Origin of the sequence: Solirubrobacter phytolaccae, from assembly GCF_027587195.1 — a bacterium.
Lineage (GTDB): Bacteria > Actinomycetota > Thermoleophilia > Solirubrobacterales > Solirubrobacteraceae > Solirubrobacter > Solirubrobacter phytolaccae.
This window is the reverse complement of sequence record NZ_JAPDDP010000014.1, coordinates 1-57671: the sequence shown is the minus strand read 5'-3', so window position 1 is coordinate 57671 and position 57671 is coordinate 1. Positions and strand designations below refer to the sequence as shown.

Sequence of the window (57671 nt, the reverse complement as noted above, 5' to 3'; positions counted from 1 at the left end):
CAGCGTGGCGCTGGTGACCGGGGCGGTCGCGTCGCCGGTCGGGGTGCCGACCGTGAACGACAGCGTCTTCGGCGCCTCCTCGTTGCCGGCGGCATCCTTGGAGCGGTACTCGATGACGTACGTGCCGGTCGCGCTGAACGCCGGCTTGCTCGCCGCGCTGTACACCTGCCACTCCGCCGGCGCCGCGAGCCGCGCGGCGGCCGCGCCGGCGAACGCGCCGCCGTTGTTGACGCGGTACTCGGTGAGCGCCACGCCCGACGTCGCGTCCGCGGCGTCCAGCGTCAGCGTGACCGGGCCGGGGTGCGGACCGGCGCCCGACGGGTTCGTCGTCGCGGTCGTGGCCGGCGCGGTGGCGTCGAGCTTGACCGTGACCGCCTTCGCCGTCTCGGCGTTGCCGGCCTTGTCGACCGAGCGGTACTCGACGACGTGCGTGCCGTCCTGCGTCAGGTTGATCGGCGCCGTGTAGGTCGCGAACGCGCCCGCGCCGACCCGGTACTCGGTCTTGTCGACGCCCGAGACGCACTCGCCGTCGTCGGCGGCGCTCACGGAGACGTCGACCGGGGTGCGGTGCCAGCCCGCGGCGCCGTCGGCTGCGGAGACCGTGTGGGTGCTCACCGGCGCCGACTGGTCCGTCGGCACGTCCGGGGTCAAGCGCACGTAGTCGAAGCTCGCCGAGCTCGACCCGTTGCCACCGTAGAGCGAGAGGTAACGCGGACCGGCGCTCGTCGGCAGCAGCGTGTCGAGGTTGGCGTTGACGCCCATCTCGACCCAGCTCGCGCCACCGCCCCCGCCGTCGGGGTCGGTCAGCGAGTACGCGCCGCGGACGACGCTGCCCTGACGCGTGATGCGCATCCACCACGTCGGCAGGTTGCCCGTGCCGAGGCCCTGGCGGGCGCCGAGCACGCGCGTCCCGGCCGACTCGGTGGTGATCTCGAAGTACGTGCCCACCGTGCCGGTCGGGTTGCCGTCGGCGTTGCGCGTATGCGCGACCTTGATCCAGTTGTCGTTGGTCTGGAAGATCTTCAGGCCGACCTGGGCGTACGTGCTGCCCTGGCCGCCGTTGTCGCCGCCCAGCCCGGGCGCCGTGATCTTGGTGACGACCTCGAAGTCGCCGTCGGGCAGCGGCTGGCCGAGGATCGCGGACGGGCCGGTACGCGTGAGGTCCAGCGAGTAGGCGCCGAGCGGCAGCACGAGGCTCCCGCCGCTCACGCTCGGGGCACGCGTGCCCGTGGGCGTCGTCGGGTGGCGATAGCTCCAGCGCGTCGTGTCCAACGTGCCGGCGAACTCGTCCGAGCGCGCGGGCAGGCAGCTCGCGCCGGCCACGACGGTGAACGTCGACTGCTGGACCTCGGACGTGTTGCCGGCCTGGTCGGTCGCGCGGAAGCGGACCGTGAACGTGCCGCGCTGGGTGAACGCGACCGGGTCGGTGTAGCGCGTCCACTCCGTCCCGTCGAGCGAGTACTCCACGCGCGAGACGCCGGAGCTGTCGGTCGCGGCGAGCGCGAGCGTCGCGCGCCCGAGGTACGCGCCGCTCGGGTTCTGCGCGCCCGTCACCGCGGGCGTGACCACCGGCGCGGTGGTGTCCACCTGATCGCCGATGAAGTCGATCCGCATCAGCCGGCCCGGCGCGCTGGCCGGGAGCTGCGCGCGGCAGCAGTCGTGATCCCACGTGGCCACGTAGAGCGAGCCGTCGGGCCCGAACTTGACCGGGATCGGGTACGAGTGGCTGGGCCCGCCGAACTGGGTCGAGCCGAACAGGCCGTTCACGCGCAGCAGGCTCGAGCCGTCGTCCTTCACGCGCGCCTCGCGCCACCAGTTCTGCGCGCGGTCGAGGATGAACCAGGCGCCGTCGTAGTACGCGGGCCACTTCGTGTCCGACGGGTTCGCCGCGTCGAACTTGTAGATCGGGCCCGTGATCGACTCCTGCGGGCTCGAGCGGGTCGGGATCGCGAACCGCGCCGGGTGGTCGCCCGTGCGCTTGTGCCAGACGTCCGCGCCGACGGCCGGGCCGGGGAGGTCGGTCAACCCGCTGTTGTTCGGCGAGTCGTTCGGGACGGTCGCGCCGGCGCAGTCGTAGCGCGCGCCGGACGGGCCGCTCGGGAACGTGTAGCGGAAGTAGGAGTTCGCCGCGGAGTTGTCACCCGCGCACAGCGGCCAGCCGTAGAAGCCCGGCTTGGTGACGCGGTTCCACTCGATGATGCCGGCGGGGCCGCGCGTCGTCGAGTTGGTCGCCGCGTCCGGACCGTAGTCGCCGACGACGACCGTGCCCGGATGCGCCGGGTCGGCCTGCACGGTGAACGGGTTGCGGAAGCCCATCGCGTAGATCTCGGGCTTCGTCTTCGCGGTGCCGACCGGGAACATGTTGCCGGCCGGGATGTCGTAGCCGCCCTCGGGCTTCGGGCGGATGCGCAGGACCTTGCCGCGCAGGTCGTTCGTGTTCGCCGACGTGTTGCGCGCGTCGTAGCGCTCGGGGTAGCGCTGGTCCATCGGCGCGTAGCCGTTGCCGCCCTGGCCGAACGGATCGGCGTCGTCGCCGGTGCCGATGTAGAGGTTGCCCTGCGAGTCGAAGCTCAGCGTGCCGCCGCCGACGTGCGTGCCGTAGGTGTTCTGCCCGGCGACGCCGTCGCGGTTGTCGTTGCCGACCTTGACCTTCGGCACGCGCAGGATCTCCACCTCGGACCCGGTCACGACCGCCGTGCCGGCGGCGTTCAGCGTGAAGCGGCTGATCAGGTTGTGGCCGACCACGAGGCAGCTGTTGCAGCCCGGGTCGATGCGCGGCGAGTAGTAGATGTACAGCTGCCGGTTGGTGGCGAAGTTCGGGTCCAGCGCCATGCCGAGCACGCCGTCGTTGGAGGACTCGTGGTCGGCGCGCGTCTGCAGCGTGAGCAGCGTGCTCGTCGCCTTCGTCTCCGGGTTGTACAGGCGCAGCCGGCCCTCGGAGTTCAGCGCCTGGTTGCCGATCTCGGTCCAGTAGATCTTGCCGTCGCGCGCGATGTCCATGCCGATCGCGCCGCGCAGGTCGTCCGCGAGGACGGTGCGCGAGAAGTTCGTCCACACCGTGGCGCCGCAGTCGGAGTCCTTGCCCGCCGTGCCCGCGACGTAGCGCACGCCGCCGACCAGGTGCTTGATCAGGTTGTTGTCGCCACCGTTCTCGAGGTAGGCGGCGGAGAAGTGCCCGAGGCTCGAGCTCCAGATGCGCGCGCCCTCGTAGATCCGGCACCAGGCGATCGGGTGGTCGGCGCCCATCCGGGTCACGCCGCTGCCGACGGTGTAGCTCTCCTCGTCGAGCGTCATCAGCACGTGGTGCGTGCCGCGCACGTTGGAGGAGAACGTGTAGTGCTCGTCGCCGAAGCGGTAGCTGTCGGGGAGGTCCTTCGTCGACGGGTGATGGCGGTCGGAGACCTCGACCGTCGCGAGGTTGTTGGCGTCGGTGGCGGAGTGGCCCGGCATCAGCGCACCGATCGCGCTGTCGCCCGGGCCGTCCCACCACGGCCACGTCACCGCGCCGGCGCCCATCGTGACCGAGGCGTGCATCGCCGCGATGCCGCCGCCGGCGCGCGCGAACGCCTCGATCGCGGTCTGCTCGGCGGTGTTGAACAGCTGCGGGCTGGTCGTGTCGCCGCGGTTCAGCGAAGACGCCTGCCAGAAGAAGATCGCGTCGTACTGGGCGAGGTTCGCGCCGGTGAAGATCGCGGGGTTGCCGACCGTCGTGTTCCGGCAGCCTGGAATCGTGCCCGTGCCGGTGCCGTGCCCGTTGCACGTCCGGTAGTCACTGGCGATGCCGGCGGCCTGCAGCTTGGCCTGGATCAGCTCCACCACCGCGGGCTGGATCGCCTCACTCGTCCCCGCGTGCCGGTAGCCCGTCGTCCCCGAGTAGATGAGGACCTTCGCCGACTCTGTTTGCGCCGACGCGGCGGCCGGGGCCAACGCCCCGAGCAGCACCAACGCGACAGCCAGACCAACCCACTTCCGTGCCATCCCTCTCCCCTTGTTGATGCCGGCAATCGAACGCGGCAGCCGACTTCGTCGGCGCCAAGCGCGATTGCTTGGTCTCTCTCCAACACGCGAAGGCGGCCGCCCTGACCAGGGGCGGCCGCCTTTCCCTGCCTGTGCCTATCGGCGCGTGAGCGTGACGCTCCGCGTCGAGCTCTTCGCGGACTCACCCTGAGCCTTGAGGCTCACCGCGAGCGTGACCTTCACGGACCCCTTGGCCTTCGCGAGGGCCTTCTTGACGGTCTTGCTGACCTTGAACTTCACCGTCTTGCTGCCGGCGCTCGTGAACTTCACGGACGCGGTGGCGAGCGTGGTCGACTTCAGGCCGAGGGCCTTGGCGACCTTGCTCGAGACGACGAGCTTGGCGGAGCCGGTCATGGCCTCCGTAGCGGTGACCTTGACCGACAGGCCGCTCTTGGCGAATCCGGCGACCGAGGTCTTGACCGGCTCGCTGACGCCGAACCACGGCGCCTGAGTCGGGGCCGCGTCCGGGCCCTTCGGCGCCGGGGCGGGACCGCCCTGGACCGAGGAGACCGTGATCTGGACCGACTTGGTGGTCTTGCCGCCGCGCGCGTCGGTGACCGTCAGCGTCGCGGTGTGCACGCCCGGAAGCGTGTAGGTGTGCAGCGGGTTCTGCTCGGCCGAGAAAGAGCCGTCGCCGAACGCCCAGACGTAGAGCAGGTTGCGCCTGTCGCCGTCCGGGTCGTCGGGGTTGGCCGAGAACTGGACCGGCAGCGGCGCCGAGCCCTGGGTCGGGTCCGCGGCGATGGTCACCGTCGGCAGCACGTTGGCCGCCGGCGACACCGTCACCGTCTCCGTGCGCGTCGCCGTGCCGCCCTTGCCGTCGGACGCGGTCACCTTCACGTTGTACGTGCCGGCGGTCGTCCAGGTGTGCGTCACGTCGGCGCCCGTGGCGCTCGTCTGATCGTCGAAGTCCCACGTGAACGTGAGCTTGTCGTTCTCGGGATCGTGCGCCTGCACCGTGAGCTGCAGCTGCATCGGGTTCCCGTGCGGGCTGAGCTTGCCGATGCCGTCGATCACCGGAGCGGCGTTGCCCGGGGTGTCCGTGACGGTGATGACCACCGTCTTGGACGCGGTCGCGCCGCTGCCGTCGCTCACCGTCACCTTGGCGGTGTAGGTGCCCTTCGCCACGTACGTGTGCGTCGGGTTCTGCTCGAACGAGCCCATCGAGCCGTCGCCGAAGTCCCACGCGTAGAGGAGGTCTTCCTCCTCACCGTCGGGGTCGTTGCCGGTGGCGGTGAACTTGACGCTCAGCGCCGCCGCGCCGCCCGTGACGTTGGACCCGAGCTCGACGGTCGGGGGCTGCACGCCCGGCGCCGTCACGGTGACCGTGACCTCCTTGGAGGTCGAGTCGCCCTCGTCGTCCGTGGCCGTGACCTTCGCCGTGTACGTGCCCGGCTTGGTGTAGGTCCGCGTCGCGGCGCGCCCGATGACGCTGCCGTCCACGAACTCCCACTTGTAGCTCAGCGTGCCACCGTCGGGGTCATAGCCCGAAGCGGTGAAGCGGGTGAGCAGCGGAGCCTGGCCGCTGGCCGGATCGGCGAACGCCTCGATGATCGGGAAGCCCGGATCGGGGATGTCGATGCCGAACGCGACCGACTTGGTGGCCTCCACGTTGCCGGCCTTGTCGGTCGAGCGGAACTCGACCGTGTGCTGGCCCTCGGCCTCGACGGTGACCTCGGACGCGAACGGGTTGGCCCCGGCCGTGTTCGTGGCCTTGACCCAGTCACCCTGGGTCGCGCCGGTCTTCACGCGGTACTCGGTGAAGTCGACCTTCGACGGCGCCTCGCCGGACGGCGCGGCCGTGACGGTGGCCGTGCCGACCATGCCTTCCCACTTGTCCGTGGCGGCCGTGTAGAAGGAGTGGATCTTGCAGATGAAGGTCCACGTGCCGTTCTGATCGAACGTCTTCGACACCGACGCGCCGCCCGGGGAGACCGGGAACTGCGTGACCTGCGTCGGGCTGGCCTGGGTCGCGGCGTTGGGGGCGTTGACCCACACGTCGTGCGGGAACACGGCGTTCTCAGCGGAGAAGTTCCACTGGATCTTGTCGTTGGTGTTCAGCGCCACGGCCGCGGGCGTCCAGCGGTCGCCGCTGGCCTCGACCTCGACGGTCTTGGCCGCCGGGCCGCCCGGAGTGGGATCGTTGGCCGAGAACTTGACCTTGACGGGGCCGGAGTAGGTCTTGCCGGCACCCGGCGCGGCCGGGTCGAGCGTCTCCGTGGTGATCGGAGCGGTCTTGTCGTTGTTCGGCGCGGTGATCGTGAAGGTCACCGCCTTGGCGGCCTCCACGTTGCCGGCCGCGTCCGTCGCGCGGTAGTCGACGGAGTACACGCCCGGAGCCGTGAACTTCGGCTTGTTCGCCGGGTCGTAGGTCTCCCAGGCGAGCGCCGCGTTCGCGACCTTCGCCGCGCCCAGGGCGCCGAACGGGCTGGCCGTGTTGACCTGGAACTCGAGCTTGGACACGCCCGAGCCCGCGGCCTGGTCGGTCGCGGCGAGCGTCAGCGTGACGGTGCCCGTGTACGGGCCGGTGGCCGGCTCGAGGGTCGCCGTCGACGTCGGGGCCGCCTTGTCGACCTTGACGGTCGTCGTCTTGGTGGCCTCGACGTTGTTGTTCTTGTCGATCGAGCGGTACTCGATCGTGTGCGTGCCGGTCGTCGTCAGCGCGATCGGCGCGGTGTAGGTGGCGAACGCGCCGCCGTTGACCTTGTACTCGATGCGGTCCACGCCGGAGCCGTTGGCGCCGTCGTTGCCCGCGAGGGTCACGTTGACGTCCGACGTGTACCAGCCGGCCGTGCCGTTCGGCGCCGTCGGGGCCGCCGTGGCGGTCGTCGTCGGGGCCGTGGTGTCCGCGCCCACCGGGCAGTTGTCCGGGGTGACGCGGAAGTAGTCGACGTGCGCGATCGCCGGGTTGCCGTTCGACGGGAACGTACCGCCGGCGGGCCAGTTGTCCTGCGCGATCAGGCCGATGCGGGAGCCGGCCGCGTCACGGCGGGCACCGCTGGACGGGTTCAGGTCCCAGAAGGTCGCCGCACCCGGGAACGCGACCCAGTCGGCGTTGGCCGCCGCGGCGGGCGCGATGACCTGGTAGTGCGCCTGCAGGGTGTTGGCGCCGTCCACGCGCCGGTACCGCATCTTGATCGTCACCGGGCCGGTGTTCGTGGCCAGGATGTTGCGGTTGCTGCCGGCCGTGGCCCGCGAGCCCTCGGTCGTCGTCGGGTTGTCCTTGGAGCTCTCGACGTAGATGGCGCTGGAGCTGAGGCTGTGCGACAGCGTGGAGCGGATGAAGTTGTTGTCCCCGTTCCACACCACCAGGCCGATGTTCTGCCAGCCGCCGCGGTACTGAGCGGTGAACTGCGTCTCCACCGTCCAGTTGTTGCCGAGCGACGCCAGGTCCTGACCCAGGAAGTTGATCGGGCCGACCGACGTGTTCACGTCGGCGGCGTCGATCTCGAGGTCGTTCGTCGGCAGGTGGAGCTGGCCGCCGGAGACCGTCGGCGCGAGCGGGCCCGTGGTGGGCGTGCCGCCGTTGCGCGTGTGACGGAGCCAGCGCGGCAGGATCTCCGTGCCGTCGAACTCATCCGAGCGGTCGCAGACCGGCAGGTTGAGCTTGAAGGTGACCGACTTGGTCTCCTCCGTGTTGGCGGCCTTGTCCGTCGAGCGGAACTCGACGAGGTTCGTGCCGTTGCTCGAGACCGTGATCTGGTTCACGAACGGGCTCTCGTTGGCCGAGTTGCTCTTCGTGGTCCACTCACCGGCGACGCCGTTGGTGGTGATCCGGTACTCGGTCTTCTCGACGCCGGCGGCGTTCGTGCCGGTGTCGGTGGCGGAGAAGTTGACCTTCACCGCGCGGTCGTACGTGTCGCCCGTGGTCGGGGCCGCGGGGTCCAGCGTCGCCGTCGTGGCCGGCGCGACCGTCTCGCAGGACATCGGGTCCGGGGTGACCCGGAAGTAGTTCACGTCGACCGTGCCCGGGGTGCCCGTGTAGGGGTTGTTGCCCGTGGTGCCCGGGAAGTTGGACTGCGTGATGATGCCGATCCGGGACCCGGCGGCGTCACGGCGAGCGCCGGACGACGGGTTCAGGTCCAGGAAGCCGGAGACGTTGCCGAAGTTGACCCAGTTGGCGGAGGCGATCGCCGCCGGGGCCATGACGCGGTACTGCGCGTTGACGGTGTTCGCGCCGTTGACGCGCTCCATCCGCATGCGGATGGTGATCGCGTCGTTCTTGTTGGGCGCGATTGTGACGTTGCCACCGGCCTGCGAGCGAGCGCCCTCGGTGGTCGACGGGTTGTCCTTGGACAGCTCGGTGTAGATCTCGCCACCCGAGAGGCTGTGCGTGATCGAGGCGCGGAAGAAGTTGTTGTCTCCGTTCCACACGATCAGGCCCGTGTTCTGCCAGCCGCCCGTGTACTTGACCGTGAACTCGGTCTCGACGTTCCAGGCGGTGCCCAGCGAGTTCAGGTCCTGGCCGATGAAGTTCACCGGGCCGACGGACGTGGCCGCCGCGGCGGCGTCGAGCTCGAAGTCGGCCGTCGGCATGTGCAGCTGGCCGTTCGAGAACGTGAAGGCGCTCGCCGGCGAGCCGCCGTTGCGCGTGTGGCGCTGCCACTGCGAGCCGAGGGCGGTGCCGTCGAACTCGTCGGACTTGGCCTGCGTGCAGCCCGCGCCCGCGAGGATCCGGAACGTGGCCGACTTGACCGCGGACGTGTTGTTGACCTTGTCCGTGGCGCGGTAGTCGACCGTGTAGTTGCCGGCCGTGTTGAACGCGACGGGGTTCAGGTACGGGGTCCAGGCGCCGCCGTTGACGCGGTACTCGACGGTCTGCACGCCGGAGCCGCCGACCTCGCTGTCGGTCGCCGTCACGGTGAACGTGGCGGAACCGACGAAGTAGTCGCGCTGGTCCTTGTTGCCGGTCGTCGCGGCCGAGGTGGCCGGCGCCGTCGTGTCGTTGATCTTGAGGATCGTGAACGTGCTGGTCTTGACCGCGGACACGTTGTCCTTGCGGTCGGTCGCGCGGTACTCGAGGTTGTAGGTCTTGCCCTCTTCGAAGGTGAGCTCAGCCGAGTAGGGCAACCACTCCGTGGACCCTTGCTGGCGGTACTCGATGCCCTTGACCCCGGCGCAGCCCGAGTCGGTGGCGGCGAGCTTGACCTTGGCCGTGTTGACGTAGGTGTTGGGCGTGTCCGGGTAGGCCTGGCCGGTCACGTCGGCCGACGTGTTCGGCGCGTTGGTGTCCGTGATGCACTCGTCCTGGACGTTGAACGAGATCTTCACGATCTGGTTCTGCTGGCTCGCGTTGGTCTGCGCACGGCAGCAGCCGACGGAGTAGCGGGCCATGTACAGGTTGCCGTCGTCACCGAACTGCGTGCCGATCACGAGGCTGGAGTTCGCGCCCGACGGGTTGACGCCGCCGTTGTACGGGAGCCAGTCGCTGACGCGCAGCATCTGGTTGTTGTCCTTGCGGAGCTTGACTTCCTTCCAGAAGCCGTTGTCGGCGCCGCGGTTGTTGATCAGCCAGGAGCCGTCGTAGTAGCGCGGGAACGCGCCCTGGCCGGCCGTGCCCTCGGGGTAGCGGTAGATCGGGCCGGTGATCGGCTGCATGCCGCCGGCGTCGAGGTTGCCGAAGTCGGCGGCGCTCTGGCCGTCCGCGGCGCCCGAGTACTTCTTCCAGATCGTGGCCTTCTCGACCGGGCCGGGCAGCGTGTCGAGGCCGTCGAAGGTCGGCTCGACCGCGGTCTGGCCCGCCGGCGCGTAGCGGATGTCGGACGGCAGGCTCGTGGCGTTGCAGTCGTACTGCTGGCCCGTCGTCGCGTTGGTGGCGTAGTTCCACTTGAACATGGTGTTCGCGGTGGAGTTGTTGCCGACGCAGAACGGCCAGCCGTGGTTGCCGGCCTTGCTCACGAGGTTCCACTCGCAGGTGCCGGCCGGGGAGCGGTTGGCGCCGTTGGCGGAGTTGTCGTGGCAGTACTCGCCCATGCCCACGGTGCCCGGGTTCGCCGGGTCGGTGTGCACGGTGAACGGCTGGCGGAAGCCCATCGCGTAGATCTCGGGACGGGTCTTCGCGGTGCCGACCGGGAAGAGGTTGCCGGTGGGGATCGCGTACGTCGAGTCGACGACAGGCTCCGCGTCGGCGGGGATGTCACCCAGCTTCGGGGTGATGCGCAGGATCTTGCCGCGGAGGTCCGCCGAGTTCTGGGAGGTCTTGCGCGCGTCCCAGCGCTCCTTGGCGCGGAAGTCCATCGGCGCGTAGTTGTTGTGGCCGCCGCCGCCCGGCGCGACGTCGTCACCGACGCCGAGGTACAGGTTGCCGGCGGAGTCGAAGTCGAGGCCGGCGCCGCCCACGTGGCCGGGGCCGTCGGTGCTCGGGCAGCCGGCGCAACCGGCGGGCGAGCCGGAGATCTTGGCCTTGGGGACGCGCAGGATCACGCGCTCGGAGCCCGGGACGGCAGCGGTGCCGTCGGCGGTCAGCGTGAAGCGGCTGATCTGGTTGTACCCGACGACCTGCTGGCTGCCGGACATCGGCCACGCGGCGTTGCGCGGCGAGTAGTAGACGAAGAGGTTGCGCTTGGTCGGGTCGGTCAGGTCGAAGCCCGGCTGCAGGCTCATGCCGAGGACGCCGTCCTCCGAGTTGCCGTGGTCGGCGCGGGTCAGGATCGAGGCGACCGTGGTCTTGTTGCCGGCCGGCTTCGTCGGGTCGTACATCTTGATGTAGCCCGTGGACTCGAGCGAGATCGGGTTGCCGATCTCCGACCAGTAGATCTTGCCGTCCTTCGCGACGTCGATGCCGATCGGGTTGTTGGCGTCGGCGACGACGACCTCACGCGTGTAGGAGGACCACACGGTGCCCGAGCAGTCGGACTTGCGGCCTTCACCGGCGGCCCAGCGGACGCCGCCGACGATCGTCTTGATCAGGTTGTTGTTGCCGCCGTTCTCGGTGTACTGCGACCCGAAGTGGCCCATCGACGTGACCCACGTGCGGCCGTCCGTGTAGGACTTCGGCGTGCCCGTGTTGTCGTTGATGTTGTCGCCGTCGTAGAGCTTGCACCACGTGATCGGGTGGTCCTGGCCCATGGCGTTGCCGCCCGGCGTGTAGGTGCGCTCGTCGATCGTCGCGAGCACGTGGTGCGTGCCGCGGACGTTGCGGCGGAAGTTGTAGTGCTCGTCGCCGAACCCGTACTGGTCCGGGAGGTCCTTGGAGGAGAGGTGGTTGTGGTCGGCAACCTGGATCTGGCCGATGTTCGTGGTGCTGGTGGCAGCGTGGCCGGCCATCGTGGCGCCGATGACGGAGTTACCGTTGTTGCCGTCCCACCAGTTCCACGTCTCGGCGGTGGTGCCCATGTCCGAGGCGTTGTGGACGGCCGCGATGCCGCCGCCGTTCTGGACGTACTTGATGATCGACGCCTTCTGGGCGTCGCTCCACAACGGGCCGGGAGGCCCGGCCGAGGAGTTCAATAGAACGACCGCGTCGTAGCGCGCGAGGTTCGCGTCGGTGAAGATGCGCGGGTTCTTGTCAGCGTTGTCGCAGTTCGTCGCGCCGCCGCCGTTGTTGGTGCAGTCCTCCCAGTCGACGGTGTAGCCGGCCGCCTGGATGGCGGAGACGACCACGGGACGACCGTTGTTGATCGCGTCCGTATGACGGAAGCCGGTGGTGCCGGTGTAGACCAGCACGCGCTTGGTGTCCTGCGCACTGGCGAGTGCCGGGACGAGCATCGCGAACACAGTCGCGAGTGCCGCGCACAGCAATGCGACACGCCGTACGGGCATGCCGAAGGGACCACGATTGACCATCCCTGAAACTCCTCCTCGCCCGGGGCCCAGATTCCCTCTCTCCCCCGGACATATCGCTGGCTATATGGACGCCTGTGTGCCGGTCTCTCACGGAGTTCGGCACATACCTGGCGGCGAAGCTACTCCACTTCAATCTTCGGTGTCAAGACCTTTTGCTCCACTTGATACCTAAGTGCCGGCGGTCCTGGGCCACCAATTGCGCTCGCCCAACAGAACGGCGACGGAGGGCACGAGCAGGGCCCGCACCAGGAACGTGTCGACGAGCAGGCCCAGGGCGACCACGAACCCGACCTGGAACAGCGACTCGAGCGGGAGGGCCATCAGCACGCTGAAGGTCGCGGCCAGCACCAGGCCGGCGCTCGTGATCACGCCGCCCGTGCGCTCGAGGGCGGTGACCACGGCCGCGCGCGTGGAGTCCGCGCCGGCGCGCTCCTCGCGGATGCGGGCGAGCAGGAAGACGTTGTAGTCGACCCCGAGGGCGACCAGGAAGATGAACGCGAACTGCTCGAGCGTCTGGTCGCTCGCGGGTTGGTCCATCACGTGCGCGAACAGCAGCGAGCTGACGCCGAGCGCGAAGCCGAAGGACAGGATCACGGTCGCCATCACGTACAGCGGCATGACCACGGCGCGCAGCAGCACGGCCAGGATGACCAGGATCAGCAGCAGCCCGAGCGGCACGATGATCCGGTTGTCGCGCTTGAGCGCCTCGCGCGTGTCGTAGGCCTCGGGCACCTCGCCGCCCAGCAGCACGCGCCGACCGCCCGCCGCCTCGCGGGCGGCCTTGCGCAGGCCGGGCACCGAGTCCGTGGCCGCGTCCGAGAACGGGTCCATCTTCAGGTACGCCTGCGCCAGCGCGAGCTCGGACTCCTGGCCCTCCCGCGGCGGGATCGAGCCGGCGAACAGGTACATCTCCTGGACCGGCGTCGTCAGCCCGGTGGTCAGGCGCGAGATCACGGCCTCGCCGTCGGCGTAGTCCATGACGACCTCGACGGGCGCGGCGCGGCCGGGGATGAACCGCTCGCTGATGATCTGCTCGCCGCCGACGGACTGGGGCGGGGTGCGGAACGCCTCCGAGAAGTCGAGCGGCTCGCGGCCGCCGAGGTTCCCGAGCGCCCCGGCGACGAGCACGAGCGTGACCGCGACGGCGGTGGCCGCGGGGTGGCGCTCGACCAGCTGTCCGACGCGCCGCCAGAGCGGGGCGACCGGGTGCGGATCGGCCTCGACGTGGGGCACGGCGGGCCAGAAGGCGCGCCGGCCGAGCACGCCGAGCAGGGCGGGCAACAACGTCAGCCCGGCCACCACCATGACCGCGATCCCGAGCGCGAGGATCGGGCCCATCTCGCGCGTGGCGTTGAAGTCGGCGACGGCGAGCACCAGCATCGCGGCGATCACGATCGCGCCCGCCGACAGGATCGCGGGGGTTGTGCGGCGGCTCGCGTTCGTGATCGCGGCGTCGACGTCGGCGGTGCGCCGGAGCTCGTCGCGGAAGCGCGCGACGAGCAGCAGGCAGTAGTCCGTGCCCGCGCCGAACATCAGCACGATCAGGATCGCCGTCGACTGGCCGCTCACGGTGGTCACGCCCGCCCGGACGAGCAGGTAGGTCAGCCCGCCCGCGACCACGTACGCGATCCCGACGACGAAGATCGGCACGAGCGCCATCAGCGGGGAGCGGTAGATCGCCAACAGCAGCAGGACGAGCACCGTGCAGGTCACCAGCAGCAGCGTCTCGTCGATCGTCTTGACCGCCTCGCTGCGGTCGGCCTCGAAGCCGACCTCGCCCGTCACCCACGCCTTCAGCCCGGTCTCGTCGCCCTCCGGGGGCGGGACGATCGCGCGGATCGTGCTGACCGCGGCCTCCGCGACCGGCGTGCTGTCGTCGGTCATCAGCGCGGACGCCAGCGCGACGCTGCCGTCCGGCGAGGTCAGCAGGCCCGGGCCGCCCGGGCTCAGGTCCAGCGGGTCCTGGTCACCGCACGCCAGCCCGTACGGCGAGCCGACCAGCTTGAGCGTCGGGATCGTCGCCGCGGCGCAGATCCGCGTCATGTCGTCGGTGATCCGCAGGCGGTCGTCGGAGGTGATCCCACCGTCGCGGAAGTACGCGATCACTGCCGCGCTCTCGTTGCCCGCGCGGAACCGCTCCTCGATCACCCGCTTGGCCTCGGCGGACTCCGAACCGCGGGCCAGGAACGTGTCGCTCTCGTCGGCCGCCCGGGTCTGGAGCGGCCCCTGGAGCGGCGCCATCGCAGCGGCGAACAGCAGCCAGAGGCCGATTACGGCCCAACGCGGCATCCCTTAGATGCCGCCGCCGACGCCTTCGATCCGGGTGATGCGGCCCTTCTCCGTGTAGACGTAGATCAACTTCGGGTTGATGTCGATCGGGACGGGCTGCCCGGCGCCGTCCTGCACGGACACGACGATGTCGCAGCCGCCCTGGCCGGCCTTCTCGCGGGCTTCCGCGAGCCGCATGCCGATCAGCACGGACGTGTCGAACGCGCCCTTGGCGGGCCTGAGCTCGGGCTGTCCACCCGCGCCGGTCTTGCCGGTCGGCTCGAGCGGGCACCTGAGCGCGCTCAGGTTGGTGCCCTTGGTCGTCTTCTCCTCCTCGCCGCCTCGGGCCGCGATGGCGATGCCGGCGACAGCCAGCACGATCACGACCACGAGGGCAAGCAACCACCTCGTCCTCACGGGGAGCGAAGCTAGCAAGCAGCGAACGCAATGACAACGACTTCTGAACAATGCCCCTCCCACTTTTGTCCAAGGCAAGACTGTTTCCTCGCTTGCGCGCCAGAACCGTGGTAGCTTCCGCCGCGTGTCGGCCTAAGCCTGGTTAGGCGACGCCGCCGGGTTTGAGGAGAACAGGGATGAGGACCGAAAACAGCCGGTTGCGCCGGTCAGGAGTGCTTGCGGCCACGGCCGCGCTGGCCGCTGTCGGCATCGCGGCCGGCGTCGGCGTCGCGGGGGCTCGCGAGAGCGTGACGATCTACTCGGTGGAGAACGGGGCGACCCCGTGCTTCTCGCTGCAGACCACGGGCCCGTGCCCGGAGTCGCCGACCGTGACGATCCAGACGGGTGAGAAGGTCACCTGGAACTTCGCCGCCGCGAACGGCAGCTACCACAACGCGGAGGGCAAGACGGCGACGCCCGCCAACGACGCGTGGACCAAGCACAAGCCGACCCTCCAGGTGGGCGGCGTGCAGGAGTTCACGTTCGGCGTCGCGGGTGAGTACACGTTCGTCTGCGGCGCGCACCCGTCCATGACCGGCAAGGTCATCGTCGAGGGCAAGCAGGTGGAGACGCCGACGTCCACGCCCAGCGCGACGCCGACCGAGACCGCCACGGCCACGCCGACGTTCGCGGCCACGATCCCCCCGGGCGCCACGCCCACGCCGGACGATCACCTGACGACGCCCGCCCCGGGCAAAGGCGCGCCGAAGGACAGCGAGGCGCCGCGCCTGCAGAGCGTGAGCGCCAAGCGCGTCACGGCCGGGCTGCAGCTGCGGTTCTGGCTCTCCGAGCAGTCCACGCTCTCCGCGGTCGTCACCCGCAAGGGCGCGGCGCAGCCCGTGACGGCGGCCACCCTCCAGGTGCCGACCGGCACGCGCGCGCTCGTCCTGCGCACCAACGCGCTGCGGAAGAAGGGCACCTACACGGTCACCCTGCGGCCCGTCGACGCGATGGGCAACAAGGGCCTGGCGACCATCAAGACCTTGAAGGTGCGCTAGATGAGCGTCCGCCCGCCCGCCGACGCAGGGTCTTCGCGTCGGGACTTCATGCGCAACGGCTTCGGCTCGATCGCGCTGCTGTGCACGGTCGCCGCGCCGGACGCGCTCCGCCCGCGCAAGGCGACGGTGACGTCCGCGGCGATCCGCTCGCAGGCCAAGTCGCCGTTCGCGCCCTTCCAGCGCGACCTGCCGCGCATCCCCGAGCTGGTGCCGGTCAGCTCCACGCGCACGCGCGACACGTACGCGCTGACCGTGCGCGAAGGGCTCGCCGAGGTCCTGCCCGGGTTCCAGACCCCGATCTACGGCTACGACGGCGTCTACCCGGGGCCGATCATCCGCGCGCGCAAGGGTCGCGAGGTCGTGGTCCGCCAGACGAACGCGCTGCCGTTCGAGACCAACGTGCATCTGCACGGCGGCTACGTGCCGGCCGAGCACGACGGGCACCCGATGGACATCATCCCGGCGGGCGGCTCCTTCGACTACCACTACCCCAACGATCAGGACGCGGCGACGCTCTGGTACCACGACCACGCGCACGGCCGCACGTCGAAGACGCTCTACTACGGGCTCGTCTCGATGTACCTGCTCGAGGATGAGCTGGAGGCCGAGCTCGGGCTGCCGCAGGGCGAGTTCGACGTGCCGATCGTGATCGCCGATCACGCCTTCAACAAGGACGGCTCGTTCCGCTACGCCGAGAACGTCGACATCGGCTTCCGCGGCGACACGATCCTGGTCAACGGCGCGGTCTCCCCGCGCATGGCGGTGCAGCGCCGGCGCTACCGGCTGCGCTTCCTGAACGCCTCCAACGCGCGCTCCTACGCGCTGCGGCTGGGCAAGGGCCGTCCGCTGCTGCAGATCGCCGGCGACGGCGGGCTCCTGACGCGCCCGGTCCCTCGCGCGCGGGTGCCGCTGCACCCGGCGGAGCGCACCGACTTCGTGATCGACTTCTCCCAGTACGGGCCCGGCGAGGAGATCACGCTCTACAACGAGGACGGCGAAGGCGGCACGGTGCCGATCATGCGCTTCGACATCACCGGCGGGCGTGTGAGCGAGGAGTTCCGGGTCCCGACGCGCCTGCGTGACGCGGAGCCGCTGCCGGCGCCCAACGCGCGCCGCACCTGGAACCTCGCCCTCGGCACCGCCGCCTGGCAGATCAACGGCCTGAGCTTCGACCCGAACCGGATCGACGTGCGCCCGCGCCGAGGCAGCACCGAGGTCTGGACGTTCGTGAACAACTCCAACCGGGTGCACCCGATGCACCTGCACGGGTTCCTGTTCCGGATGATGGACCGCTCCAGCGGGCCCGTCGAGCTTGCCGACAAGCTCGGCTGGAAGGACACCGTCGGCGTGCTCCCCAACGAGACCGTGACGGTGCTCGCGTGGTTCGCGCCGTACGCCGGCAAGTACGTGTTCCACTGCCACGCGCTCGAGCACGCCGACAAGGCCATGATGCTGCAGATGGAGATCGTGTGATGCGCGTCGTCGTCCCGTTCACGGCCGCCGCGCTCCTGGCCGCCGCGCTCGCCCTTCCCGCCACCGCGTCCGCCGACGTGACCATCCAGGCCGTCGACGACGTCATCAACAACCGCTGGTCGTCCCCCGAGGTCTCCGTCAAGGTGGGCGAGAAGGTCACCTGGTCCTTCGCCGGCACGACGCTGATGCACAACGTCAAGTCGAGCTCGACCAACTGGTCGATCGACTCGCCGTTCGCCATCGCCGGCCCGTCCGTCTCCCAGACGTTCACGGCCGCCGGTAACTACGCGTACGTCTGCCAGCTCCACGCGGGAACGATGACCGGCGTCGTCAAGGTCACCGACGAGAGCGGCAACCCCGCTCCGCCGCCACCCCCGCCGCCCCTGAGCGAGCAGCCGTACGCGAACGACACGCCGCCGCTCGCCGTCTACGAGCTCCGCGACACCGTCGCCCCGAAGCTGGACCGCGTGAACGTGTCGCGCGTGCGGCGCGGCGTGCGCGTCCGCTTCCGCCTGTCCGAGGACGGCAAGGTCGCGGTGCGCCTCACGCGCGGCGGGCGAGTTGTCAAGACGCGCACGGTCGAGGTCGATCGGGGCACGGGCTCCGTGACGGTGTCCGGTTTGCGCGCCGGGACCTACGGCGTGCAGGTCAGCGCGAAGGACCTCGCGGGCAACGCCGCGTCGGGCAGCCCCTCGCGCGCGCGAGTAACTGTCCGCTGATCGTCGCGACTGACGAGTAGGTCGGGAGCGGGCTCAGCGCCCGCTCGACCGACACTCAGTCAGGTTCAGGCCGCGGGGACTTCAGCGAACAGCGAGCGGAGGAACTCGAGGCCCTCCACCGCGATGGCGTCCTGCGAAGACGCCAGTGGCCGCCAGACGGACGCCGCCGTGGCGATGGTCTCGTTCTCGGCCGTGAAGGACTCGATCACGACGGGGCCGTCGTAGCCGGTCGAGATCACGGCGTCGCGGAACCCGACCCAGTCGATGTGGTCGGCACCCGGCGCGCCGCGGTCGTTCGCGGACGCGTGCACGTGCACGAGCCGCGGGCCGCCCAGGATGAACGAGCCGGCGAAGTCCTTCTCTTCCACGTTGGCGTGGTAGGTGTCGAGCAGTAGGCCCACGGACGTCGGCAACGGATCGATGGCCTCGAGGGCCTGCTCGACCGTGTTGATCAACGACGTCTCGTAGCGCACGAGCGGCTCGATGCCGATCTTCACGCCCACTTCGCCCGCGTGGTCCGCAGCGGGCTTCAAGTTCTCGCGCAGCTCCGCGTACAGCGAAGCGCGCTCGTCGGCCCCGATCCGCCAGGTCCGGCCGGTCGAGGTGTAGATGGGGCCGGCGATCGCGCCGGCCCCAACCGTGGCCGCGACGTCCAGGCAGTCCCGAAGGAAGGCCTGGGTCGTCGCGACCGTTTCCGCGTCAGCGCCACACAACTCACGCCCCGGAGCCATCGCGACTGCGATCGAGGCACCCAGCCCGTGCTCGGCCAGGACCTCCGCAGCGTGCTCAGGACTCCAGTCCCCTAGCTGCTCGATCGGGAGCTCGACGACGTCGAACCCCATATCGCGCACCCGCGGCGCGAGCTGGGTCAGCCGCTCATCGGTGAGCGGGCTGGCCCAGATCCATGTGTTGGCGCCCAACTTCATAGTGCTACTTGCCGCCCCACTTCTGCGGGAAGCCCGGCAGGTCCTCGCAACCGCACAGCGCGTAGTACAGCGGCGGCATGTCCGGCTTGACGTACTGGTCCAGGTTCTCCTGCGTGATCTTCGGCTGCGGGAGGATCCACTCCTTCGGGACCTCTTCGCCCTTCAGGATCTTGGTGGTGGCGATGATCGCCGTACGCCACTGGTAGTTGGAGTACGTCGGGGCGATCGCCTTCAGGCCGTCTTCCTTCCACTTGGTCAGGAAGTCGTTCTGATCCTCGCCGGTGACGAACGGGATCTCCTGGCCGGCGTCCTCGAAGGCCTCCGTCATGGCGACGGCGGTCGCGCCGGCGTCCATCCAGACACCGTCGAGGGTGCCCTCGCGCTGCAGGTAGTCGGACACGATCGACTTCGTCTTGGCCGCGTCACCGTCGGTGAACTCGACGCCGACGACGTTCAGGCCGGCCTCTTCGAAGATGCCCTTGGCGCCCGACCAGCGGGTTTCGAGGACGTCCACGCCCGGCAGGATGCGGAGGGCGAGGATCTTCCCGCCTTCCTTGACGTTGTCACGCAGGAACTCGGCCGCGTCAGCACCGAAGGCGTAGCCGCCGATCGGGTGGATGAACGTGACCGGGCAGTCGGTCGTGACACCACGGTCGAACACGATGACCGGGATCTTGGACTCGCAGGCCTTCTCGACGGCCGGGGTCAGGGTCGCGGTGGTGTTCGGCGCGATGATGATCGCGTCGCACTTGCCACCGGAGACCATCGCCTCGATGTCGGAGATCTGCTTGTCGTCCTTCGCCTCGGCGTCGACGACCGTGAACTTGCCGATCTCCGGCGTGTTGTCGGCCTCGGCCTTCATCGTGATGCCACCGTTCTGGCGCCACGGGTTGTCGTTCGCGGCGTTCGAGAAGCACACGTTCCAGTTGTCGGCCTTCTTGGCCTTGAACTCGGTCGTGTCGACCATCTCGCCGGGCTCGATCATCTGCTCCCACGGCTTGTCGGCCGGGCCCTCAGGCGTGGCCGAGCGCTGCGCGAGCTGCTTGTCGTAGTCCGCCTGGACGAAGAACTCGGAGTTCTCGCCCAGGTCCGTCTTCGGGCCTTCGGTCGCCGTGGCGACCGGAGTCGCGTCACCGGTCGTCTCGCTGCCCGGGTCATCCGTGCTGCCGCAAGCGGCAATCGTCGCGCAACACGCCAGCAGGGCCGCGGGGCCCGCCAGTCTCCTCCAGATCATCCCTGTTCCTCCTCGTTGATTGTGCATCTGCTTCATCGGGCGCCCCGGAGCCGGTAGGCGGCAAAGCCGACGGCGCCGATGATGATCACGCCCTGGACGGTGTCCTCGAGCGCGCCGGAAATGCCCTGCAGGTTGAGCCACGTGAACAGCGCCTCGAGGGTGAGAGCACCGGCCATCGCGGCGACGACCGATCCACGGCCGCCCCCGAGCACGACCCCGCCCAGCACGCAGGCGGTGATCGCGTCGAACTCGAGGCCCTTGCCGACCTGGGCCGAAACCCCGCCGAAGCCTCCGAGCAGAATGCCCGCGACGGCAGCCAGGACGCCCGAGAGGACGAAGGCCAGGATCCGCACGCGGTCCACGCGCACGCCCGACAGGCGGGCGGCTCGTTCGTTGTCACCCGTGGCGATGAGCTGTCGTCCGAAGTCGGCCCGCATCAGCAACACCGATGCGGCACCGATCGCGAACATCAACAGCACCGACCACGGCAGCTGCTCGATCCACGGGATCCCCTCGATCCCCTGACGCCCGATCGAGCGGAAGTTGTCGGACAGCGCGCCGCGCGGCGCGCCGCCTGTCCACCAGAACACGGCCCCGTTGAGGATGAGCAACATCCCCAACGTCGTGATGAACGAGGGCACGCGCAAGATCGTCGAGATGAACCCGTTGGCGAACCCGACCACGGCGCCGATCACCAGCAGCAGCAGGATCACGGGCCACGTGCGGCTCGGCTCGCCTTCGATCAGCCGCGCCGCGACGACCACCATCACGGTCACCAGCGAGCCGACCGAGAGGTCGAAGTTGCCGCTGACGAGCACGAAGTACGCGCCGGCCGCGAGGATGACCAGCGGCGCGGAGCGCTTCAGGTAGGCCAGGAACGGGCCGGGCTCGGCGAACGTCGGGTTCAGGATCGTGATCCAGACCCAGAGGATCAGCAGCAGGATGAAGATCGTCCCGGTGCTGGCCAGCGCGCTCAGGAAGCGGCGGCCACGATCCTGCTCATCCGCGCCGAAGCCGGAGGCGGCGACGTTCTCGGTGCTCATGCCTTCTTCTCCTGGCGCCGCGCGTAGATGGCGACGGCGGCGATGATGACGATGCCTCGGACGACATCCCTGACGAACGAGTTGAACTCGAGCTGGTTGAAGACGTTGTCGAGCACGGCGAGGATGAAGACGCCGCCGATCGTGCCGATGACGCCGCCGCGACCGCCGGTGAGGGCCGTGCCGCCGAGCACCACGGCCGCGATCGACTCGAGGTCGTAGCCGCCGTCGAGCCCGACGGTCGGCGTGCCGGCCTTCAGGCGCGAGGCCAGGAAGATGCCGGTGATCACCGCGGTCAGCGAGCACACGATGTGCGCGCCGATGATCGTGCGGTGCGTGCGCAGGCCCGAGAGCTTGGAGACGTCCTCGGAACCGCCGACCGCGTAGACGCGGTAGCCGAAGCGGGTGCTGCGCAGGATGAACCAGATCACCACCGCGACGACGGCGAACAGGATGAACGACATCGGGATGACGCCGAACCGCGTGTAGCCGAGGTCCTGGGAGAACGCGTCCGTGACGCCGCCCTGCGGGCCGCTCCAGCCGTTCTCGATGATGCCGCCGAGGATCAGCGCCATGCCGAGCGTCGCGATGAACGCGTTCACGCGCAGCTTGGTGATGATCAGGCCGTTGGCGAGGCCGACGCCGGCACCCATCGCGAGGACGATCAGGATCGCCGGGATGACGTTGCCCGGCTGGCCGTCCATCTGCTGCGCGGTCACGAGCGACGAGAGCGAGATGAGCGCCGCGACCGACAGGTCCAGCGACCCGAGCAGGATCACGACCGTCTGGCCGAGCGAGACGATGCCGAGCGCGACCGAGCGCTGCAGCATGTTGACGATGTTGCCCGTCGTCAGGAACTCGCCGCCGTCGATGGTGACGACGATCCAGGCGAGGACGATGATGCCGATCAGCGCGCCGTAGACGGGCGCCGCCGGCGAGGCCAGCACGCCGACGCGCCACCCGGCCACGCGCTCCTTGCGCGCGGCCGCGCGCGTGCCCGGGCTCGACTCAGAAGGATCAACCACGGTCATGCCGCCACCTCAGCGGAGCCGGTCGCAAGTTCCATGATCTGCGGCTCGCTCGCGCCGCCGGGCAGCTCGCCCGCGAGCACGCCCTCGTGCATCACGAGGATGCGGTCGCTCATGCCGATCAGCTCCGGCAGCTCGGACGAGATCATCAACACGGCCACGCCGTCCTTCGCGAGCTTGCGGATCAGGTCGTGGATGCCGGCCTTGGCGCCGACGTCGATGCCGCGCGTCGGCTCGTCGAAGATGAGGATCCCGGGCTGGGTCTCCAGCCACTTGGAGAGGACGACCTTCTGCTGGTTGCCGCCCGACAGGAAGCGCACTTCCTGCTCGGGGCCGCGGGCCCGCAGCTCGGTCACCTCCGCGAGCTCCTTCACCGTCATCAGGCCGGGCGTCGAGCGCCGCTTGCGCGAGGGCATGACCGTCCGGACGGCGAGCAGCATGTTGTCCGAGATCGACTGCGCGAGCGCGAGTCCCTCGGCCTTGCGGTCCTCGGTGATGAACCCGAGACCGGCCTTGACTGCCTGGCGCGGATGCTTGAAGCGCTTGGCCTTGCCGTCGATCTCCACCGTTCCGTCGGCGATCGGGTCGGCGCCGAACACCGCGCGCGCGATCTCCGTCCGGCCCGAGCCCTGCAGCCCGGCGAGACCGACGATCTCACCCGCGCGTACCTCGAACGAGACGTCCCGCAGGAGCGCCGTGGAGAGGCCGGAGACCTTCAGGCGCACGTCGCCGAGGTCGTCCTTGGCGCCGCGCTCCGGGAAGTACCCGTCGAGCTCGCGGCCGACCATCAGGTTCACGAGCTCGCGCTGGTTGGTCTCGGCCGTGTTGAGCGTCTTGACGACGCCGCCGTCCTTGATGACCGTGATCCGGTCCGAGAGCGCGAACACCTCGCGCAGGCGGTGGGAGATGTAGAGGACGCCGACGCCGAGCTCCTGGAGCCGGCGCACGAGCGTGAACAGCAGCTCGACCTCGCCCTCGGCCAGCGCCGCGGTCGGCTCGTCGAGCACGAGGATGCGCGCGTTGAGCGAGCGGGCCTTGACGATCTCCACCACCTGCTGCTGCGCGACCGACAGCCAGCGCACCGGGGTGCGCGGCCCGAAGCTGGCCTCGCCGACCTCCTCGAGCAGCGCGGCGGTCTCGCGCTCCATCTTGCGGCGGTCGACGATGCCGGCCCTGACCGGCTCACGGCCGATGAAGATGTTCTCCGCGACGTTGCGGTCCGGCAGGAGGTTGAACTCCTGGTAGACGATGCCGACGCCCGCGGCCTGGGCCGCGGCCGGGTGGTGGAAGCTCACCTCCTGGCCGTCGATCCGGATCGTGCCCTCGTCGGGCGCGTGGACGCCCGCGAGCGTCTTCATCAGGGTGGACTTGCCGGCGCCGTTCTCACCCACGATCGCGTGGATCTCCCCGGCCCGCAGGTCGAGGTCGACGCCGTGGAGCACCTCCACGCCGACGAACGACTTGCGGATGCCCTCCATCTGGAGGAGCGTTTGTTCAGACATCAGCGGTCTCCGCGGTCAAGGCCGCCGCGCTCGGCACGTCGACCCAGGTCTCGGTCTCGGCGGACGCCAGCACGGCCGCGGTGATCCGGGCCGCGCGGAGTCCATCCCGGAAGTCCGGCAGCCCGTCGGGGGCCTCGCCCGTCGTCGCGGCGGCGTAGGCGTCGGCGACGAAGGCGTCGAAGCAGTCGTTGTAGCCCTGCGGGTGGCCCGCGGGGACGGTCACCAGGCGCGCGGCGGGCGCGGACAGCGCGGCGGGGTCGCGCTTGAGCAGCGTGACGCTCTCGCGGTGGCCGAGCCAGAGCGTCTCCGGCTCTTCCTGGTTGAAGGCGAGCGCTTCCTCGGCGGCGTCGATCTCGAGCGTGAGCTGGTTCTTGCGCCCGGCCGAGATCTGGCTGATAACGGCGCTGCCGACGGCGCCCTGGTCGGTCTCGAACTGCAGGATCACCGCGTCCTCGGTCACCCGGGCCGGGATCGAGAGGTAGGTGCGCGCGCTCACGCGCGTGATCCGGTGCCCCGTGACGAACTCCGCGAGGTCGCACCAGTGCGAGCCGATGTCGGCGAACGCGCGTGACGCGCCGCCGAGCTGCTCGTCCACGCGCCAGTTGTCGTCCTCCGGGCGCAGCAGCCAGTCCTGCAGGTAGCCGCCGTGGATCAGGCGGACCGGACCGGACGCTCCCGTGCGGATGCGCTCGCGCGCCTCGCGCACGGTGGGGTAATAGCGGTAGACGAACGGGACCGCGGTGACGCGCCCGGCGGCGGTCGCCGCTTCGAGCATCTCCTCGGCACCGCGGTCGTCGACCGCCAGCGGCTTCTCGCAGATCACGTGCTTGCCGGCGGCCAGCGCCGCTTCCGCCAACGGCCTGTGCAGATGGTTGGGCGTGCAGATGTGGACGACGTCCACATCAGGCGCCTCGACCAGCTCCTCCGCGGACGCGAACGCCCGCTCGGCGCCGAGCGCGGCCGCGGCGCGGACACTGCTCTCGGGCGAGGACGCGGCGACGCCGACCAAGCGCGCACCCGCGAGCCGCGCCGACCGAGCGTGGACAGCACCGATGAATCCCGTCCCCGCAATGGCGACGCGAACCTCTCCTCCAGACATGAGCGCGGACGCTAATTCTGCTTAGCCCAGATGTCAAGCAAAAGCATGCTTGTTTCTGGCGTACAACGCAACTTAATCCGAACCCAACGTCCAAACTTCGGTCCGGGTCCGACGCAAGTCTGGTTAACTCGCGGCATGTTCGAGGCCCCTGCGGGCGCGGGCGCCGTGTTGCGGCTGATCCGCGCCGAGCGCGCCACGACACGAAGCCAGCTCACGCTCCGCACCGGGCTTTCGCGCTCCACGCTGGCTGAGCGCGTCCACTCGCTGGTGACGCTCGGCCTCGTCAACGAGGCCGACGGCCCATCGACCGGTGGCCGCCCTCCGGCCACGCTCGAGTTCAACCCTACAGCGGGCGTGGTGCTCGCGGCGACCCTTCGGCCGAACTTTTGCCAGGTCGTCGTGTGCAACCTCGGCGCCACGCCGGTGTTCGAGCGCACCTATGAGAGCGCAATGATCGACCCCGCGGCCGTTCGGACATATCTCCAGGCCACGCTCGAGCACGCGCAGGTCCCGGCGCAGCGGGTGTGGGCCGTGGGGATCGGTGTCGACAGCGAGTGCGAGCAGGACCTGCGCGACGCGCTGCCGCACCTCCACGACGCGCCGGTGCTCGTCGACCGGCACGTGAACCTGCGCGCGCTCGCGGAGCAGTGGACGCACTGGCGTGCCGTCGACCACCTGCTCTACGTGTCGGTCGGAACCACGATCGAGTGCGGCATCGTCTCAGGCGGCCGCGTGCACCAGGGCGCGCGCGGGACGGCCGGCGGGCTCGGGCACATCGGCGTCCCCGGTCACGCGCACGTGCCGTGCGCGTGCGGGAACACGGGCTGCCTGGAGGCGGTCGTCGGTGGACGCGCGCTCGCCGAGCAGCTGCGCGCCGCCGGGCTCGAGGCCTCCTCTCCGGCGGACGTCGCCGCGCTGGCCCGCTCCGGATCGGCCGACGCCGCGCGCGCCGTACGCAGCGCCGGCCGGGCGGTCGGCGAGGTGCTCGCCGCGTGCATCAACTTCTACAACCCCGGGGCGATCGTGCTCGGCGGCGAGCTCGCCGTCGCCTCCCAGCACCTGCTCGCCGGTCTGCGCGAGACCGCCTTCGCCCGTTCGCTGCCGATGGCCACGCGCGATCTCGTCGTGAGCCCGACGCGGCTCGGGGAGGACGCGGGCACGACCGGCGCGGCCGTGATGGCGATCGAGCACGTGCTCGCCGAGGCGTACGTGGACCGCGTCGTGCAACGGCGCGACAACGGTGTCTGAAGCGGTTTGTCAGCGCTGAAACCTGTCACTTTCCCCTTTCGCCACGCAAAAGACCGGCGTTTAAGTTCGTGATCAAGCCCGCTTAGACCCGATACGTTCGTGAGTTGTGTCGATTTCGTGTTGCGTCTCTGGTTAACTCGCGCTCATGTTGACCGCAGGAGAGAGTCAAAGCCTCGGCGCGCCGGTGGGAGCCGGCCGTGTGCTGGGGCTGATCCGGGACGGAGAGGCGGTCACACGCGCCGACATCGCACGTCGGACAGGTCTCGCCCGATCGACCGTGGCCCAGCGCGTGGAGGCGTTGATGGCTCACCGGCTGGTCTACGAGGCGGGCGGCAGCGCGTCCACGGGCGGTCGTCCGCCGACCGTGCTCGCCTTCAACCGGGCTGCGGGCGTGGTGCTGGTCGCCGCGCTGGGGGCGACGCACGCGCGGCTCTCGGTGACCGACCTGTCGGGTGCGCCGCTGGCCGAGCGCGCCTACGACATGGACATCGCCCGGCTGCCGGAGCAGATCCTGTTCTGGGTCAACGAGCGCTTCACCGAGCTGCTGGCCGAGGCCGGCCGGGCCGGTGAGGACGTGCGCGGCATCGGCGTCGGGATTCCCGCGCCCGTCGCCTTCTCGCGCGGCGAGGCCGTCGCACCCCCGATGATGCCCGGCTGGGACGGGTTCTCGATCCCGGACTGGTTCGCCAAGCACTACGACGTGCCGGTGCTCGTCGACAACGACGTGAACATCATGGCCCTCGGGGAGCACTGGACGCACTGGCGCCACTGCGAGCACCTGCTCTACGTCAAGGTCGGCACGGGCATCGGCTGCGGGATCATCTCCGGCAACCGCATCCACCGCGGCGCCCAGGGCGCGGCGGGGGACATCGGGCACGTGCGGCTCGCGGGCCACACCGACGTGATCTGCCGCTGCGGCAACATGGGCTGCCTGGAGGCCGTGGCCGGCGGCCGCGCGCTGGCCGCCCGGCTCGCGAAGGCGGGGCTCGAGGCGACGACCGCGCGTGACGTCGTCCGGCTCGTGCGCGAGGGCGAGCCCGAGGCCGCGCAGGCCGTGCGTGACGCCGGCCGGGCGATCGGCGAGGTGCTGGCCGAGTGCATCAACTTCTTCAACCCCGGCGCCGTGATCATCGGCGGCGACCTGTCCGAGGTGCACCAGCAGCTCCTCGCGGGCATGCGCGAGATGTCCTTCGGCCGTTCTCTGCCGATGGCGACGCGCGACCTGCGGCTCGGGCATTCGCAGCTCGGCGACCGCGCGGGCGTGGTCGGCGCGGCGATCATGGTGATCGAGCACGTGCTCGACCCCGCGGTCGTCGACCGGATCGTCCAGGCGGATGCGGGGCTGCCCCGCGGTCGGCAGTGGTCCGCCGTCTAACGCTCACTTCGTCCAGATGATGAGAAAAGCGGTTCGACCTTCTGTCCAATCATGTGAAACTTTGGTCCAAATCCTTAGGTAAGTCGGGGGACTCCCTGGTTAACTGAAGGCATGGCGCAGGGTCTGAACGGAAGGAAGTCGTGACGGGAGCAGGGACGCTGCTGCGGCTCATCAGGAACGGCGACGCCGTGACACGAGCCGATCTGGTCAAGCAGACGGGGCTCGCGCGGTCGACCGTGGCGCAGCGCCTGGACGCGCTGCGCGAGCACGAGCTCGTGTACGAGGCGCACGCGAGCGCCTCCACCGGCGGGCGGCCGCCGACCGTGCTGATGTTCAACCAGGGCGCGGGCGTGGTCCTGGTCGCCGACCTCGGCGCCACCCACTCCCGCCTCGTCGTGTCGGACCTGGCGGGCACGCAGCTCGTCGAGATGACGTTCGACATGGACATCGCCGAAGGGCCGGAGCAGGTCCTGTCGACGGTCAAGCAGCACTTCGTCGCGCTGCTGGCGCAGGTGGACCGCACCCCGGCGGACGTGCGCGGCATCGGCGTCGGCGTGCCCGGCCCGGTCGCGTTCTCGCGCGGCGAGCCCGTCGCCCCGCCGATCATGCCGGGCTGGGACAGCTTCTCGATCCCGAGCTGGTTCGCCAAGGACTTCGACGGCCCGGTGCTGGTCGACAACGACGTCAACACGATGGCGCTCGGCGAGCACTGGACCCACTGGCGCGAGCACGAGCACCTGCTCTACGTGAAGATCGGCACCGGCATCGGCTGCGGCATCGTCGCCGGCCGTCGCATCCACCGCGGCGCCCAGGGTGCCGCGGGCGACATCGGCCACGTCCGGCTGGCCGGCCACGACGACGTGATCTGCCGCTGCGGCAACATCGGCTGCCTCGAAGCGGTCGCGGGCGGACGCGCGCTGGCGGCGAAGCTGAGCGACCTCGGCTTCGACGCCTCGTCCTCGCGTGACGTCGTCACGCTCGTGCGCGCGGGCGAGCCGCAGGCCATCCAGGCCGTTCGCGACGCGGGCCGCTGCCTGGGCGAGGTCCTCGCGGGCGCCGTGAACTTCTTCAACCCGGGCGCGATCGTGATCGGCGGCGACATCGCCGACGCCCATCAGCAGCTGCTCGCGGGCGTGCGCGAGGTCATCTTCCAGCGCTCGCTGCCGCTGGCCACGGGCGACCTGCGGATCGTCCCGTCCCGCCTGGGCGACCGCGCGGGCGTGGTCGGCATCGGGATCATGGTGATCGAGCACATCCTCTCGCCCGAGGCCGTGGACCGCGTGATCGAGCGGGGGATCGCCGCCTAAGGCCCCTCGCGCCGGTACCAGCCCTCGATCTCGGTCGCGACGGCCCAGAGCTGGCGTTCGTTGACGCGGACGCCGAGCTCGCGGTTCGCTGCGGCGAGCACGTCGGCGAGGTGGCCGGCGCCGGCGCCGTTGCGGAGCCGGCCCGCGAGCCGCATCGCCGTGCGCGCGTACTCGGCGTGGCGCGCCGGGTCGTCGCGGACGTCGAGCGGGTCCCAATGGGCGAGCAGCTGGGCTTCGAGCGCGGCCCGGCCCCCGTCGCGCCACCAGCCGAGCCAGGTCAGGTGATCCACGCCCGGCAGCCTACGGACAGGGTTCGATGTCCATCACCGATCGCTCGCGGCAGACCGTGCCGTCGTCGTACTTGACGTTCAGGGTCAGCCGACGGCCCTTGCGGGGCTTGAGGACGAACAGGTAGGCGCCGCTCTCCTCCGGGTCGGCCTTGATGCGGACGCCGCCGTACTCGATCTCGACGGCGCCCCGGCCGGCGAATCCGTACTTGACGACGCGCAGGCTGCTCGCCTTGCACACCGGCACGTTGCGGAGCTTGCGGCGGGTCTGTGGGGACATCGTCGCCTTGGGGTTGGCGACGTGCTCGCGGCACCCGCCGGCCGGGCTGAGGAAGCTGCCGGTGAAGCCGCTCGCGGGGATCGGCGGTCCGTTGTGGCTGAGCCTGAGGTCGCCGCCGGGCGGGCTCCCGCCGCAGACGCCGCTCTGGTTCGCGTCGGGGCTGAGCGGGTGGAAGCGCCCGTCGTCCTTGAACGTGCCGTCGCGCCCGATGACGCCGAGCTTCCCGTCCTGCACACGACCGACCTGCGCGCAGAAGATGTTCCCCGCCTTGTCGCGCGTGACCGAAAGCCCCCAGGGCAGCCCGCCACCGGGATCCTCGGCGCGCAGGCTCGTGAGCCGCGTCGTCCCGGGGTCCATGTCGGGCAGGGAGGCCCGTTGCTCCGGCGGGGCCTTCGGGACGGGGTCGCCTTCCGGCAGCAGCAGCTCGGCCGCTGCGAACGCGGTCGCCGCGAGCGCGAACGTCGCGCCCCCGCCGAGCAGCGAGATCCGCCACCAGGGACGGCGCCGGCGCTCCAGGGCCTCCGCCGCGCGCTGCAGCTCGCGCTCCAGTTCGGGCAGTCGCGTCATTCGTCCGTCCCCAGTTCGGCGCGCAGCGCGCGCAGGCCACGGCTGACCCGCTGGCGCACGACGCTCTCGGAGCATGCGAGCTGCTCGGCGAGCTCGTCGTAGCCGTATTCGTCGATCACGCGACCGCGCACCGCCCGCGCCTGGTCCTCCGGCAGCTCGTCCAAGGCCTGCTGGGCCGCTTCGTCACTGAGCTCGTCGATGCGCGCGATCGCGTGGTCGTCCAGCTCGAGCGGTTGCATCGCGAGCCGTTGCCGGACCTCGTTCTCCACCCGCCCGCGTTCCAGGCTGCGGCTGAGCACGTTGCGCGCGATCCCGAACAGCCACGCGCCCGCGTTTCCGCGTCTGGGGTCGAACCGCCGGCGCCCTTCCAGCGCTCGTGCGAACGTCTCGGCGGTGAGGTCCGCCGCGAGCTCCGCCGATCCGACGCGCTTGAGGTGGAACCCGAGCACGGCGTCTTCGTGCCGTCGGTAGAACGCCGCGTAGGCGCGCGCGTCTCCCTGCAGCAGCTCGGTGTCGGTCCGCATCTCGCCCGTACTTACGAGCGCTCTCGGATTTGTGACGATGAGTTTCCGGCCGCCGGTTCGTCTGGGTGGACATGAGCACTGCGAACGAGACCGGTTACGTCCCCGTCGGCGACCTGAACGTGTACTACGAGCTGCACGGCGAGGGCGGCACGCCGCTGCTGGTCCTGCACGGCGGGCTGTTCGACATCGACCAGCAGTTCGGCGCGCTGCTGCCGGCGCTGTCCGCCGATCGGCGTGTGATCGCGCTCGACTTCCAGGCGCACGGGCGCACCAACGACATCGACCGGCCGCTGAGCATCGCGGCGCTTGCCGAGGATGTCGTCGCCGTGCTCGCCCATTTGCACGTGGCGAAGGTCGACGTGTTCGGCTTCAGCGTCGGCGGCGCCGTGGCCGTCGAGCTCGGCGTCCAGCATCCGGAGCTCGTGCGCAAGCTCGTGGTCTCCTCCACGTCGTTCTCGCGTGACGGCGACCGCGGGGGGAACACGGAGGTCGTGATGGAGATGAAGGTCGAGATGATCGCCGGCACGCCGATGGAGGCCGCCTACCTGGCCAAGTCGCCGCACCCCGACCACGAGCACCTGCAGACGCTGCTCGACAAGCTCGGCGGGATCATGCAGCACACGCCCGACTGGACCGACGACCAGATCCGCGGCGTCTCCGCGCCCACCCTGATCACGATCGGCGACTGCGACATGGTCACGATCGAGCACGCCGCGAAGTTCCTGCGCCTGCGCGGCGGCGACGTCAACGGCGACTTCGACGGCGTCCCCGAGTCCCAGCTCGCCGTCTTCCCCGGCACGACCCACTTCAACGGCCTCGCGCGCACGGACCTCGTGCTGGCCACCGTGCTCCCGTTCCTGGATGCTTAGCCGATGCCGCCGGTGAAGTCGTTCGACGCCGAGCTGTGCAAGGGCGACAACCCCGGCGCCTGGACCTGCGTCGTGCTCGACGACGTGCAGGAGCTCTTCGGCACGCGCGGCCTCGTCAAGATCCGCGGCTCGATCGACGGGGAGCCGTTCGACGGCGCGCTGATGGCGCAGGGCGACGGCACCCACCGCCTGCCGGTCCGCGCGGCGCTGCGCAAGGCGATCGGCAAGGAGGCGGGTGCGACCGTCCACGTCGTCATCGACGAGCGGATCGGTTGACGCAGCCACGAGGTCTATGCTCACAGAGCGCTCAGGCACCGCCCCTTCGCCCGCTGCGTCGCAGGTCACTCTGAAGGAGCTCAGTCAGGAGCACCCATGCTTGACCGAAACGACGCGCCTCTCCGGCGCGTCTGATGTCCCACTCCAAGTGCCTCCGCTGCCGGTCGCGTGTCTGGCGCGACGTCCCGGCCGCCGAGAGCGCGGGGTTCCTGTGCCCCGGGTGCGGGAGCGAGCTCGAGCCGGTCACCGACCTGTCCGAGCTCATCGGCCTACGCGCGTTGCGCGTCCGACCTCGCTCCCCGCTCCGGCAGAGCGCGGACCACTCCGAGCGGATCTCTCAGCAGATCCGGCAGACGATCGCCGCTCACGACGCGGAGCGCCAGCGGCGGATCGACGCCCTCCGGCCCTGAGCTAGCGATGCGGCACGCCGTTGGTGTGCGCCGGCACCTCCCCGCCCCGCCGTTCGCGGGTGCGGACGGTGCGCTCGCACGCCGGCGCGCGCAGCGCTTCCACCCGCTGCAGCGGTAGCCCGTGCGGCGCGCCGTCGCGGGCAGACAGCACCTGGTAGACGGTCACGTCGCCCTCCTCGAAGCCCAGCGCCGAGCCGAGCATGTACAGCCGCCACACCCGTGCTCGCTGCTCGCCGACCTCCGCGGTGGCGGCGTCCCGGTTGGCGGCCAGGTTCGCCACCCAGCGGCGCAGCGTGAGCGGGTAGTGCTCGCGCAGCGACTCGACGTCGCGGACCTCGAACCCCGACCCCTCCATCGCCGTCATCACGTCCGTGACCGGCGACAGCTCGCCGTCCGGGAAGACATAGCGGTAGATGAACGTGTCCGCCGCGGGCGGGTCGGAGTGCAGTCGCGCGATCCCGTGGTTGAGGAACAGCCCGCCGGGAGCGAGCAGCTCGTGCACCGCCGCCGTGTAGTGCTCGAGCTCACCCCGGCCGACGTGCTCGTACATGCCGACGCTCGAGACCTTGTCGAACGGCCCGTCGGTGATCTCGCGGTAGTCCTGCACGCGAATCTCGATCCGGTCGCTCAGCCCGGCCTTCGCGACGCGTTCCCGCGCCAGCGCGGCCTGCGCCTCGCTGAGCGTCACCCCGACCCCGTGCACGCCGTACTCGCGAGCCGCGTGGATGAGCAGCGAACCCCAGCCGCAGCCGATGTCGAGCAGCCGCTCACCTGGGGCGAGGCGCAGCTTGCGGCAGATGCGGTCCAGCTTGCGCGCCTGCGCCGCCTCGAGCGACTCCCCGGGGTACGCGAAGTACGCGCACGAGTAGACCATGCTCGGCCCGAGCACGAGCTCGTAGAACCGGTTGGACACGTCGTAGTGATGCTGGATGGCGGCCTTGTCACGCGTGAGCGAATGGAGCCGACCGGCGCGCGGCGCCTCGATGGCGGGGACGGGCGCGCGGCGCAGGAGTGCCGGGCCGGCGATGCGGACCGCGGCGGCGCCCAGCCGCGCGATGTCCAGCTTCGACAGGTCGATCCGGAACGACCCGCGCAGCGACAGGATCGCCTCCAGATCGCGGTCGTCGGGCACGTCGACCGCACCCGTCACCCACGCCCGGGCGAGCCCGATCTGGTTCGGGGACCGCAGGACATACGCGATCGCTTCGGGACCGCGAACTTCAACGACAGGCGCACCGCCCTCGAGCACGCTGCCATCCCAAAAGCGCAGCGTGACGGGAAGAGCCGGGAGGTTCACGCCCGCCAGCGTGCGCCGGACCGCACTGGCGATCTCCGGGCGCTGAGCACGAACTAGTTGCATAGCTAAACAATATAGTTCGTGCTCCGCGCAACTACCAGTCTTTTCAGCGCTTGGCGTGAGCGGCCGTGCGGATCACCTTGGCCACGGCGGCCGGCTGCGAGATCAGCGACAGGTGGGACGCCTTGACCTTGGTGATGTGCGCCTTGGCGCGGGTGGCCATGAACGTCTGCAGCGCCACCGGGAGGATGTGGTCCTCCGTGCCGATCACGGCCCAGGACGGGATCGTCTTCCAGGCGGGCGTGCCGGTCTTCTCGACGAACGCGTTGACGGCGATCGGTCGCTGGGCCGCGGCCAGCACCGCCGCCTCGCGCTTGGGCAGGTCGTTCGCCAGCGCGCTCGGGAACGCCGCCGGCTTGAAGTACCAGTCCACGACACCCTCGGGCGCGCCCGGGAAGGGCACGGCGTCGAACAACGCGTTCGGGTCGGGGGCAGGCCCGTCCTTGGGCGTGAGCAGCGAGAGCACGCTGTCGCCCGTGTCCGGGATGAACGCGTCGACGAAGACGAGCGCCTTGACGTTCGGGTTGCCGGTCGCCGCCTCGGTGATCACGGCTCCGCCGTAGGAGTGGCCGGCGAGCACGATCGGGCCCTTGACGGTCTTGAGGTAGCTCGCGAGGTAGGCGGCGTCGGCCTGGAGGCCGCGCAGCGGGTTGGGCGGCGCGGTCACGGTGTAGCCGTCGGCCTGGAGCGCGCGCGTGACGCCGGCCCAGCTCGAGCCGTCGGCCCAGGCGCCGTGCACGAGCACGACGGTCGGCTTGGAGGGCTTGGCCGTGGGGGCGGCCTGCGCCGCGGACGCGGCGAAGAGCGTCGCCGACGCAGCCGCGAAGGCGAGGACGGTCCCGACGACGCGGGACGAGGGGAGGAGCGACATCAGTGCCTTTCGAAGAGCCGGCCGAGACCGGCGGTGTGGAACGGGACGACGGTCAGGCCGGGGAGGCGGTGCCAGTGCGGCGCGCTGGCCGTGTCATCGCTCCTGAATCTGGCACGGCGCGCTCGCCGTCGCATACGTCAGTTGACGGCACTTCAGACCGGCTACGTACGTGGTTCCGCGACCGGCGACAGGGCCGCGCCGAGCTCCGCGCGCGAGCTGATGCCGAGCTTCGGGAAGATCCGGTACAGGTGCGTGCTGACGGTGCGGTGCGAGAGGTACAGGCGCTGACCGATCTCCCGGTTGGACAGACCCTCCGCGGCGAACTGCGCGATCTGCAGCTCTTGGGCGGTGAGCTGGTCGCGGGCCGCGGGCACCCGGCGCCGGCTGCGCTCGCCGGACGCGCGGAGCTCCTGGCGCGCCTGGTCGCCCCACGGCGCGCAGCCGAGGGCGTCGAACGTGTCGCGCGCCGTGCGCAGGACCGCGCGAGATTCGGCGACCCGCCGCTCCCGTCGCAGCCACCGGCCGTACGCGAGCTGGAGCCGCGCGCGATGGAACGGCCAGCGCCGCAGGTCGCTCGCGAGCGCGCGCTCCAGCTGCGCGCCGGCCATCTCGGGCTCGCCGACCAGGGCGCGTGCGTGTGCGAGGGCCAGCGCGACCCACGTCCCGGACCGGTCACCTGCGCGCGCCTCGACCTCGGCGACGCGTCGCCGTGCCGCGGCGAGCTCGTCCACATGGCTCGCCGCCTCAGCGAGGTCCGCGATCACCCACGTCGACATCACGGGGTGATAGGCGGGATCGCCGGGATCGAACAGCCCTTCGGCGTATCGGTAGGCGTCGTCGAACCGCCCGGCCACGAGGGCGGCCAGCACCCTGCCGGACTGCGCGTTCGCCACGGCGTGCCGGGCCCCCGTCGCCTCCGCGACGACATTGGCCCGCGCCGCGAGCTCGTCCGCGGCGCGCTCCTCACCCCGCATCGCGGCCACCAGCGCCATCGACGCGTTCGCGGCCGCGAGCGCCCACACCGGCTCACGCATCTCCTCGACGATCCGTGAGCCCTCTTCGGCGGCCGTGATGGCGCTGTCGGCCTCACCGAGCCGCGCGGCCATCAGCGCCCGGCTGACCAGCGGACGGCACAACCGTCCCGGCCGCCCCTGCCGGCGCAACCCGTCGACCGCGACCGCGAGCAGATCGCTGCCCAGGTCGAACGCCCCGACGACGAGCGCCGACAGGCCGAAGTACTGGGCGGCGTCGGGGTCCAGCTTGCGTCCGCCGTCCAGCCGTTGCAGGCGATCCAGGACCGCGGCGGCGTGCCCCAACGGGTCGGCGAACGCGTAGATGGCGAAGACCAGCGGGTTCTCGGCCTCGGCACCGCCGAGCTCACGCAGGGACGCACCGATCCGGCGGCGCGTCGCATGCCCGGGCTCGGCCCCGAACCACCACATCCGCGACACGAGGAGCCAGAGCAGCTCGAGCCACAGGGCAGTGTCACCCGCCGCCTGGGCGTGCTCCGCGGCTTCGAGGATCACCGCGTCGCGGTCGTGGCCCCGAGACGGATAGAAGAAGCCCATCTCCTCGACGTAGATCACGCGTGCCCGCTCCAACGCGTTCAGCGGCAGCCGCTCGACCTCGATCAGCACCTCCCGGACCAGATCCCACCGTCCGAGCTCCACGGCCAGCACCGCCGCGGTCAGCAGCCGCCGGGCGCGCCCCGACGACCGGCCGAGCTCGGCCGCGCGGGTGAGCGCGGTCACCGCGACGGCCAGCGCCCCTCGATGCCGCGCGCGCTCCGCCGCCTGCTCGAGCTCGACCGCGACCTGCTCGTCCTCGCCCGTCAGCGACGCCGCGTGATGCCAGGCCCGTCGATCGGGTTCGTCGTCCAGCACGCTGGCGAGTGCGTGATGGGCCCGCTGGCGGTCCGCCAGGCTTGCGCTCTGGAGGACGGCCGAGCGCACCAGCGGATGCCGGAAGACCAGCGTGTGCGCGTGCGCGTCGACGGTGACGATCCCTGCCTCGTCCGCGGGAGCGATCGCGTCGAGCTCGATGTCGGCCTGCGCCATCACCCCTCCGGCTCGGAGCATCGGCCCGACTGCGGCGTCGTCCGTGGACGCGGCCACCAGCAGCAGGCGGCGGGTCAGGTCCGGCAGCTCCGCCACCCGGCCGGCGAACGCGCGCTCCAGCCGGTCCGTCAGCGGCACCGTGTCCGCGCCGGCCGCCTCCGGCCCACCGGTGCGCCATGCCGCCGGAAGCTCCAAGACGGCGAGCGGGTTGCCTGCCGCTTCGCGCAGGACCCGCGTCCGCACCGGTGCGGCGAGCGACGGCGCCGACTGGTCGAGCAGCTCGGCCGCTGCGGCCTCGTCGAGCCGCTGAAGGCGCTGCTCGGGCAAGCCGAAGTCGCCGAGCACCGCGCCGTACCCGTCGCGGATGGCGACCAGCAGCAGGATCGGGTCCGCCTCGATCCGCCGGGCCAGGAACGCGAGGACATCCACGGTCGGCCGATCGAGCCACTGCGCGTCGTCGACGACCACCAGGACGGGCCGTTCCCCGGCCACCTCGGAGAGCAGGTCGAGCGCCGCCAGCGCGATGCGGAACGGCTCGGGCTCGACGTCGTCCCTGAGGCCGAACGCCGCGTCGAGCGCGGCGTGTTGCAACGGCGGGAGCGTCGACACCCGCCGGCGCACCGGACGCAGCAGCTGGTGCAGCCCCGCATAGGGCAGGTGCGCCTCCGACTGCACGCCGACCGTGGTCAGGATCCGCAGCCCACGCTCCTGCGCCGTCCGCACCGCCTCTGACAGCAACCGCGACTTGCCGATCCCCGGTTCCCCCCTGAGAACCATCGCCTCACCCCGCGTGTCGACCGCGGCGATCAGCGACTCGAGCAGGTGCCGTTCCTCGTCGCGCCCGACGAGGGGCACGGCTACCTCGCGAGTTCCGGGCATCGAGCAAGGATGTTGACAACCGCAGCTTGCGGGTAGCGACAAGGAATGCAGGCGCGAGCTGACCGCGCCGACGGAGCGCCGCCCCGTGCCGACGAGGAGCTGTCGATCGGCCAGATGGTGCTCGCGAATCGGCCCCACCGCCTCGTGCGCGACTTGTCGAAGGTGTTGGTCACGACCCTCGCGAGCGCCGGGTTCTTCGTCGTCAACGCGAACGCCTGGGGCATCGCCGATCAACTCGCGGTCGCCCGGCTGCTGCTCATCATGCTGCTCGCCGTCGGCGGCCTCGGCGTCTGGCTCGTCGTCGCGCACTCGCTCTGGGAACGGCCGGATCACGCACGTGACCCAGCGCTCACCCAGCGTGCCAACACCGCGACCGTGGTGACGTTGCTGCTCGGGTTGCTGTTCAGCTATGCGGTGCTCTACGTCGCCGTCTTGGGCGGGATGGCGCTCGTGGTTCCGGAAGGGTTCATGGAGTCCAGCCTCGGTCATCCGGCGGGCTTCGGGGACTACGCCGCCGCTGCGTGGTTCGCCGCGTCGATGGCGACCGTGGTCGGTGCGATCGGCTCGGGGCTCGAGAACGACGATGAGGTGCACGAGACGATCAGCCGCTACCGGCCCCGCGTTCCGCAGGAACCTCGGTAGGTCGGCGCGGTTCGCATGCCTGGCATCGGATCGACCGACCCCGACGACCCAGCCGCCGAGCTCGGGTCCGCGGACCCCGCGCGTGGGTACCTCGCGGGCCTGATCGACATCCTCGACGCGGCCGTGGTCGCGACCGACCGGGAGTTCACCGTGACGGGCTGGAACCCGGGCGCCGAGCGGATGTACGGCTGTTCCGCCGCGGAGGTGCTGGGACACCCGGTCCGTGCGCTTGCGGTCCTGCCCGGCGACCTGTCCCTCGCTCGGCTCGAGCGAGAGCTCACCGAGCGCGGACGCAGCCGGATCGAGCTGGTGGCACGGCGCCGGGACGGGGTCCACTTCGACGTCGAGGTCACCGCCGGCGCCATCCGCGCCCAGTCGAACGGCGAGCTGATCGGGTACCTCGCGATTCACCGGGACGTGACCCAGCGGGGGCGTGAGGAGGCGAGGCTCCGCGCCTCGGAGCACCGGACGGAGGCGGTCGTCGAGGGCGTGACGGAGGCCTTCTGCGTCTTCGACGAGCACCGGCGCTGCGCCTACCTCAACGCGCGCGCGGTCCTGCTCCTCAACGACCTCACCGGCCGATCCCTGGCTCGCGCAGACCTCGTGGGTCAGGCGGTCGCGGACGTCTTCCCCGGTTTCGCCGGCTCGGAAGTCGAGGCCCACGTGGTCACGGCGGGGCACAACCAGCAGACGGTCGTCTTCGAGCTGCCGCTGGGGCACCGGTGGTTCCACGTCCACGTCTCGCCTTCTCCACGTGAGACCACGGTCGCCATCCACGAGATCACCGAGCGCAAGCTCGTGGAGGCCGATCGCCACCGGCGTACCCAGCAGCAGTCCGCGCTTGCGGACCTGGCCCGGCGAGCGGCCATCGACGACGACATCCAGGATCTGCGCACGGATGCGGTCGACGCGATCGTCGGCATCCTCGGCGCCGACCGGGCGCTCGTCGTCGAACACGAACGGGCGGACGACCGCTACCGGGTGCGGGCAGCGGCGGGCCGGGCACCAGAGGCCATCGGCCAAGTGCTCGGCCCCACGGCGGCTGGCCCCTTGCTGGCACGGGCGATGGCGCAGGGCGACACGGTCCTCTACGAGGACGCCGCCGAGACCGGCCTCGTCGCGGCGCCCCGCGAGGGCACGGGGTGGGTGGTCGTCGGCGTGCCCGGACTCGACACACCGTTCGGGGCGCTTGCCGTCCTTGCGTGTCAGCGCCGGTTCGGGCCCGACGAGGCCGACTTTCTGCGCGCGGCTGCCAGCGTGCTCGCCACCGCCGCGGCGCGCGCGCAGGGCGAACGCGCGCTCGACGAGGTCCGCGCTGCCGTTCCGGCGCTGGACCGGCCGGGTGTGGACAAGCGCCTGCGTCTGCTGCTGGTCGAGGCCCACGCCGCGCTTCGCGAGGCCATGGGCGCGGCGCTCGAGGCCGAGCCCGACGTCGGTGACGTTCGGCAAGCCGGATCGCTCGCCGAGGCTCGCACCATGACCGACGACGTCGACGTCGCGCTCGTCGACCTGCTCCTCCCGGACGGCGACGGCGCCGAGCTGATCGCGGACCTGCGCCGACGTAGTCCTGACGCTCAGGCGCTGATCATCAGCGCGCGAGCGGACCGCGCGGCGGCCGCGAGCGCCGTCGAGCACGGGGCGGCGGGCGTGCTCACCGAGCAAACCCATCTGCTGGACGTCATCGCGGCGATCCGCCGGGTGCGCTGCGGAGAGCCGCTGATGCCGCTCGCCGAGGTCGTCGACCTGTTGCGCCTCGCCGGGCGACGGCGCGAGCGAGAGCTCGACGATCGGCGCGCGCTCGACAGCCTCACCGCACGCGAGCGGGAGGTCCTGCACCTGCTGGCGGAGGGGCTCGGCAACCGCGCGGCCGCCGCTCAGCTGCACGTGTCGCCCCGCACACACCGCAACCACGTCGCGAACATCCTCGCCAAGCTCGGCGTCCACTCGCAGCTGCAGGCGCTCCTGTTCGCACTTCGCTACGGGGTGATCGAGATCGGGCAGCCGGGGGAGCCTGCATGACCTTCTGAGGCGTATGCCCCAGGCAAAGATGCGGCGAGCTACCCAGTTTCGCGGCGCGAGCGGGCGGCGAGTACGAAGGCAGAGCTTGTCGGCAACCGGAGGTATGGGCATGAGCTCCCGAACCGCGATCACCGTCAACCGGCCGCGCGACGAAGTCGAGCGCCTGTGGCACAGTGACGAGTACCGACCGGCGTACATCGACGACGCGGACGCCGCGGTGTCGTTCAGGACCGCTCCGGGCGACCGGGGTACCGAGATCCATGTCGACCTCGAGGGCGGCACCACGGGCGGCAAGCTCGGCGAGGTCGTCCAGAAGCTCATCGGCTCCGCTCCGCTGCCCAAGGTCAAGGACGATCTCCGGCACTTCAAGCAGCGCGTCGAGACGGGCGAGATCCCTCGCTCGGACGGATCGCCCGAAGGCGAGCAGGCGCAGCGCAAGCTCAAGCAGCGCCCCGCGCAGCCGTTGAGCGACTCCGAGGCCGCGAAGGCGGGTGCGCGATGAGGGCGAACGTCTGGTCGGGACGCAACACCGTGCAGGTGGAGAACGTCCCGGACCCCAAGATCCTCAACGACCGCGACGCGATCGTGAAGATCTCGTCGACCGCGATCTGCGGGTCTGACCTGCATCTCTACGACGGCTACATCCCGACGATGGAGAAGGGCGACATCCTCGGTCACGAGTTCATGGGCGAGATCGTCGACGTCGGTCGCGGCGTCTCGAACCTGCGTGTCGGCGACCGCGTCGTCGTGCCGTTCCCGATCGCGTGCGGCAACTGCTGGGCCTGCCGGCACGAGCTGTACTCGGTCTGCGAGAACTCGAACCCGAACGCCGGGCTGGCGGAGAAGATGTTCGGCCATGCGACGGCCGGGATCTTCGGCTACTCACACCTGACGGGCGGCTATGCGGGTGGGCAGGCCGAATACGCTCGCGTGCCCTTCGCCGACGTGGGGCCGCTGAAGATCGAGGACGGCCTTCCCGACGAGCAGGTGCTCTTCCTGTCGGACATCCTGCCCACGGGCTTCATGGGCGCCGACTTCTGCGAGATCCAGGGTGGCGAGTCGATCGCGGTCTTCGGCGCGGGCCCGGTCGGCCAGTTCGCCATCGCCAGCGCGGTGATGCTGGGCGCCGAGCAGGTGATCGCGATCGACCAGTTCGACTATCGCCTCGAGATGGCTCGCAACCGGGCGGGAGCCACGGACACCATCAACTTCGACGAGGACGCCGACATCGTCGAGCAGTTGAAGGTGCTGACCGGCGGGCGAGGACCGGACGCGGTGATCGACGCCGTCGGCATGGAGGCCACCGATTCCCACGGCGTCCTGCACGCCGCCGAGCGCGTCAAGCAGGCGACCCGCTCCGAGAGCGACCGAGGCGGCGCCCTGCGCGACGCCATCCTCGCGTGCCGGCCGGGCGGCATCGTCTCCATCATCGGCGTCTACGGCGGGCTGATGGACAAGGTCCCGATGGGCGCGCTTATGAACAAGGGCCTGACGATCAAGACGGGCCAGTGCCACGTGCAGCGGTACATGAAGCCGCTCTACGAGCGCATCACCAAGGGCGACATCGACCCGAGCTTCATCGTCACGCACCGGCTCGACCTCGGACAGGCGCCGGACGGCTACGAGACGTTCAAGCACAAGCAGGACGAGTGCGTGAAAGTGGTGCTCAAGCCGTGACGCAGCACACCAGCGCCGGCTGGCCGCGACCGATCGACGCATCGCTGCACGGCGCCACGGACTACTCGGTCGGCACGGCGTTGATGACGGTCTTCCCCAGCCTCGTGGGCCTCGAAGGCACGAGGGCCGGGACGCAGGTCCGCGTGGCCGGCGCGGTGCATGTGGGCTACGCGATGCTCACCGACTACCCGCTCGGCGTCGTCAAGGTGATTCCGTACAAGGCCCATCTCGCGATCGACGCGCTGGGTGCGGTCGCGCTGGCCGCCACCCCGTTCCTCACCGGGGAATACCGCAAGGGCACCAGGCACTGGGCGCCGCACGTGGGGTTGTGCCTGTTCGAGCTGGCCTCGTTGCTGTTGAGCGATCCGACGGGCCGCGGCGACTACAAGGCCGACGTGTCGGCGGTCCGAGAGGGCAACACGGAGGACCCGCACAGCAAGATCCACGACGGGGGACTCGCCGTCACACCGGCGTCGGCGTGACCTGCGCCCGGGACGGCCGGCGGCGAGCGCGGCGTCCGACCGTCTCGGGGGTCTGATCCGGTGCCGGGTCCCGAGCCGCCGGTCACCAACGGCCTGCAGATCGACCAGTCGCTGGAGTTCCAACGGCGTTTCCGACGGGTTCAGAAGCTGGCCTGGCGTGTGCTCGCGCTGCTCCCGGTCGCGGCCGTCGCCGGCCTGTTCGGCGGCGGCCTCTTCAGCCAGACGACGGCCGGCAGCGCCGGCGCGACGGTCTCTTACGAGCGCTTCGGCCGCCGGTCGGTCGACACACAGCTCGAAGTCACCGTCGCGCGTGCGCGCCGGCCGGTGGCCGTGTCGGTCAGCCGCGCGTTCCTCGACGGCTACGACGTGTCCGAGGTCCGGCCGCCGGCGGAGCGGGTCACCGCGCACGCCGATCGCCTCGTCTTCGACTTCACGGCGCTGGCCGGCGCAAGCGTCTCGTTCACGTTGACGCCGAAGCGCCTCGGCTCCGGCCGCGGCACCGTGACGGTTGCCGGTTCACGGCCGGTCCGCGTCCATCAATTCGTCTACCCCTGACGGAAGGAGCCTCCGGATGGAACCCGTGTTCCGCGCGATCGGTTGCTACCTGCTGCTGCTCATCGTCGTCCGGCTCAGCGGCAAGCGCGGACTCGCCCAGATCACGATCTTCGACCTGATCTTGCTGCTGCTGATCTCGCAGACCGTCGGACAGGCGCTGATCGGCGACGACTCGTCGCTGACGACCGCGGCGGTGATCACCGTCACGCTCGTCGTCATCAACCGCGCCAGCGACACCGCCGCGCACCGCTGGGCCGACATCAGCCACGTGCTCGAGGACGCGCCGCTGGTGCTCATCGAGAACGGCCACGTCCTCGACGAGCGTCTCACGCACATGAAGATCCGGCTCGACGACGTGCTCGAGACGGCGCGGCTGGAAGAGGGGGTCGAGCGGCTGGATCAGATCAAGCACGCGATCCTCGAGCGCAGCGGCGCGATCTCGATCATCCCGAAGGACGACGACGATCGCTGACGCGACGCTTCAGGACGTGGGGCTCCCGCCTGCATCGTCTTCGGGATCTGCCCCACCACGGCGTCACTCGCGCTCGTCGAGGTGCGCCTCGCCGAGGGCGGCGAACAGGCGGCGGGTCCCGACGATCTCGTCGCCCGAGGCCCCGAGCTTCGTCAGCGCCTGCACGGCGAGGCGGCTCAGGTGCTCGATGAACCTGAGTCGTTCCAGGAGGCCGGTGCCGCGCAGGTACGCGCGCTGCAAGAACACCTCGGACGCTCGGAAGGCCTCTGCGTAGTCGCCGCTGCGGCAGCCGCGAGCGAGCGCCGTGAGCCATTCCGTGCGGTCCTGGTCGGCCGGCGCAGCTCCGAACCAGCCCTCCGGGTCACCGTTGTAGAGCGCCGCCGCGGCGATGTCCGCGAGCCGGCGACCGTGCTGCTCCAAGACGTGCGCAAGCCCGCGCAGCGGGTCGGACGGGGGGTCGAGCGGCCGCACCGCAGGTGGCGTGGCGCGCTCGCTCGCGAGCCTGCGTACCTCCGTCACCGGAAACCGGCGATGCCCGCCGGCCGTGCGGACGATCTTCACGCGACCGCTGTCGGCCCACCGACGCAGCCGGCTCACGGTGATCCCGAGGCTCGCGGCCGCGACCTGCAGTGAGACGAGCTCGGATGTCGTGGCCGTGTGCCCCGTGGCGGCGACCCCGAAGCGGGTCATGATCGCCTCGACGGCCTCGAGGTCACTCAGGAAGGCGTCGACGACGACAGGATCGAAGTGGCGCCCGCGTTCGTCGCGCAGCACCGCTACGGCCTGGTCCACCGACAGCGGGGAGCGATACACACGCTGGGTCGTGAGCGCGTCGAAGACATCCGCGACGCCGGCGATCCGGCCGGACAGCGGGATGTCCTCGCCGGCCAGGGCACGCGGATAGCCGGTTCCGTCGTAGCGCTCGTGGTGCGACCAGGCGATCACCGCGGCCTGGTCGAGCAGCTGGATTCCAGAGCCCTCGAGCAGCTCATAGCCGATCTGCGCGTGTGTCTCCATCACCGCGCGCTCGCTGACGGTCAGTGGCCCGGGCTTGAGCAGGATCGAGTCCGGCGTCGCGATCTTGCCGACGTCGTGCAGGCCGCTCGCCACCCGTATGAGCTCGGGTTCGAGGTCGAAGTGCGTGGCCAGCAGCGCGCAGTAGTGACTCATGCGCTCGATGTGCGCGCCGGTCTCGGGATCGCGGAACTCGACCGCCTTCGAAAGCCGCCGGACGGTCTCCTCGTTCGCGTGACGCAGCCGGAGGATCGCGCTCTGGCTTTCACTCCGACGCCGGAGAGCGGCGTCGACCGCGATCGTGAGGTCGGTGCGCGTGAACGGCTTGGTCACGTACCCGAGCGCTCCGGCGTCGAGTGCGCGCTTGGCGACCTCCGCGTCGTCGTCGGCGCTGACGATGAGCACGGCGGGCCCCCCGGCGCGTATCCGCAGCTCGTCCGCGAGCGTGAGACCGGACTCGCCGGCGAGGTTCACGTCGAGCAGGATCAGCTCCGGGTCGAAGGAGACCGTCCGGGCCCGCGCCTGCGCGAGCGTCTCCGCGGCGGCACAGGTGAACCCCTCGCCGACCATCATGGTCACCAGGAGACGCCGCGCGACCGCATCGTCATCCACTACCAGTACGCGCTCCCGCACTGGAACCATCTCAGCGGGTGCACGACCGGCTCACAATCTGCCGATCGGCGTAGTTCGCCTCCGCTAGTCGATCAGCCCCTGCCGGAGCGCGCGGGCAACCGCGCCGGCACGGTCGGACACACCCCACTTCTTGTAGATGTTCTGGAAGTGCGTCTTGACGGTTCCGGGGCTGAGCACCAGGTGCGCCGCGATCTGGGGACCCGACAACCCGTTGGCGGCGAGCTGCAGCATCTCGCGTTCGCGCGCGGTCAACGGCACGTCCGCGGCGGGCGCCGCGGGGCGCGCGAGGCCGAGCACCGCCCGGACGTGCCCGTCCTCTCCGCGCACCGGCACCGACTCGACCGTGTAGCGCAGCCCGTAGCTCGTGAACGCGAACGTGCGGCGCTCGCCACGCAGAGCCGCCCGGTAGTTCGTGACCGTCGTCGCCCGCACGTCCTCCGGCATCTCGGTGATGTCGGGAACTTGACGAGCCACGAACAGATCCGCCGCGAACCACGGCAGTCGCATGATCGAGCGCCCTTCGGCACCGCGGACGACGAGGTCCTGGTCCATCAGGAACGACGACACGTCGAGCGTCCGCAGTCGGTGCGTGGCGCGACCGGCGAGAAAGCCGAGCGCGGCGGCCTCGCCCGTCGCGTCGGCGCCGACCAGCCCGCCCAGCTGCCGCGCGAGGTCGGGGCGCACGCCCTCCATGCCCTCGAGCGGATTCGCTTCGAGGCCGACCGCCCGGACCGCTGCCCGCGCGCCACCGTGTTCTTCAGCCAGCGCCAGCGCGGTCAAGAGCGCGGTGGGGCTGATCACCAGTTCGTGCTCCGACGCCATCCGACGCCATCGAGTATGGCGAGGTGCCGGTCCGGGACCCTCAGGCCGCGGCCGGAGCGGTCCGGCGATCGGCCGCGCCGGTCGAGTCGGCGGAGCCAAGCACGGCGACGAGCGCGGCCACGACGTCGGGGTCGAACTGGGTGCCGGAGCACGATCTCAGCTCGGCGATCGCCTCCTGCTCGCTCATCGGCTGGTTGTACGGGCGCGAGCTGGTCATGGCGTCGTAGGCGTCGCACGCGAACACGATGCGTGCCCCGAGCGGGATGGCCTCGCCGGCGAGCGCGTCGGGGTAGCCGCGTCCGTCCCAGCGCTCATGCGAGGAGCGGACGATCTCGGCGACGGGCCGGAGTGCGGGCGCGGCCGCGAGGATCCGCTCGCCGATCACGGTGTGCTGGCGCATCAGTCGCCATTCGTCCTCGGTGAGCCCACGCGGCTTGGCCAGGATGTCGTCCGGGATGGCGATCTTGCCGATGTCGTGCAGCGCGGCGGCACGGCGGACCCGGGCCGCGTGGTGTTCGTCGAGGCCGAGACGACGAGCGACGGCGTGGGCGAGGTCCGCGACCGTCGTGGCGTGATCGTTGAGGTCGGGGGTACGCTCGGCCAGGACCGCGAGCAGGACTTCGGCGCTCTGCTCGTCGGCGGAGCTGCGTCGACCGTTCTTGCAGACATACAGGCGCTCGTCCGCGACCGAGATCGTGCGCTCCGACGCCGCTGCCCCGGCGGCGATGGTCGTGGCGCCGTAGGAAGCACCGACGTTGAAGCCGTGGCCTTGGTGGGCCATCGCCGCGGCGAGTCGCCGGCCGTCGTCATCAGGATCGGCCCCGCGGGGCAGGACAGCGCAGAACTCGTCGCCGCCGAGTCGGTAGGCCACACCGTTCTCGCCGACCACGGCCGCGAGCTCGCGCCCGATGATCTGCAGCAGCACGTCCCCCGCCGGGTGCCCGAACGTGTCGTTGTAGAGCTTGAAGCCGTCCAGGTCGAACAGGATCACGGTTCGCTCGTGCTCGTGGGGCACGGCGAGGTCCTCGATGAGCCGGCGCCGGTTCGCCAGGCCGGTGAGCGCGTCGGTGATGGCCTCGGCGCGGTTGTGCGCGATCAGCCGGTGGTTGTCGTGGGAGATGAGCGTGAAGCGCACGAAGATCAGCAACGCGATGACGGCCACGGGAGCGAGCAGCCACTCGGTTTCCGTCCCGTGCTGGTCCACGAGCAGCAGCGTGACCGCGGCGGCGCCCGCAACCGACGGGACGACGGCCGACAGCTGGGTGATGGACAGCTCCGTGCCCGCGCGTGAGGCAGGCAGCCACGCGGCCGCGGCCGCCAGGAGGCCGGCGACCAACCAGCCGACATCCAGCAGGCCCGCGGGCCGGTACGTCCCGTCCGCGATCTGCACGAGGTAGAGGCTGTCGCTGGCGACGAAGACGCAGAAGGCAAGCGCGAGCACGGCGCAGCGCAGGTCCAGCCGCCAGTTGCGAAGGGCGATCGAGGACACCAGCGCAGCGACCACGACCGCATCGCCGATCGGATACGCGGCGTTCGTCAAGGTTGCCGCCGGCTCGGTATCGGCCCATACCGCGAGGAGGGGTGGGAGGACGAGATACGCCATCCCGGTGATCAGCGTGATGGCGACGACGATCCCGTCGAGCCACAACCCGGAGCCGACCGAGCGCGTGCGGGTTCCCGCCACCAGGAGGAGGACGGACGCGCCGAACGGCACGTACGCCGCGACGTAGAACACGTCTGCCACCGATGGGATCGGGATCGCCGCTGCCGAGTCGCCGTAGAGCAGCGCCCACGCCACATCGCCGGCGAGGCTGAGGGCGAAGCCGAGCGCGAGCAGGGCGAACGATCGGCGCTGGTGCGCGACCGGACGACGCGCACGAGGATCACGGCGACGATGGCCACCTCGATCGCGGGATAGAGGCGGGTGGCGAACCGTGCGTCGGTGGCCTCACCACCGAACCGGACCACCGCCTGCACCGCGTACACGAGCACCGCACCGACGAGCACCACCCAACACCACCGCATGACGCGTGGAATGACCTGTTCCATGCCTCCCGTCATCGGTCGCGTCGCCGACGGGTCGGACCGGGATCGCCACGAACGGGAGATTTCTCCGGCGAGGTGCCAGATTCGCGCCGGCCACCGCGACGGACCCCCGTCACCCGGAACGTCGTTGGCGGGGGTCGTCGACGGTGCGGGCCTACTGCGCCTGCACGTCCTGGGCGTTGATGTAGGCGCCTTGGGCCTTGACCTGCTCGGCGTCGGGGGCGCCGAGCTTGAGCGTCTGGGCGGGGTCCGCGGGAGCGGGCCGGACTTCGCCACTGAGCGCGACGACGTCGCCGACCTTGGGCTTGTAGGGCTGGCTCTCGTCGGTGCCGACGGTCGAGCCGTATTCGACGAACACGCGATCGGCGTCCGAACTACCGACCCAGAAGCCCGTGCCGGAGACGACGGAGAGCACCGTCGCGCCGGTCCCTTCGGCCTGCTGGCCGACCGCGGCGGTGAGCGACTCGGCGTCGTCGCCGCGCAACGGCCGGTCGCCCGCGGTCAGGGTCGCGGCGCCGGCGTCGGACGTGCCGGCGGAGGCTTCGCTCGTTGCCGTCGCCGCCGCGGTCGCCGTCGAGCGGTCGCCGCTGGTCGACGCGTCGTCGTCGCCACCCAGGCGCATCGCGAGCACCAGCACGAGGACGAGCAGGAGGGCGAGCAGCGGCAGCAGCCACTTCAGCCAGCCGCCACCGGCCCGGCGAGGTTCGCGGTCGCCGAGCGGGACCGCTGCGGCCCGGCGGTTGTTTGACGGTTGTGCCATCGAAAGTCTCCGAATCCGTTCTTGGTTGCTGGCCGGCTACGGACGCGCGCGGCGGGCCGCGGCGTCGGACTGGTCCGAGCTGGAGTCGAGCTTGTCCTTGGCGGCTTCGGCCTGCTCGCGGCCGCGGTCCTTGCCGACCTGGACGTCGCGCTTGACCTGGCCCTTCTGCTCCTGGCCCTTGTCGTAGGCGCCGGACACGAGCAGCGCGGCGGTCTCGCGGCCGCCCAGCCCGAAGGCGAGCGCCATGCCGAGCCCGAGCGAGCCGAGCAGCACCGCGTACGTGATGGTCACGATGGCGGGCGCGATCTGCAGCTGGTTGAGGATCATGAACGCCGCAATGGCCATGATCAGGACCGGGACGATCGACGCCACGAGCTTGCCCGTGGGCGTGTCGCCCATCGTCTTGGTCACCAGCGCGGCCACGGCGCCGGCGATCGCACCGGCGACGACGAAGATGATCACGGCGGCGATGACGTTCGGCAGGTAGCCGTAGATCGCCGACACGAACGTCGTCAGCGCGGGGATCTTCAGCGCGGATACAGCCAACGAGATCGCGCCGAGGAACAGGAACCAGAACGCGATCGAGCCGACGAGCCGGCTCGGGCTCGCGCCCGGCGAGAGCTTCTCGACGTACTGCCCGGTCTGACCGGAGTGCAGGGCGCGGTCAAGACCGACCTTCTCGAGGACGGTCGTGAGGATGCCCTTGACCACGCGAGCGACGATGTAGCCGATCACCAGGATCACGAGGAACCCGAGCAGGTTCGGCAGGAAGCCGAAGAACGAGTCGAGCGCCTGTTGCAGGCTGTCACCGACCTTGACGGCGGAGAAGAGGGCCATAGAGAGGTTCCTTTGAACTTGGGTTCGGAGGCCCGATGGCAACGTCGCGGTGCGATGCACCAGGCGACGGCCACCACGGCCGGTCCACTATCCGGACCATCCCCGGACACGTCCTCGCACTAAACGAGACATGTCCGGAATTGAACCGCGAATAAATAGGACACGACGTCTCGCTTATGCTGCAGGGCATGGCAACCAACCCGGAGGGCCGCAAGCGACGGCAACGCAGCGACCGTGCCCTCAACCGCACGAAGCTGGTCGAGGCGGCCCGGGACCTGCTCGCGCGCGACCCGGACGCCGAGATGGCCGACATCGCGTCCGCGGCCGGCGTGGCCCGCTCCACCGCCTACCGCCACTTCGCCACGCGCGAGGAGATCGTCGACGCGGTCCGGACCCAGGTCCGCGACGACGCCGAATCCAACGACGAGGAGCACCTGCGCCCGGCCGGCGAGCTCGCCCACCTCGCCCCGACGCCGCTGTCGATCACCGAGGTGCTCAACAAGGTGCCGCCCTTCCAGGTCGGCGAGCAGATCGTCGCCGAGGCCCAGCGCCTGGAGGGCGTCACCTCCGCGGCCGTCTACCTCGTCGACCTCGAGGGCACGACCATGCAGCGCATGGCCGGGCCCGGCACCTTCCCCAGCCAGATCGCGGTCCCGATCGCCGTGGGCCCCGAGATCCCCCGGGAAGGCGTCGCCCCGCTCCGCGCCGCGATCGACGAGCTCCTGCCCGGCGCGGTCGTCGCGCCGATGTACCTGCGCGGACGCGCGATCGGGACGCTGATGGCGATCGGCGCCACCGACGACGCCCTGCGAGACCTCGCCGCCGAAGCCGCTGCCGCCATCTCCCTGGCGGCGACCTACACCGACCACATCGACGCGGTCCGGCGCCTGCGTCCCACCAGCCCCGCCGCGGAGATCCAGCAGCACCTGCTCCCCCCGCGGATCCTGCGCATCGGCGGCGCGCTGATCGCCGGCAACATCCTCCCCGGGTACGACATCGGCGGCGACTGGTTCGACTACGCCGAGAACCCCGACTGCGCCTGGATCGGCATCGCCGACACCGAGGGCCGGGGCCCGACCGCGGCCGGCCTGGGCACCGTCACCCTGGGCGCCTTCCGCGCCGCCCGCCAGCGCAGCACCGACCCGGCCGATGCCGTCGCGGTCATGCACGCCGTGCTCACCGAGGTCGCCCGCGACGACGTCCACGCCACCGCCACCGTCGCCTGCTGGAACGGCCCCGCCTCCACCCTGCGCTGGCTCACCTGCGGCGAGCACGCACCGATCCTCATCACCGAGCACGGCGAGCTCGAGGTCCTCGGCGAGGGGGTCCTCCCGGCGCTGGGAGACCCGAAGATGCCGGACCGACCGGTCGCCCAACACCGCCGGATCAGGATCGGACAGCGCCTGATCCTGCTCTCGGACGGCGTGCTGAACCGCCCCACGCGCGACGGCGGGACCCTCGGACTCCAGGGCATCCGCGAAGCCGCGTCCAAAGCGCCCCCGGAGTCGGCCGCGGGCACGCTCAGAGCGATCGAAGACGCCGTCCGCGAATCCGTCGACGACCCCCTCGCCGACGACGCCACCGTCGTCGTCCTCGTGCCTGGTCGCACCGCCGCGGACTGAGGCCTAAAGCGTTCCGGTCCGGTCAGGCGGCAAGCACGAACGAGAGGAAGAAGCCCGCCGCGGTGGCGAAGGCGTTCAGGGGCCGGCCGTGCTCGAAGGCCTCGGGCATCAGCGTGTCGGCGAGCGAGGCCAGGACGGCTCCGCCGGCGAACCCGAGCGCGATGGCGAGGACCTCGTCGCTGAAGCCGGCGCCGACGCCGCGGCCGAACACCACGGCGACCATGAGCAGCAGCGCGCACGCGAGCCAGGTGAGGACCACGGTCCGGGCACGCGTGCCCTGCTCACGCATCGCCTGCGCGCCGACGAGGGACTCGGGAAGGTTGGAGGCGAAGATCGCCACGAGCAGCGTGAGGGAGGCGCCCTCGACGAGGGAGACCCCGAGTGCGAGGTTCTCGGGCACGCCGTCGAGGGTCACCGCCGCGAGCAGCGCGAAGCCGACCCCACCGCGGGCGCCGGACGCCGCGACATCGCGCTCGTCGGGGCCGCTGTGCCCGGCGACGCGGCGATCCAGCCACGTGTCGAGGGCGACGAAGGCGGCGGCCCCGGCCAGGAGCCCGATCCCCGAGCGGACGGCGCCGCCGAGCTCGAACGCCTCCTCGAAGAGCTCGAACGCGAGCGCCGAGATCAGCGCGCCGCTGGCGAACGCCAGCAGGACGCCGGTGACGCGCTTGGGCGCGGACCAGCGCGCGCCGATGACCGAACCGATGACCAGGGCGCTGGACGCGGCCAGCCCGTAGAGCACGGCGGTGAGCACGCTCGGGTCCTACCCAGGAACGACGAAAGCCTCGCAAACGCGAGGCTTTGGGAAGAGAGCCGACACCCGGATTCGAACCGGGGACCCCTTCATTACGAGTGAAGTGCTCTACCAGCTGAGCTATGTCGGCGCGAGGTGCAGGGTAGCGAAGCCGCGGGTACGTTGGAGATCGTGATCAAGTTCGCGGTCCTCGCGGTAGCCGCGACGGTGGCGGCGCCCGGATACAGCGCCAGCGTGCAGGACGCCGACGTGGATCGGCTCACGAAGGCCGGGAACGAGCGGGCGCTCGTGTTCCAGACGCTCGTCGAAGAGACGTGGGTCGGCGGCGAGGCCAGGGAGCGCGGGATCGTCGTCACGGACGCCGACGTGAACGAGTCCATCAACGAGGGCCGCACGAAGAAGCAGCTCAGCAGCTACCTGAGGCGCAACGGGCTGACGCTGAACCTGCTCCGCCGGCGCGCCCGCGCGTCGATCGAGCTGATCGAGATCCGCAACCAGATCACCGAGCCGGCCGCGAAGTCGGTCACGCCGGACCAGGTGAAGGCGTACGTCGACGCCAACCCGCTCACGACCGAGCCGACGCGCACGGTGCGGATCGTCAGGGCCAGGAGCCGGGCCGAGGCCAAGCGGGTCCTCGCCCGCGTACGCGCGGGAACCACGCTCAAAGCGCTCGGCGCGGAGACCGGCGAGGTCACGAACACGTCCGAGGACCGGGTCTTCAAAGCGATCTTCCGCGCACCCCTGAACCGGACGATCCGCTACGGCACGTACGTCTTCAAGGTGATCAAGGAGACGCCCGGGAAGCCGCTGCCGCGGGCGCAACAGGAGGCGCAGGCCTGGGAGCGGCTTTCCACCGAAGCGCAGGCTCGCGCACTCGAAGTCTTCCTCGCTCAATTCACCGAGAAATGGCGCGCCAGGACGTCGTGCGCGCCGGCGTATGCGGCTCACCCGAGTTGTCCAAAGGCGCCAACCGGCGTGCCGGCGCCCTGACCCATAGTCCAGGGCGGCAATCTCGTACATACGCCGAACTTCGGTTTCCCCCGTTGTCGCCGCAACCGGTGGGGCCTAAGGTCGAGCCACGACAAGCGTTTTGCCGGGCGATCGGATGTGCCCGGGACCAGTGACTGAAGGAGTGAAGTGACGTATGCGGTGGCCACGGATGGTCCTCCGCCCCGGGACGACCAGGGGGCGCGGTTGAGCGACCGCTTTCAGCGCTCGCGCATCCTGGCGCTCCCGACGGTGCTGTTCGCCGACGCCTCCGAGGACTACCGCTCGATGGCGCGGGACGCGCTGCTCGAGGGTCGCAACGTCACGGACATGCGCACGGTCGGCGACGGCAACGCGCTGCTCGCGTACCTTCAGCGGGCGGGTGCGACCGAGGGTGCGGTGACGCCGCTGCCGAGCCTGATCGTCGTCGACGCGGACCTGCCGGGCACGCCGCCCGGCAAGGAAGCGGTCGCCGCGCTCAAGAACGACCCCAAGACCAAGCGGATCCCGGTGGTGGTGCTCGGCGCGGAGGAGGACCCCGCGAAGATCGCCTCCTGGTACGACGTCGGCGCGAACACGTACATCGTCAAGCCGGTCACGTTCCTCGCGCTCGTGCGCCTGATGAAGGTGTTCACCGCGTACTGGCTCGAGACGGCGGAGCTTCCGCCGGGCCAGGCGGCATAACTCACGACCATGGCCGCCCCGCTCCCCGATCCGCTGCGCGTCCTGGCCGTCGCCACCGATGACGCGTGCCACGCGCCGGTCCGCGCGCTGCTCAAGCACGCGCAGATCGACCACGTGATGACCGGGGACGAAGCGCAGCACGCGGTGGCCGCGCACGGCTATGACGTGATCCTGGTGGACCGGGACATCGCGCCGCCGAACTCGGACGGGCTGCACCTGGCGATGGAGCTCGTCAACGACACGACGCCCGTGATCGTGCTCGCGCACGAGGCCGACCGCGAGGCGGACGAGCAGGCCGCGGCCGCCGGGCTCGCCGACTTCCTGCTGGTCCCCGGGCTGAGCACCGACCGGCTCGAGCACGCGATCCGCTACGCGATCATGCACCAGCGCACGCTGCAGCGCCTGAAGGCCTCCGAGGAGCGCCACGCGCTGGCCCTGCGCGGCGCGGGCGACGGCGTCTGGGACTGGGACCTGAAGACCGACCGCGTGCACTACTCCGCGCGCTGGAAGACGATGCTCGGGTACCGCGAGTGTGAGATCGGCGAGACGCGCGGAGAGTGGCTCGGCCGCGTGCATCCCGACGACCGCGCGCCGCTCACGCAGGCGCTGGACGCGTTCGCGGGCGGCAACGCCAAGCAGGACCAGTTCGACTTCGAGCACCGCGTCCAGCACCGCGACGGCGACTACCGCTGGCTGCTCGCCCGCGGCACCGCGGTCCGCGACGAGCGCAACCGGGCGACGCGCGTCGTCGGCTCCACCACGGACACGACCGACCGCCGGGAGTCCGAGCGCCGGCTCCAGCACGACGCGCTCCACGACAACCTCACGGGCCTGCCGAACCGCGTGCTGTTCCTGGACCGCCTGGACCAGTCGATCCGCCGCGCGCAGCGCCGCCACCCCGCGACCTGCGCGGCCGTGCTGTTCCTGGACCTGGACCGTTTCAAGGTCATCAACGACAGCCTCGGCCACGCGTGCGGCGACGAGCTGCTGCAGAAGGTCGCGCGCCGGCTGGAAGCGGCGCTGCGGCCGAACGACACGGTGGCCCGCCTGAGCGGCGACGAGTTCACGCTCCTGCTCGACGATGTGTCCGACCCGCGCGAGGCGACGGTGATCGCCGAGCGCGTCCTGCAGTCGCTCAAGCTGCCGTTCGTGATCGGTGGGCGCGAGCTGTTCATCGACTCCTCGATCGGGATCGCGCTCGCCACCGCGAAGTCCGCGCCGGAGGAGGTCATGCGCGACGCCGACGTCGCCATGTACCGCGCCAAGGCCGACGGCAAGGGCCGCCACGCCGTGTTCGACGCCGCCATGCACAAGCAGGTCATGCGCCGGCTGGACCTGGAGGGAGACCTGCGCCGCGCGATCGAGGAACGCGCGCTCGAGGTCGTCTACCAGCCGATCACGCAGGCCGCGACCGGGCGGATCGTCGGCTTCGAGGCGTCCTGCCGCTGGCCGTCGGGCGAGCCCGCGGAAGTGCTCGCGATGGCCGACGAGACCGGGCTCTCGATCCCGCTCGGCCGGCAGGTGCTGGAGACCGCGACCGCGCAGCTGGCCGAGTGGCGCTCGCTGCCGAAGGGCGCGGGCCTGACGATCGGCGTCAACGTGTCCGCCCGCCAGCTCGGCGAACCGGGCTTCGTCGCGATGCTCGACGAGATCCTGAGCGCCACCGGGCTGGACCCGCGCGCGCTGCGCCTGGAGGTCTCCGAGCACGACCTCAGCCGCGGCCGCGCCGACGACGCGACCCGCCGCGTCCTGGATCAGGCCTACGAGCAGCTCTGCGTCCGCACCCACATCGACGACTTCGGGACGGGCGCGAGCCCGCTGCGGCTCCTGCACCGCTTCCCGGGCGACGCGATCAAGGTCTCACGGGCGCTCGTCGCCGGCATCGGGTTGGACGCGGGCGCGTTCGAGATCGTGCGGGCCGTCGTGGGCCTCGCGCACAACCTCGGGCTCGAGGTGATCGCGGACGGCGTCGAGAAGCGCGAGCAGCTCGACTACCTGAAGGTGCTGGGCTGCGAGTTCGCCCAGGGCTTCCACATCTCCGCACCGCTCAGCGCCGAGGAGGCGCGAGCGATGCTGGAGAGTGGCGTGCTGGCCTAGTTAGAAGCGCTGCTCGGAGCGCTCGCGGGTCGAGGCGCTCTCGGCGGCGACGTCGTCGCCTTCGCGGTTGAAGCGCGCCGGGCGGTTGTGCTCGTCCTCGAGCGCCTGGTCGCTGCGCCCGCGCTGGTAGTCGTTGTCGAGCACGCCGTCGGTGCTCCGGTGGCTGTCGGCCGTGGCCTCTTCGCGGTCGTCGACGCCGTCACCGTCACGGTCGTGCCGATCGGACACCGCGGACGTGCCGGCGAACTTCTCGCGCTCGCTCTCGTCGATGAGCTCGTGGTCGGCCATGCCCTGCTCGTGCAGGCCGGCGCGCTCCTCGTGGAGCTGGGCCTGAGCGCGCTCCGCCTCGGCCTCGCGCTGGGCGATCCGGGCTCGCTGCTCGGCCTCGCTGGCGTGTCGTTCGCGCTGTTCAGCTTCGGCTCGATGCTCGCCGGCGACGCGGTCACGCCGGCTCTGCAGCTCGCGCTCGCGCTTTTCGACCTGCGCGCGGCGACGCATCCGGGGCAGTGCGAACGCCACTACGGCGATGATGAGCAAGGCGGCGATGACAATCGCGATGATCGCGGTCGTGGTCATCTGGGGTTGCCTCCCTTCCTGGGCATGGGGTTGATGCAAGGCTTCCCCCGATGCCTGATACCGAACCCCGGCCGACCTTCGACCTGCAGTCGCATTCGACGCATTCAGACGGCACGCTATCCCCCTCAGAAGTGGTGAAACGCGCCCGGGCGGCGGGCGTGGCGCTGTTCGCCCTCACCGACCACGACACGGTCGACGGAGTCGAAGAAGCACTGTCAGCCGCGGGTGACATGCGGCTCGTCCCGGCGGTCGAGCTCTCGTCGGTCCACGGCACCCACGAGGACCTGCACATCCTCGGCTACGGGATCGACCACACGGACCCGGAGCTGCTCGCCACGCTTGCCGACTTCCGCCAGGACCGCATCCGCCGCATCCTCGCGATGGCGGACAAGCTGCGCGCGCTCGGGTTCACGATCGACCCCGAGCGGCTCGAGCACGAGTCGCCCGGCCGCCCCCACCTCGCCGCCGCGTTGCTCGAGGACAACGACCTGAACCTGTCCAAGAACGAGGTCTTCGCGCGCTATCTGGTGCCGGGCACGGACACGTACGTCGGCCGCTCACGCCCGACCGTGCAGCAGGCGATCGAGGTCATCCACGCCGCCGGCGGGCTCGCCGTGTGGGCGCACCCGTACTGGGACGTCGAGGAGGCCGAGGCCGCCCTGCGCGAGTTCGCGGGCTACGGCCTCGACGGCGTCGAGGCCTTCTACATCACCCACGACGAGGCGCAGACCCGGCAGCTACACGCGCTCGCGCGGGAGCTGGGGCTGATCACCACGGGCTCCGCGGACTTCCACGGGCCCACGCATGATCACTTCAATCGGTTCCGGGCGTTCGAGCTGCACGGCCTGGAACCCGACCTGGGCCGCCTCGTCGCGGATTGAGCGCACCTCGTCGGCGCAGCTGCCGCACCCGGTGCCGGCGAGCCCGGGGCGGCCGGCCTGGATCTCCGAGCGCGTGACGCGATGGCACGCGCAGACGATCGGGTCGACGGGCGCGCCGTCGACCGCGGGCGGGTCGCCGAGCACGATCTCGCCCACGAGCTGCTCGCCGCGGTAGACCTCGCGCCGGTAGTGGCCCGCGCGGGTGTCGAGCGCGACGACCTCGTCGTCGCCCTCCAGCTCGCCCGAGCAGAACAGGTCGATGCCCGCGACCTTGAGCTTGGTGGAGAGTGGCGCGGGCACGTAGGACGACGGCCGGCCGGCGATGTCGGCGCCGGCAGCCCGCGCCATGGCGAGCGCGGGCGCGACGAGCCCGACGGTGACGCCGCGGTGCTCGGCGCACTCGCCGACCGCCCAGACGCCCGGCACGCTCGTGCGCATCGAGTCGTCCACCAGCACGCCGCGCTCGGTCTCCAGGCCGATCCGGTCGGCGAGCAGGATCTCGGGCACGACGCCGGCCGCGACGATCACGAGCTGCGCCTCGACGGTCGTGCCGTCGGCGAGCTCCACGCCACCGTCGAACACGCGCGTCGTCGAGGTCGAGCACAGCACGTCGATGCCCTGGCCGCGCAGCGCGCGCTCGAGCATCCGGCCCGCGGTGGCGTCGAGCTGGCGCTCCATCAGGCGGTCGGCGAGGTGGACGACCGTGACCGCGATCCCGCGGTTGGCGATCGCCCGCGCCGCCTCCAGGCCGAGCAGCCCGCCGCCGATCACGACCGCGCGCCGCGCTTTGTTCGCGCGTCCGCGGATCGTGCGCACGTCGTGGCGCGAGCGGAACGGCGTCGCGAGCTCGATGCCCTCGATCGGCGGCAGGAGCGCGCGTGAGCCGGTCGCGAACACGAGCGCGTCGTATGCCAGCTTGGTGCCGTCCGCGAGCGTGGCGACGCGCAAGGTCGTGTCGACGTCGACGACCGCGCCGACCAGCGCGATCCCCTGCTCGCGGTACCAGCGCTTGGGGTGTAGGTCGAGGTCGGTCGCGGCCCGGTGCCCGGCGAGGTGGTCGCTGAGCCCGACCCGGTCGTAGGGCATGCCGCGCTCGTCGCTCGCGATCGTGATCTGCGCGTCGCCGTGCGCGAGGATCGACTCCGCGGTCGCGACGCCCGCCTGGCCCGCGCCCACGATGAGCACGTGGCGCCGCGGTGAGACGCGCTCGGCGTGCGCGGCGTGCGCGACCGGCCCGGCGTGCGCGGCGTGCGCGGCCG

Annotated in this window: 45 protein-coding genes, 1 tRNA gene and 1 pseudogene (1 of these 47 running past the window's edge); 22 read left to right on the top strand and 25 right to left on the bottom strand. The window is 70.8% G+C overall.

What is annotated here, in order from left to right; translation table 11 throughout:
- From OJ997_RS09880 to OJ997_RS09865, 4 genes are all read right to left on the bottom strand, one after another.
- Positions 1-3978, bottom strand: the 5' portion of a protein-coding gene (locus OJ997_RS09880) for an OmpL47-type beta-barrel domain-containing protein (RefSeq protein ID WP_270024919.1). Its footprint begins 2073 nt before the window's first position; the window shows 3978 of its 6051 coding nt (coding positions 1-3978); the start codon lies at positions 3976-3978; the stop codon falls past the left edge of the window.
- A gap of 135 nt (positions 3979-4113) precedes the next feature.
- Complete coding sequence (locus OJ997_RS09875; RefSeq protein WP_270024918.1) at positions 4114-11724, bottom strand: OmpL47-type beta-barrel domain-containing protein; 7611 nt, start codon at positions 11722-11724, stop codon at positions 4114-4116.
- A gap of 246 nt (positions 11725-11970) precedes the next feature.
- Positions 11971-14091 carry an MMPL family transporter gene (locus tag OJ997_RS09870; protein ID WP_270024917.1) on the bottom strand — a complete coding sequence of 707 codons (2121 nt, stop codon included), beginning with the start codon at positions 14089-14091 and terminating at the stop codon, positions 11971-11973.
- A gap of 3 nt (positions 14092-14094) precedes the next feature.
- Positions 14095-14472 (bottom strand): hypothetical protein, encoded by a 378-nt coding sequence (locus OJ997_RS09865; protein ID WP_270024916.1) that lies wholly within the window; start codon positions 14470-14472, stop codon positions 14095-14097.
- A 191-nt stretch (positions 14473-14663) separates the two neighbouring features.
- Between OJ997_RS09865 and OJ997_RS09860 the strand changes: the two genes are divergently transcribed.
- From OJ997_RS09860 to OJ997_RS09850, 3 genes are read left to right on the top strand one after another with little or no spacing between them, the layout of a single operon-like run.
- Entirely contained in the window at positions 14664-15524 is an 861-nt protein-coding gene (locus tag OJ997_RS09860) for a plastocyanin/azurin family copper-binding protein (RefSeq protein ID WP_270024915.1), read from the top strand.
- A complete protein-coding gene (locus OJ997_RS09855) occupies positions 15525-16997 on the top strand; it encodes a multicopper oxidase family protein (RefSeq protein WP_270024914.1) in 1473 nt (490 codons plus the stop codon).
- A complete protein-coding gene (locus OJ997_RS09850; RefSeq protein ID WP_270024913.1) occupies positions 16997-17716 on the top strand; it encodes a cupredoxin domain-containing protein in 720 nt (239 codons plus the stop codon). The genes OJ997_RS09855 and OJ997_RS09850 overlap by 1 nt, the downstream gene beginning before the upstream one ends.
- Before the next feature lie 65 nt (positions 17717-17781).
- On the opposite strand, the gene OJ997_RS09845 is transcribed toward OJ997_RS09850, so the two are convergent.
- The 6 genes from OJ997_RS09845 to OJ997_RS09820 are packed head-to-tail and all read right to left on the bottom strand — an operon-like array spanning position 17782 to position 24545.
- On the bottom strand, positions 17782-18642 hold the full coding sequence (locus OJ997_RS09845; RefSeq protein ID WP_372517885.1) for a sugar phosphate isomerase/epimerase family protein: 861 nt from the start codon (positions 18640-18642) through the stop codon (positions 17782-17784).
- Between the two features lie 4 nt (positions 18643-18646).
- Positions 18647-19876 (bottom strand): substrate-binding domain-containing protein, encoded by a 1230-nt coding sequence (locus tag OJ997_RS09840; RefSeq protein WP_270024911.1) that lies wholly within the window; start codon positions 19874-19876, stop codon positions 18647-18649.
- A gap of 32 nt (positions 19877-19908) precedes the next feature.
- Positions 19909-20919 carry an ABC transporter permease gene (locus OJ997_RS09835; protein ID WP_270024910.1) on the bottom strand — a complete coding sequence of 337 codons (1011 nt, stop codon included), beginning with the start codon at positions 20917-20919 and terminating at the stop codon, positions 19909-19911.
- A complete protein-coding gene (locus tag OJ997_RS09830) occupies positions 20916-21947 on the bottom strand; it encodes an ABC transporter permease (RefSeq protein ID WP_270024909.1) in 1032 nt (343 codons plus the stop codon). The genes OJ997_RS09835 and OJ997_RS09830 overlap by 4 nt, the downstream gene beginning before the upstream one ends.
- Positions 21944-23446, bottom strand: a complete 1503-nt coding sequence (locus OJ997_RS09825; protein WP_270024908.1) for a sugar ABC transporter ATP-binding protein — start codon at positions 23444-23446, stop codon at positions 21944-21946. Before OJ997_RS09825 ends, OJ997_RS09830 begins: the two co-directional genes overlap by 4 nt.
- Complete coding sequence (locus OJ997_RS09820) at positions 23439-24545, bottom strand: Gfo/Idh/MocA family protein (protein WP_270024907.1); 1107 nt, start codon at positions 24543-24545, stop codon at positions 23439-23441. The genes OJ997_RS09825 and OJ997_RS09820 overlap by 8 nt, the downstream gene beginning before the upstream one ends.
- A 135-nt stretch (positions 24546-24680) precedes the next feature.
- Between OJ997_RS09820 and OJ997_RS09815 the strand changes: the two genes are divergently transcribed.
- The 3 genes from OJ997_RS09815 to OJ997_RS09805 all read left to right on the top strand — a co-directional run bounded on the left by OJ997_RS09815 (position 24681) and on the right by OJ997_RS09805 (position 28475).
- Positions 24681-25793 (top strand): ROK family protein, encoded by a 1113-nt coding sequence (locus OJ997_RS09815; protein WP_270024906.1) that lies wholly within the window; start codon positions 24681-24683, stop codon positions 25791-25793.
- A 145-nt stretch (positions 25794-25938) separates the two neighbouring features.
- Positions 25939-27168, top strand: coding sequence for an ROK family transcriptional regulator (locus OJ997_RS09810; RefSeq protein ID WP_270024905.1), 1230 nt, complete (start codon positions 25939-25941; stop codon positions 27166-27168).
- A 188-nt stretch (positions 27169-27356) separates the two neighbouring features.
- Entirely contained in the window at positions 27357-28475 is a 1119-nt protein-coding gene (locus OJ997_RS09805; protein WP_270024904.1) for an ROK family transcriptional regulator, read from the top strand.
- Here OJ997_RS09805 and OJ997_RS09800 read toward each other — a convergent pair.
- The 3 genes from OJ997_RS09800 to OJ997_RS09790 are packed head-to-tail and all read right to left on the bottom strand — an operon-like array spanning position 28472 to position 30133.
- A complete protein-coding gene (locus tag OJ997_RS09800) occupies positions 28472-28765 on the bottom strand; it encodes a hypothetical protein (protein ID WP_270024903.1) in 294 nt (97 codons plus the stop codon). The genes OJ997_RS09805 and OJ997_RS09800 overlap by 4 nt on opposite strands.
- A gap of 10 nt (positions 28766-28775) precedes the next feature.
- On the bottom strand, positions 28776-29609 hold the full coding sequence (locus OJ997_RS09795) for a hypothetical protein (protein WP_270024902.1): 834 nt from the start codon (positions 29607-29609) through the stop codon (positions 28776-28778).
- Positions 29606-30133 (bottom strand): RNA polymerase sigma factor, encoded by a 528-nt coding sequence (locus tag OJ997_RS09790; protein WP_270024901.1) that lies wholly within the window; start codon positions 30131-30133, stop codon positions 29606-29608. The genes OJ997_RS09795 and OJ997_RS09790 overlap by 4 nt, the downstream gene beginning before the upstream one ends.
- A 71-nt stretch (positions 30134-30204) precedes the next feature.
- Between OJ997_RS09790 and OJ997_RS09785 the strand changes: the two genes are divergently transcribed.
- The 3 genes from OJ997_RS09785 (at position 30205) to OJ997_RS09775 (ending at position 31688) form a co-directional block, all read left to right on the top strand.
- Positions 30205-31002, top strand: coding sequence for an alpha/beta fold hydrolase (locus OJ997_RS09785; protein WP_270024900.1), 798 nt, complete (start codon positions 30205-30207; stop codon positions 31000-31002).
- A 3-nt stretch (positions 31003-31005) separates the two neighbouring features.
- Complete coding sequence (locus OJ997_RS09780; RefSeq protein ID WP_270024899.1) at positions 31006-31278, top strand: DUF1905 domain-containing protein; 273 nt, start codon at positions 31006-31008, stop codon at positions 31276-31278.
- Between the two features lie 134 nt (positions 31279-31412).
- Complete coding sequence (locus OJ997_RS09775) at positions 31413-31688, top strand: hypothetical protein (protein ID WP_270024898.1); 276 nt, start codon at positions 31413-31415, stop codon at positions 31686-31688.
- Between the two features lies 1 nt (position 31689).
- Here the strand turns inward: OJ997_RS09775 and OJ997_RS09770 are convergent, their stop codons facing one another.
- From OJ997_RS09770 to OJ997_RS09760, 3 genes are all read right to left on the bottom strand, one after another.
- Positions 31690-33048, bottom strand: a complete 1359-nt coding sequence (locus tag OJ997_RS09770; protein ID WP_270024897.1) for a class I SAM-dependent methyltransferase — start codon at positions 33046-33048, stop codon at positions 31690-31692.
- 43 nt (positions 33049-33091) lie between these two features.
- The gene (locus OJ997_RS09765; protein ID WP_270024896.1) at positions 33092-33916 is read right to left on the bottom strand and encodes an alpha/beta fold hydrolase; all 825 of its coding nucleotides are present in this window, start codon (positions 33914-33916) and stop codon (positions 33092-33094) included.
- 161 nt (positions 33917-34077) lie between these two features.
- A complete protein-coding gene (locus tag OJ997_RS09760; RefSeq protein ID WP_270024895.1) occupies positions 34078-36852 on the bottom strand; it encodes an ATP-binding protein in 2775 nt (924 codons plus the stop codon).
- A gap of 45 nt (positions 36853-36897) precedes the next feature.
- Between OJ997_RS09760 and OJ997_RS09755 the strand changes: the two genes are divergently transcribed.
- The 7 genes from OJ997_RS09755 (at position 36898) to OJ997_RS09725 (ending at position 42699) form a co-directional block, all read left to right on the top strand.
- Positions 36898-37494 (top strand): hypothetical protein, encoded by a 597-nt coding sequence (locus OJ997_RS09755; RefSeq protein WP_270024894.1) that lies wholly within the window; start codon positions 36898-36900, stop codon positions 37492-37494.
- A gap of 15 nt (positions 37495-37509) precedes the next feature.
- Entirely contained in the window at positions 37510-39513 is a 2004-nt protein-coding gene (locus tag OJ997_RS09750; RefSeq protein WP_270024893.1) for a PAS domain S-box protein, read from the top strand.
- Between the two features lie 109 nt (positions 39514-39622).
- Entirely contained in the window at positions 39623-40015 is a 393-nt protein-coding gene (locus OJ997_RS09745) for a hypothetical protein (RefSeq protein WP_270024892.1), read from the top strand.
- Positions 40012-41190, top strand: a complete 1179-nt coding sequence (locus OJ997_RS09740; RefSeq protein ID WP_270024891.1) for a zinc-dependent alcohol dehydrogenase — start codon at positions 40012-40014, stop codon at positions 41188-41190. Before OJ997_RS09745 ends, OJ997_RS09740 begins: the two co-directional genes overlap by 4 nt.
- Positions 41187-41672 carry a hypothetical protein gene (locus OJ997_RS09735; protein WP_270024890.1) on the top strand — a complete coding sequence of 162 codons (486 nt, stop codon included), beginning with the start codon at positions 41187-41189 and terminating at the stop codon, positions 41670-41672. The genes OJ997_RS09740 and OJ997_RS09735 overlap by 4 nt, the downstream gene beginning before the upstream one ends.
- Positions 41673-41732: 60 nt before the next feature.
- The gene (locus OJ997_RS09730) at positions 41733-42227 is read left to right on the top strand and encodes a hypothetical protein (protein ID WP_270024889.1); all 495 of its coding nucleotides are present in this window, start codon (positions 41733-41735) and stop codon (positions 42225-42227) included.
- Between the two features lie 16 nt (positions 42228-42243).
- The gene (locus OJ997_RS09725; RefSeq protein WP_270024888.1) at positions 42244-42699 is read left to right on the top strand and encodes a DUF421 domain-containing protein; all 456 of its coding nucleotides are present in this window, start codon (positions 42244-42246) and stop codon (positions 42697-42699) included.
- A gap of 63 nt (positions 42700-42762) precedes the next feature.
- Here OJ997_RS09725 and OJ997_RS09720 read toward each other — a convergent pair whose 3' ends face one another.
- From OJ997_RS09720 to OJ997_RS09700, 5 genes are all read right to left on the bottom strand, one after another.
- Positions 42763-44325 carry an HD domain-containing phosphohydrolase gene (locus OJ997_RS09720; protein ID WP_270024887.1) on the bottom strand — a complete coding sequence of 521 codons (1563 nt, stop codon included), beginning with the start codon at positions 44323-44325 and terminating at the stop codon, positions 42763-42765.
- A gap of 84 nt (positions 44326-44409) precedes the next feature.
- Entirely contained in the window at positions 44410-45147 is a 738-nt protein-coding gene (locus tag OJ997_RS37490) for a helix-turn-helix transcriptional regulator (protein ID WP_270024886.1), read from the bottom strand.
- A 61-nt stretch (positions 45148-45208) separates the two neighbouring features.
- Positions 45209-46966 carry an HD domain-containing phosphohydrolase gene (locus OJ997_RS09710; RefSeq protein WP_270024885.1) on the bottom strand — a complete coding sequence of 586 codons (1758 nt, stop codon included), beginning with the start codon at positions 46964-46966 and terminating at the stop codon, positions 45209-45211.
- A 402-nt stretch (positions 46967-47368) separates the two neighbouring features.
- Positions 47369-47974: a hypothetical protein gene (locus OJ997_RS09705; protein ID WP_270024884.1), complete on the bottom strand. Its 606-nt coding sequence runs from the start codon at positions 47972-47974 to the stop codon at positions 47369-47371.
- 36 nt (positions 47975-48010) lie between these two features.
- Complete coding sequence (locus OJ997_RS09700; protein ID WP_270024883.1) at positions 48011-48811, bottom strand: mechanosensitive ion channel family protein; 801 nt, start codon at positions 48809-48811, stop codon at positions 48011-48013.
- 188 nt (positions 48812-48999) lie between these two features.
- On the opposite strand from OJ997_RS09700, the gene OJ997_RS09695 reads away from it, so the two are divergent.
- Positions 49000-50433 (top strand): PP2C family protein-serine/threonine phosphatase, encoded by a 1434-nt coding sequence (locus OJ997_RS09695; protein ID WP_270024882.1) that lies wholly within the window; start codon positions 49000-49002, stop codon positions 50431-50433.
- Between the two features lie 22 nt (positions 50434-50455).
- On the opposite strand, the gene OJ997_RS09690 is transcribed toward OJ997_RS09695, so the two are convergent.
- Positions 50456-51187 carry a ZIP family metal transporter gene (locus OJ997_RS09690; protein ID WP_270024881.1) on the bottom strand — a complete coding sequence of 244 codons (732 nt, stop codon included), beginning with the start codon at positions 51185-51187 and terminating at the stop codon, positions 50456-50458.
- Positions 51188-51244: 57 nt separating this feature from the next.
- Positions 51245-51317: transfer RNA gene (locus OJ997_RS09685), tRNA-Thr, on the bottom strand.
- A 41-nt stretch (positions 51318-51358) separates the two neighbouring features.
- On the opposite strand from OJ997_RS09685, the gene OJ997_RS09680 reads away from it, so the two are divergent.
- From OJ997_RS09680 to OJ997_RS09670, 3 genes are all read left to right on the top strand, one after another.
- Entirely contained in the window at positions 51359-52177 is an 819-nt protein-coding gene (locus OJ997_RS09680; RefSeq protein ID WP_270024880.1) for a hypothetical protein, read from the top strand.
- 204 nt (positions 52178-52381) lie between these two features.
- Positions 52382-52858, top strand: coding sequence for a response regulator (locus OJ997_RS09675; protein WP_270024879.1), 477 nt, complete (start codon positions 52382-52384; stop codon positions 52856-52858).
- Positions 52859-52867: 9 nt separating this feature from the next.
- Positions 52868-54955, top strand: coding sequence for a putative bifunctional diguanylate cyclase/phosphodiesterase (locus OJ997_RS09670; protein ID WP_270024878.1), 2088 nt, complete (start codon positions 52868-52870; stop codon positions 54953-54955).
- Here OJ997_RS09670 and OJ997_RS09665 read toward each other — a convergent pair whose 3' ends face one another.
- Entirely contained in the window at positions 54956-55243 is a 288-nt protein-coding gene (locus OJ997_RS09665; protein ID WP_270024877.1) for a hypothetical protein, read from the bottom strand.
- Between OJ997_RS09665 and OJ997_RS09660 the strand changes: the two genes are divergently transcribed.
- Both OJ997_RS09660 and OJ997_RS09655 read left to right on the top strand, forming a co-directional pair.
- Positions 55232-55669 (top strand): hypothetical protein, encoded by a 438-nt coding sequence (locus OJ997_RS09660; protein ID WP_270024876.1) that lies wholly within the window; start codon positions 55232-55234, stop codon positions 55667-55669. The two genes, OJ997_RS09665 and OJ997_RS09660, sit on opposite strands and share 12 nt — an antisense overlap.
- Positions 55666-56412 (top strand): PHP domain-containing protein, encoded by a 747-nt coding sequence (locus tag OJ997_RS09655; RefSeq protein WP_270024875.1) that lies wholly within the window; start codon positions 55666-55668, stop codon positions 56410-56412. Before OJ997_RS09660 ends, OJ997_RS09655 begins: the two co-directional genes overlap by 4 nt.
- Positions 56413-56604: 192 nt before the next feature.
- Here OJ997_RS09655 and OJ997_RS09650 read toward each other — a convergent pair.
- A pseudogene (locus OJ997_RS09650) lies at positions 56605-57588 on the bottom strand (NAD(P)/FAD-dependent oxidoreductase); the annotation flags it as partial.
- Positions 57589-57671: the final 83 nt, after the last annotated feature.

What these genes read in the sequence shown, in the direction of transcription:
- OJ997_RS09875 (WP_270024918.1), bottom strand. Translation starts at nt 11,724, where the DNA reads ATGCTCGTCCCGGCACTCGCCAGTGCGCAGGACACCAAGCGCGTGCTG.
- OJ997_RS09870 (WP_270024917.1), bottom strand. Translation starts at nt 14,091, where the DNA reads ATGCCGCGTTGGGCCGTAATCGGCCTCTGGCTGCTGTTCGCCGCTGCG.
- OJ997_RS09860 (WP_270024915.1), top strand. Translation starts at nt 14,664, where the DNA reads ATGAGGACCGAAAACAGCCGGTTGCGCCGGTCAGGAGTGCTTGCGGCC.
- OJ997_RS09855 (WP_270024914.1), top strand. Translation starts at nt 15,525, where the DNA reads ATGAGCGTCCGCCCGCCCGCCGACGCAGGGTCTTCGCGTCGGGACTTC.
- OJ997_RS09850 (WP_270024913.1), top strand. Translation starts at nt 16,997, where the DNA reads ATGCGCGTCGTCGTCCCGTTCACGGCCGCCGCGCTCCTGGCCGCCGCG.
- OJ997_RS09845 (WP_372517885.1), bottom strand. Translation starts at nt 18,642, where the DNA reads ATGAAGTTGGGCGCCAACACATGGATCTGGGCCAGCCCGCTCACCGAT.
- OJ997_RS09840 (WP_270024911.1), bottom strand. Translation starts at nt 19,876, where the DNA reads ATGATCTGGAGGAGACTGGCGGGCCCCGCGGCCCTGCTGGCGTGTTGC.
- OJ997_RS09835 (WP_270024910.1), bottom strand. Translation starts at nt 20,919, where the DNA reads ATGAGCACCGAGAACGTCGCCGCCTCCGGCTTCGGCGCGGATGAGCAG.
- OJ997_RS09830 (WP_270024909.1), bottom strand. Translation starts at nt 21,947, where the DNA reads ATGACCGTGGTTGATCCTTCTGAGTCGAGCCCGGGCACGCGCGCGGCC.
- OJ997_RS09825 (WP_270024908.1), bottom strand. Translation starts at nt 23,446, where the DNA reads ATGTCTGAACAAACGCTCCTCCAGATGGAGGGCATCCGCAAGTCGTTC.
- OJ997_RS09820 (WP_270024907.1), bottom strand. Translation starts at nt 24,545, where the DNA reads ATGTCTGGAGGAGAGGTTCGCGTCGCCATTGCGGGGACGGGATTCATC.
- OJ997_RS09815 (WP_270024906.1), top strand. Translation starts at nt 24,681, where the DNA reads ATGTTCGAGGCCCCTGCGGGCGCGGGCGCCGTGTTGCGGCTGATCCGC.
- OJ997_RS09810 (WP_270024905.1), top strand. Translation starts at nt 25,939, where the DNA reads ATGTTGACCGCAGGAGAGAGTCAAAGCCTCGGCGCGCCGGTGGGAGCC.
- OJ997_RS09795 (WP_270024902.1), bottom strand. Translation starts at nt 29,609, where the DNA reads ATGACGCGACTGCCCGAACTGGAGCGCGAGCTGCAGCGCGCGGCGGAG.
- OJ997_RS09790 (WP_270024901.1), bottom strand. Translation starts at nt 30,133, where the DNA reads ATGCGGACCGACACCGAGCTGCTGCAGGGAGACGCGCGCGCCTACGCG.
- OJ997_RS09785 (WP_270024900.1), top strand. Translation starts at nt 30,205, where the DNA reads ATGAGCACTGCGAACGAGACCGGTTACGTCCCCGTCGGCGACCTGAAC.
- OJ997_RS09780 (WP_270024899.1), top strand. Translation starts at nt 31,006, where the DNA reads ATGCCGCCGGTGAAGTCGTTCGACGCCGAGCTGTGCAAGGGCGACAAC.
- OJ997_RS09775 (WP_270024898.1), top strand. Translation starts at nt 31,413, where the DNA reads ATGTCCCACTCCAAGTGCCTCCGCTGCCGGTCGCGTGTCTGGCGCGAC.
- OJ997_RS09770 (WP_270024897.1), bottom strand. Translation starts at nt 33,048, where the DNA reads ATGCAACTAGTTCGTGCTCAGCGCCCGGAGATCGCCAGTGCGGTCCGG.
- OJ997_RS09765 (WP_270024896.1), bottom strand. Translation starts at nt 33,916, where the DNA reads ATGTCGCTCCTCCCCTCGTCCCGCGTCGTCGGGACCGTCCTCGCCTTC.
- OJ997_RS09760 (WP_270024895.1), bottom strand. Translation starts at nt 36,852, where the DNA reads ATGCCCGGAACTCGCGAGGTAGCCGTGCCCCTCGTCGGGCGCGACGAG.
- OJ997_RS09755 (WP_270024894.1), top strand. Translation starts at nt 36,898, where the DNA reads ATGCAGGCGCGAGCTGACCGCGCCGACGGAGCGCCGCCCCGTGCCGAC.
- OJ997_RS09750 (WP_270024893.1), top strand. Translation starts at nt 37,510, where the DNA reads ATGCCTGGCATCGGATCGACCGACCCCGACGACCCAGCCGCCGAGCTC.
- OJ997_RS09745 (WP_270024892.1), top strand. Translation starts at nt 39,623, where the DNA reads ATGAGCTCCCGAACCGCGATCACCGTCAACCGGCCGCGCGACGAAGTC.
- OJ997_RS09740 (WP_270024891.1), top strand. Translation starts at nt 40,012, where the DNA reads ATGAGGGCGAACGTCTGGTCGGGACGCAACACCGTGCAGGTGGAGAAC.
- OJ997_RS09725 (WP_270024888.1), top strand. Translation starts at nt 42,244, where the DNA reads ATGGAACCCGTGTTCCGCGCGATCGGTTGCTACCTGCTGCTGCTCATC.
- OJ997_RS09705 (WP_270024884.1), bottom strand. Translation starts at nt 47,974, where the DNA reads ATGGCACAACCGTCAAACAACCGCCGGGCCGCAGCGGTCCCGCTCGGC.
- OJ997_RS09700 (WP_270024883.1), bottom strand. Translation starts at nt 48,811, where the DNA reads ATGGCCCTCTTCTCCGCCGTCAAGGTCGGTGACAGCCTGCAACAGGCG.
- OJ997_RS09695 (WP_270024882.1), top strand. Translation starts at nt 49,000, where the DNA reads ATGGCAACCAACCCGGAGGGCCGCAAGCGACGGCAACGCAGCGACCGT.
- OJ997_RS09670 (WP_270024878.1), top strand. Translation starts at nt 52,868, where the DNA reads ATGGCCGCCCCGCTCCCCGATCCGCTGCGCGTCCTGGCCGTCGCCACC.
- OJ997_RS09665 (WP_270024877.1), bottom strand. Translation starts at nt 55,243, where the DNA reads ATGGCCGACCACGAGCTCATCGACGAGAGCGAGCGCGAGAAGTTCGCC.